Consider the following 57,671-nt stretch of genomic DNA (forward strand, 5'->3'; position numbering starts at 1 on the left):
ACAAGTACCACAGCATTAGAAACTGAAAGTGCGAAGACCCAGATATCTAACGGCAGAGAAGCGGTATCGACTAATTTGGACAATATTCAAAGCTTAGTTGAGCAAATAAACAAAGCCTCTGAAGATGTTATTGCAGCGAGAGAGCAAAGTGATGCAATCGTAGACTTTGTCGCGGATATTAATGAGATTGCTGAACAAACTAACCTGTTGGCACTCAACGCAGCGATAGAAGCCGCCAGAGCTGGAGAACAAGGTCGAGGTTTCTCTGTAGTGGCTGACGAAGTTCGGAAGTTATCGACGAAAACACAAAGTGCGACTTCAGACATTCAGCATTTTGTGGAAAGTCTTAAATCCAAAACCACCAGCGCGGCCAATACCATTGAACAGACAAGTATGATGGCAAACTCAAGCTCAAATCAGGCGACACAATGTCATTCCATCTTGGAATCAGTGAACAATTCAATCGAAGAGTTAAATCTAAAGAACATTGAAGTTGCCACCATCTGTGAACAGCAATCGGCCGCCGCGGAAGAGATAAATCGTAGCATGGTTTCAATTAACCAATCGGGTACCGAGGTTCAATCGGGTTCTGAACTAAATGCCAGAGCCAGTGAAGAACTCTCTCAGCTCGCTGTCGAGCTACGACGTGTAATGGGGCAATTTAAAGTGAGAGAAGTCAGTTAACCATACTGACTATTCGAACGAAGATGAGAGTGGTTAAATACGACAAAGGCACACCATATCGCTATGCGTGTGCCTAAGTATTACTGTTTATCACTGGCATTTTAAGCTTTGAAACCTACCATAAAGTTACCTCTTGGATATTCGCCTTTCGACTCAGCCCAACCACTGTTCATCATTGTCACTCTGTTTTCAGACCTGACCGAAGTGCTCGATTTCGCTGCGAAGTAAGATGTCGCTGCTAATGCTGCGACCAAAATAATATCCATTGAAGAAAGTCCTAGCTGTACCATATTCCACCCCTTGTTTGCATGATTGTTTGCTGACTTGGGTTTATTATTGACCGGACCTTGAAATAAGTAAAAACGATTAGTTCTATAGCTTCAATAGGTGATATCTATTTAAAAAATTTATAAGTTCTGCGGAGCCGGATATCAGGTCATTCCACATGCTTTCTAAGCAGGGAGGCTACGGCATACTTGCTGGTTTTACTTATCTTCTGCATCAGTTCAAAGCTTGGGTTCGCAATTCCTTGTTGTTCTAACTCTTCCACCATCAGTATCCATAATCTTGCTGTCATCTCAGTATCTGCCAACGCCCTGTGGAAAGTGCCATCATTCTCAATGTTTTTGTAACGAACAAGATCCCCAAGCTTGTGGGTAGGCGCATCCTGAATCAAACGCCTGGCAATGAGCATTGAACAGGCAAACTGGCCAGGATAAGTTGCACCGACTCTTTCAAGTTCCGCATCCAAAAATCGCTTATCAAATGATGCATTGTGAGCCACTAAAGCACTGTCACCTATAAACTCGGCAAATTCTGCCATTACTTCTTCGCATGATGGAGCATCACGTAACATGTTATTGGTGATTCCAGTGTAGCCCTCAATAAAGCCACTCACTCTGAACCCAGGGTTCATAAGCTGCTGAAATGTATTCGTCACCTCTCCATCTACTAACTTTACCGCACCGATTTCAATGGCCCGATCACCCATATTTGGAGAGAGACCAGTGGTTTCGAAGTCGAGAACGATGACAGATTTAGCTGATGATTGCATGTAGATATGATCCGAGAGAAAACAAAAGAGTGCGACATTATACTCAAGTTTTCTCAAGATGCAGATAAAGAACGAGGTGGCGGCAGGATCAAAATGATGTCTAATTTAGGAGGGTTCCCCGCATTAGTGGTTGTGATTCTAATGAATCTTTCTTTATTAAAATGGATAAAGATCTCATTCTCCAATCAACGAAAATCAACTTCACAGATAAAACTCGCGGAGAAATAGTTCTACCAATCTCTTGTCCTCAAAGGCCTCTGATTCGTCTGAGGCTTTTATATCGAGTAAAACTCTCTAAAACTGAACAATTAGCTTTCCTTGCGATACCTACAGTTCATCCTTATCTTCAAGAACAAATAAATATAAATACATATCAAATACTTATAAAACAAAAAGTAAGGATAATACGATGAATAAAACCATCATTACAACGTTATTGGCTAGCTTATTAACATGCAATGTACACGCCTCTGACTGGGGGTATGACGAACATACGGGCCCAGAGTATTGGGGGAAAATCTCCAAAACCTGTGAAACAGGGAAGAATCAAAGTCCGATCAATATTTCTGAAACTGTTCAGGGTGAGATGCAGAGCCTAAATCTGGATTACGACGGAAAAGTCATTGGTATGATTAATAACGGTCATACACTTCAAGCAAAAGTTGAGGGAAAAAACACCTTAACTGTGGACAATAAAATGTTTGAGCTGAAACAGTTCCACTTTCATACACCATCGGAGAACCTTATCCACAACAAGCAGTACCCGCTGGAAGCTCATTTTGTACACGTAGATAAAGAGGGGAACTTGGCAGTAGTCTCTGTGATGTTTGAGATAGATAAACCGAATTCTCAGATAACAAAGCTCAGTACCAACCTGCCTGAAGAAGGAGAGGCGACGACACTTATAGAGCCATTTGCGATATCTGAGATGCTTCCAACTTACAACAGTTATTATCGCTTTAATGGGTCTCTAACCACACCACCATGCTCTGAAGGTGTTCGCTGGTTTATTCTGAGTGAGACCAAGACTCTTTCAACCAATCAAGAAGAAACGTTGAATAAAGCAATGGGCAACAACAATCGTCCGATTCAGGACATTTATGCCCGTAAGGTCATGTTTAACAAGTCATAAGTTAAAAGGCCAGCTAATTCATCTTTGAACTAGCTGGCCCGTTTGTATAACGGATGTTCTGCCGTGTATTTGTTCAGAGCATCGGACTTATTGTTTGCCGTTATCCGCCCCTCGTAGGTACAAAAACCTGTGGGAGCATCTGCATCGCAGACATCGGTCTTTCGGACTTCCCTGACTGCGACGGCTCCATCCCTCGCTGACCATATATCGAACTCTCTAATCATAAGCACCTCTCCTGCTACCTGAAGGTTACGTATGTAATCTTTGTTCAACTGACGCTCTTTATGGAAGCACTGTCTCACTAAACTTTTGACAAGCACCATATATAGTCAATATAGAACAAATTTTCACTATATGTAGAAAGTCGTTAAGAAATATTTGATAAAGAGAAAGATATAATTGCAAATCGCATTAAACATTTGTGGAAAATGAGGCTTTTGAGGGAGGCTAAACCTCCCTCTAATACAAGAAACTTAGATTTAATATAGAATCAATCAGTTATACAGTGGGAAACGGCTACACAACTTCTTCACTTGCTGTTTGGTAATCTTTTCAACTGCACTTGTGTCCTCTGGGTTGGCTGCTAATGCATCAAGAACATCACCAATCCACTCTCCAACCTGTCTGAACTCTTCTGCACCAAAACCACGACTGGTTCCAGCTGGTGTCCCCAAACGGATCCCTGATGTCACCATTGGTTTTTCTGGGTCAAAAGGTATGCCGTTTTTGTTACATGTGATACCTGCTCGCTCCAGTGCTTCTTCAACCTGATTACCTTTTAACCCCTTAGGTCTCAAGTCCACCAACATCAGATGCGTATCTGTTCCACCTGTAATGATATCGCAACCACGTTTTTGCAATACTTCTGCTAGCACCTTAGCATTGTTAACAACATTCTTTATGTAGGAAGAAAACTCAGGTTCTAGCGCTTCTCCCAGCGCAACAGCTTTAGCAGCAATAACATGCATCAATGGTCCACCCTGTAATCCAGGGAACACTGCTGAATTAATCTTCTTATGAGTATCAACATCATTGGTAAGAATCATGCCACCACGAGGTCCGCGTAGGGTTTTGTGTGTCGTCGTCGTAACCACGTCTGCGTATGGAATAGGGCTTGGGTGTGCACCAGTCGCAACTAAGCCAGCAATATGAGCCATATCAACCATCAACAGAGCGTCAACTTCGTCCGCTATTTCACGGAACTGGCTGAAGTCAATCTGACGCGGTATTGCTGAACCGCCAGCAATAATCATCTTTGGCTTGTGCTTTTGAGCAAGTTCACGTACCTGTTCGTAATCGATCTCATAGGTATCCTGTTTAACACCGTATTGCACCGCATCAAACCACTTGCCAGACATTGCCGGGCGAGCTCCGTGAGTTAAATGGCCACCAGCATCAAGAGACATGCCCAGGATAGTATCTCCCGGTTGCAGCAAAGCAAACATGACCGCTGCATTAGCTTGTGCACCGGAATGAGGCTGAACATTCACGTATTCGCAGCGGAACAGGTGTTTAGCTCTTTCAATCGCCACTTGTTCAACCGAGTCAACATTTTCACAGCCACCGTAATAGCGCCTTCCCGGATAACCTTCCGCATATTTATTGGTTAAGCAAGTTCCCTGAGCCTGCATTACAGCTTTAGATACAATATTTTCTGAGGCAATAAGTTCAATTTGGTCATTTTGACGACTTAGCTCAGAGTTTATAGCAGAGTAAACCGCACCATCCGTGTTGCTCAGGTTAGTAGTAAAAAATGCCTGTAAATCGTAATTATTGTAGGAATTATCCATACTCATTTTCCTTGATCTTGAATGCAGGGAGATTAGTTTTTGTTCACTATACGTAACACAAATGTTGCATTCAAGAAAAATATTTCCTATTGGAAACCTAATCTAAAATTCAACAACACGTCAAAAAGCACGCATAAATGCACCAAAAATGCATCAAATGTACTAGATATAACATCAAATTAGACGAAAGGTGTTTGTAGACAAGTAGGAGACTTCAAGGAGGAAGGCCACATTTCCTATAGGAAACGTGAACCAGGAAACAAAAATGGAGTAAAGAATGTTATTGAGGCTTGACCTGCATAAGCTTAATAAGGCCATGAGGACGCCCATCCACGTATTCCGAGCCAGAATGAATATTACTAGCTGCGTTTCCAATTACGCGATACTCAGAGATCTGCTCTTCGTTTTCCAGAAGAATAAATAGAAAACCATCATCGATGTGCCATTTTCCCTGAGATTTGGTGGAGCCAAACATATCTCGTTCATACGCTTTGCCATTTGGCTTTAACATCAACTCTGTAGATTCGCCCGTACTGCTTATTTTCGCCCAAGGTTGAGTGTGAACTTCATGTTTCAGGATTTTTCTTCTTCCATCACACCAGGACTTTAGCTCTGACTTCTGTCTTGGTGACAGATTTGGCAGGCAGTCTAGCCCTAGAAATGTCTGCTGGCTTTCGCCCCAGAAAAGCTGTAAATGAAGAAGCGTCATAGAGTACCCCGAAAAAGGTGATGAATGTCTCACTGTTTTGGCGAAGTTTGGTACAAATAATCACCAATGTCAATCTGGAGCGATCACCGTGATCTTGGGTTACGTATTGTTTTTTGTGTTTCGAACAATAGACAGAATAAATAAGTAGCAAAAGAAATTTCAGTGTTTAGAATGCGCAAGTTCAGATTTATAACCGACTAAAGTGATTATTATGCTCCGTGATTACACCTTTGAATGTCTCGTTACCATGCCACGCCATGAACTTGAAGAGTTTAGTGCTCGAATGATCAGTAAAATGGTACCTGAAGACGTAATGAGTGAGATTTTCACCTTTGAGCAAGAAGAAGTAGACAGCGAAGAGCGCATGTTATCTGCGCGTCTTGACGCCATGTTACGTATGACTGCTATTGCATTGAGTGAGATTCAACAGGCTTTTGATGACTCAGAAAATGCACAACAAAACAGTGAAAGGATGACACGACTCGTTCTTTGGCATTTCTACGCAATATCGTTTCGCCTTGAACAGGCCATTACCCTTGAAACACATTGCGAGCAAGTTGAATCTTTACTTAAAAATACGCCTGTAGACGTATTTGGCTGGATGAACACACTTACAAATCTTTTGCACACCTATGCCGATATCAGTGCGAAAAACAATCCGCAAGATTAAACCGTTTCTCCCGAAGTGATTAACGCTTCGGGAGAAACATAGCTAAAGATACTGCCTCTTTTAACTATAACTATGATTTAGAGATTTGATTTTAACGGGCATCTTCGTCAGCAGCTTAAACACTGGTGGAACAAAATAGAAAGATAGCAGCGTTGTTAACGCTGTTCCCCCTGCAATAGCAATCGCAAATGGAGGCCAGAACCCTCCGCCAGCCAGTATCAAGGGTATAAATCCACCGATTGTTGTTATCGTTGTTGATGTGATGTGCCGGGTACAGCTCATAACTGCCGCCAGAATGGCGTCTGGCTCACCTCTGCTCGCTGCCGGACATGCGCTCAACTCACTGATAATCACGATGGCCGCGTTGATTGCTAAGCCGACCACACCAAGCAGTGCGATTATGACTGTAAAGCCAAATGGATAACCAAAGAACCAAACCGACAGAATACCTAAACCAGCCGCTAAACCTGCAACAATAAAAATGACAGAGCTTAGTCGGAATGAGTTAAATGACAGTACAACCACTAATATCATCAGAACCAAAACTACGGAAACATTGCTAACCAACTGGTTCACAGAATCGTCCCTTTCCGCAGCTTCACCACCAAACTCTACTTTATAACCAGCGGGAAACTGATATTGCTCAAGCGCCAGTTTAAACTCATCTAGTACAACTTGTGGTAGTACGCCTGCTTCGATATAGCCTTCAATCGTATTCACTCTCAATCCGTCTCTTCGAGTGATGCCACCACTTCCCGGAACAAGTTCCAGCTGAGATAAATCCATGACCGACATTCCAAGGTTCGAGTTCTTGGACGTTGTCGGGAATCTAAGCTTATTCAAGTCGTTGTAGTTTTCACGGTCTTCATCCAACACCTTGACACGCACAGGGATAGATTCGGTATCTTCGATAATGCTGCCGCTTTCACGTCCAACAAGAGAAGATTGAAGTAGTCCGGCGAAATCAGTCAGATTCAACGCATTCATCTGTATCGCTTCTTCATCCACATTCACCATAAACTGAGGAATGCCAAGAGTCAGGCTCTCTCGCGTATGAGTAACATGAGGGATCTTCGACAGCATCAATCTGATGTCTTTTCCGATACTTTTTAATGTTTCTACATTTCGACCATAAACTCTTAACTCTACAGGCGCACCAAATGGAGGGCCTTGTTCAAGTTTACGCACCAGTATTTGAGCCTCAGGCACCATATCGTTCAGCTTAACCTGGAGCCTTGGTATTAGCTCATTTGCGGATTTAAAGTCTGTTGTTTTTACCATCGCATGCGAGAAAAACGGGGCATTATGTGCAGGTGGCACCATGTTGTAATAAAAGGAAGGGAAAGCCGATCCAATTAACCAGTTCACCTGCTCAACATTTGGTTCTTCTGCAATAAGCTTGTGAATAACTTCTGTGGTGTCTTTGGTTGCATAGATACTTGCCTGTGACGGCAAATAAACATGCACCTCGAACATATCCCTGTCTGCTGGTGGGAAAAACTGCTCTGTCAGTTGTGTACTGCTCCAGTACCCAAACAGCGGCACTGATACGACAAGTGTTATCGCTAAATAAGGATAGCGAATAGCAAGTGCGACCGAACGAGAGAACCATTTACTCAGCACCGGAATAGTGATCCCAGAGTGATACCAGGCTGAAGAGGTTTGACTGTCTGGAAGAAAAACACTCGATAGCGAGGCAATGATACTGTGCGAAATGATGTACGAGCCTACCAGCGAGAAAGATACGGTCAGTGCTATCGACCCTACAAACTCACCAATTGAACCTGGCATCAGGAATATAGGTGCAAACGCTAATACTGTCGTTAATGTTGATCCTAGTAAGGGGACCCATAGGTGCTTGATAGCAAGTATTGCAGACTCTATTCTTCCTTTACCGTTAAGCCGGTTCGTCTGTATGGTATCGACCATGACCACGGCGTTATCGACCATAATACCTAGGGCGACAATAAAACCAGTGACTGACATCTGATCGATGGCTATCCCAAGGTACTTCATTAGAGTCAAAGTAAATAGCATTGTCAGAGGCAGAGCCAGGGCGATAATGCAGGCAGCACGAATACCCAATGTAAACAAAAGCACTATCAACACGAGGCTTAAGCCTACAAGCAAACTATTACCCAAATCGAATAGTCTGGCTTCAGTATAAGGTTGCTGGGTAAAGATTATGTGTGCATCAATATTCGCGGGTAGCTCATGCTTTAGCTCTTCCAGAACTCTCAAGGCCTCAGGAGACCATTGATCGACTCGCAGTTCAGACTGCATTCGTGCCGCAACCATGACACCGGGTTTGCCATCGACCAGAGCAAGCTCTGAATAGGGAGTTTTCGCTGCGCGAGCAACGGTAGCAACATCACTAACTCTTATTGTGCTACCAGATGCATCTACTGCGATAGGAACCTGCTTAATACGCTCTATCGAATCTAACCCAGAAGAGAGCTCCAGACCAAAACGAGTACTGTTGTTTACGAGCTCTCCTGCTGAGCCCTTCACATCAGCACCTTCAATCGCAGATGCAAGTTTACTTGCAGATAAACCAGCTGCCACGGCATCGTTAGTGTTCATACTAACAACGAATTCTTCGTCCAGAAGTCCAAATTCTTCCACTAATGCCGTACCTGGCAGAATTCTGAGGCGCTTAGCAAGTTCATTCGAATATCGTCCTAGCACAAGTAAATCAGGTTCACCTTGCCCCTGCCAGGATAATGAAAAGATGGTTGTAAACGAATCTCCACCATCGCTGTCCAGATCCGGTGAAAGCGCTTCTCTCGGAAGATCGACTTCTACATCGGATAGCTTATCTCTGATTTCAGTCCATACGGGCTCTGTATCAGTGATGTTCTCGTCTACCTCAATAACAACAACCGACACGCCGAGCCTTGAAGTGGAGGTTATTTCTATTATTTCATTAATTTCTCTTAGCTTATTTTCAATAATCTCAGTGACCAAAGCTTCAACACGATTTGCGCTGGCACCTGGGTAGATGGTTTTAATTGTGGCACTGCGGTTAACGATCGATGGGTCTTCTGCTCTCGGCAACGATGAATACGCTGAGAAACCACTGACTATCAAAAATGCAACGGCCAGAACCATCAGTCGAGAGTTAGAGATAATGCTTGCGTAACCCATAATTATCTCTCCTGTATCACTTTGACAGACTGCCCTGGTACCACTTTGTGCAATCCAGTTACGATGACTTCGTCACCGCTCGCTAAGGCACCTTGTACATAGACACGGTGGCTGTCTGAGTAAATCACTTGAACTGAACGGCTCTCGACTACTTTTTGGCCTTCATTTTCAGAGATAACATAGATATTCCATGTACCTCTTATGCCATCGATCAGTGCTGTATTCGGTAGCCAGTAACCCGTTTCAGAGAATGTTTTTTGATAGGACAAACGGGCAAGTTCTCCATCCAGCACTTCAGCTCCACCTTCAAGAGAAAAACGTAACCTTACGTTTCTTGAGTTCAAGTCAATATTGGATGGATGAGAAATAAGTGCTGCTGAGAAAGTGTCGTCATCCACACTGACGGAAAAGTTGCCTTTCTTGATGATGTCTTTTGCATCACCTTTATAAACCCCAATCACCGCTTCTTTGTTCCCAGAAGACAATAGCGCTAATGTAGGCGCACCTACTGATACAACGTCCCCTAAAGAGACGAATCTGTCGTTAATAATTCCTGAGTATGGTGCTTTAATGACAGATTTTTCCTGCTTTAATTGGTTCGCGTTAATAGAAGAGTGTATACGCTCTATATTGGCTTCATGGGATTCTTTTTGGCTGCTTAAAGCATCGATGTCAGCCTCCGAACTGAATCCCTTTTTTCGCAGTGAACGTTGTCTGGCAAGGTTGGCATCAGTGAGTTTAAGTTGAGCCTTTATTTCGTGTAATTGAGCTTCCAACTGCTTCTGCTCAGTTTTCAATAACTGGGTATCAAGAGTGATCAGAGCCTGCCCAGCCTGAACTTCTTCACCTATGTCTACCATGATTTGCGATACTTTCCCGGAAAGCTCAAACCCGAGATTTGCTTTCTGGTTTGCCTGAACTGTACCAACGTACTCTCTTACTACGTTGTAGCTGTCGCTCATAGAAGCTTGTTTCACTTCGACGGCTAGAGGCTCAGGGGGCTGGTACTTATTTGCTGATGAATCAGTACAAGCTGATAAGAGTGCAGCCGTTAATAGAGCAGCAGATGATAATTTGAAAGGTCGCATAGTTCTCTCTGGGTCTGGTCACGAAAGAACTCTAGCTTATTATGGGGATGGTATTTAAAACGATAACATATGTTATCAATTTAGCTCATCGATGAATGTACATGGCTAAGATAACAGACTGGCAAAGCATTAACATATGTTATCGCTTGTACCGATAACATCAAATTACAGTATGCATGTAAATAAAATGTAACCATAAAGGAAGTCTATGAAGACACTTGCTTACTCAGCTATTGTATTGTCCGTTTCATTTTCAGCCGCTGCTCGTATTGAAGAGTCTCCGGGGTTCAGCGGGGAGTTGACCGCACTGCTAGGAGCAACCTACGAAAAATCAAACTTTAATACAAACAATCAAAGGAAAACGGGGCCTGCAAACACGGTAGGTCAGTCTGAAACCGAATTTCTTGCAGTGCCATTAGGTCAACTTCGATTTACCTTCGGTCGTGGCCAATATCATCAAATCTTTGTAGGTACTTCACGAGAAGATATCTCTGTAGGCGACTTCGCTCTTGAGCTTGGCTATAAAGTAGAAGTCGGAAGGCAATCTAGTATGGCATTTTCCTATCTTCCGTCGTTGGCTGGAGAGACGTTTGCCGACCCTTACCTATTAAATCAAGATCGTAAAGTTGTTGATGTATCCAGCGACGCCTATAGGATTAAGTATAACAATGTCTTCAGTACCCCTTTTTCACTAGATGTAGCCTACTATACTGTCGATTTAGACGAAGAGTTGTCAGGAAGTACTTATGGTAGTTCAGCCCCTCAACTACTCGACCGAAAAGGGAATGGGCTCTATTCTAAACTCAGTTTTGCAGGGCATTTATCACCAACATCGATATTCGAACCTTCAATCGTGTATAAAGATTTCTCTGCAGACGGTGATGCAATGTCAAATCGCCAATTAGGTGTGGAATTGGCTTATAAAGTTGGTATCTCTAGACACGCTTTAGCGCTATCTGCAACATACAGTTCATTTGAGTACGATTCAGAAAATCCAATCTTTAATAAAACACAAGAAGATAAACAAATGGGGCTATTTGTAGCCTACGAGTTTCACGGATTAGCGGGCTTGGACAATTTAGCTTTTAACGCAATCCTGGGCTACGACCAAACTACCTCTAACATAGAGTTTTACGAGGTAACAGAAGCGATAGCAGGTGTAGGGTCTACGATTAAGTTTTAGTCACCTCAACATCCCCACAGTATACAGCCCTTATGCGAGGGTTGTATAAACACTAATTCTCAAACATAGCTATACTCATTACAGTTCTCCATAAAAACAGTCTACCATGCTTACATTTAGGCGTACGTTCACTTTCCTGATATTCATGCTTCCTTTGTATCTTGATGCAAAAGAACTCAGGCTTTGTGGTGTTGCGTGGCCGCCTTATACTTTGGCAGAAAACGGCAAAATTGTCGGTGGTTTATCCCATGAGGTGTATACCGAAGCTTTCAAGAGGTTGGACATCAGTTGGACTGCTGACGAAGTCCCATGGGCTCGTTGTCTTATGTATGTAAAAATGGGTAGATATGACGCAGTCATTGATAATGCCCCTCTAGAGCCTTTCATTACGGGAAGAAATCCAACCGCGCATTATGCTTTAGCCATTTATGTCAGGAGTGACTTCCCTCAAAATGAGTTTTCCTGGGAAATGCTTCGCGGTAAGGTTATTGGTGTAGTTAGGGGGTATGACTATACGAAATCAATTCGAGATTTTGATGGCTGGATAAAAGAACCCGCAACCACGGATGAGCTTATGCTATTGAAACTCCATGCTAAGCGATATGACTATGTGCTTCTTGATGTATACAGTGCCAGCTCTATGTCAGAAAAAACAGGTGTACCGATAAAAATGTTGACCCCGTTAGTTGACTCAACAAATCTTTATCTGGCCTTTAATTCAGCGAACAAAAAACATGCCTTAAAATATGACCAAGTGATAAGTGAAATGATAAAAGATGGAACAATGGATTTGATATATCGCTCTCACTTTTCTTTTACCTACAAAAATCTATTCAAGTAAACTTAGCTCATAGCTCAATTGTATCGTCATAGTTTAAAATTCCCGTATACTCGTTATCTCTAGATCTTACCGAGAATGTACGGGTACAAGACCAACAAAGGTATTTCTTAATATGCCTCCTTCGATATCAACTCAATTTGCTCATTTAGAAGTAACTCATCAAAACAAGTAGGTGTTAACTTTTCCTCTTCTGGAATAGAAAACTCAAATGCTAATTGTTCATTGATAACTTGCCACTGCTCACGCAACCACTGGTTGTGTGAAAGTTCTTTGTTCTTTTCTTCGTTCAAAAAGAATTGCCTATAAACTGGCGAATGCGCTGATGCTATCAACTTCCAGGCAAGTTTGCCTAAAGAGTGTTTGGCGCCATAATCAGCTTCATTCACTGCTTCCACTAGTGCGAAGAGTTGTTTCGGAATATGCTCATTTACAACTTGAGCATTTTCAGACAATAAGGTGGTGTGTCTTACACCATCCATAAAAAACGTCAGAGGTTTTGGGTTGTAGAGCATAAAGGCATAGTACTTTGTGCAAAATTGGTAAAGGAGTATGTTTTCCGATTTAGTCTCGTCTAAAGTCGACATCAAACTTCTGGCATATTGAGATGCGAAGTTCATCAGATGTTGACTAACATGCAACCAAAGACTTTCTTTATTCCCAAAATGGTGAAAAATCAACCTGTGTGTCACGCCTGCATGACGAGCAATACCCCTGATAGTCACATTCTCGTAACCATACTCATAAAACAGCATCATCGTTATTTTTACTATATGTCGCTTTGTTCTTAATGTAGCTTCTCTACTTCGTCTGCCTCTTTTTTTTTGAACAATCACAATCATTACCTTAGGCGCAAAAAGTTAAGTACTGATATCCCACCAAGCTTAAGGATTTTCTTTATACTTCCTTGTCTTGTTTGCTTTGCCACTGATGGCAATATTTCATCAATATAGGTCACGATTTCTGTTCTTTTAAAAACTAGCGCCCACTCCCTAGCCGTCATGCCTGCGTGATTTTCACTCGTTACTGAAGCATTGAACTTGACAAGAAGTTTAAATATTTCCAATTGCCCTTTGAACGCGGAAGCCATCAATGGAGTATTCCTTTTTGTATCGGTAGAGTTAACATCAACGCCGCACCTTAACAGTGCTTCACAAAAATCCTTCTCTCCGTAATAAACAGCGAGCATTAGCGCGGAATATCCTCGATGATTTTTTTCATTCAAATCCATTTCAGGACGCTCAGATATAATACGAACAAGGCCTGGTAAATCACCGCTTCGAGCGCAATCAAAGATATCTGAGTTACTTCGATAGGTATTTTTATAGTTTGACCATTTATTACTCATAGTATGAATACGACTCTGTGTAGATAATTTTGAGAGGCCGACCATATACTTTGGCCGGCATGTGACTGAGAAGGATTACTCTTCTACAAAAAGCCCTAGAGCTTTAGCTATACCTTCACCGTATTCCGGGTGAGCCTTATAGCAATTGCAGATATGGCGACGTTGTACCTCTACAGAGGCACTGCCTATACTTCGCGCTGTATTTTCGAACAGTGTATTTTGCTGTTCTTTTGTCATTAAGTTGAACAGGTTTCGAGGTTGAGTGAAGTAGTCACTATCATCCTCACGGTAGTCCCATTGAGTTGCATTTGAATGTAGCTCTAGCGGTGGTTCCTTAGCTTCTGGCTGCTCTTGCCATAATCCATAACTATTAGGTTCATATGCCTTTGTACTGCCATAATTGCCATCCACTCGCATAGCGCCATCGCGATGGTATGAGTTTACCGGGCAACGCGGTTGGTTAACTGGAATAAAGGAGTGATTTACTCCCAGACGGTATCGTTGCGTATCTCCATATGAGAACAGGCGCCCCTGTAACATTTTATCAGGAGAGAAGCCTATACCCGGTACAACGTTTGCCGGATTAAATGCTGCTTGTTCAACTTCAGCAAAGTAGTTTTCAGGGTTTCGATTGAGCTCGATAACACCAACATCAAGAAGTGGGTAATCTTCTTGTGGCCAAACTTTGCTCAAATCGAAAGGATGGAAGCGATAGTTAGCGGCATCACTTTCTGGCATTATCTGCACTTTCAAGTCCCACTTAGGATAGCTTCCATCCTCGATTGATTCGTATAAGTCTTGTTGATGGCTTTCACGATTTTTACCGATAAGTTCTTCTGCTTCCTGATCGGTGAGGTTTTCTATTCCCTGTTGAGTCTTTAGGTGAAACTTAACCCAAAACCGCTCGTTATCAGCGTTTATAAAACTGAATGTATGACTGCCAAACCCATGCATATGGCGGTAGGTGCGAGGAATACCACGTTCACTCATCAGTATCGTAATTTGATGTAAAGCTTCAGGAAGTTTTGTCCAAAAATCCCAGTTAGAGTCCGCACAGCGCATATTTGTTCTTGGATCGCGCTTAACCGCATGATTTAGATCGGGAAACTTAAGAGGGTCGCGTAGAAAGAACACCGGAGTGTTATTCCCCACCAGATCCCAGTTTCCTTCATCAGTATAAAATTTTAGTGCAAACCCACGGATATCACGCTCTGCATCTGCCGCCCCTCGCTCACCAGCAACAGTGGAGAAGCGCACAAAAAGATCGGTTTTCTTGCCAATGCGTGAAAAAATGTCTGCTTTAGTGTATCTCGTTATGTCGTGAGTTACTGTAAAGCTGCCAAATGCACCTGAGCCTTTCGCGTGCATACGACGCTCTGGGATTACCTCTCTGTCAAAATGAGCGAGCTTTTCCAAAAACCATGCATCCTGAAGTAGCATTGGGCCTCGAGGGCCTGCTGTCTGAACATTCTGGTTGTCTGTAATGGGGCTTCCGTTGGACGAAGTTAGCTTGTTATTCATTGTATTTTCCCTTTAGTTTTAAACACATAAGACTAGGTGGCCTTGTGGCAATGCATCGCGTTTAACTATAAAGGGGTTGAATCTGAATGAACGATAACATTTGTTATCAATGTTGGTTTTTAACCTATGCAGCAAATAGATCACGTGAGTAATACTAACTTTCTCTGTGTAGGCAATAATTTTTGTTTTGATAACATATGTTATCGTTGAGAAAGCGCGCCTGTCCTTACAATAAGGTATCTTCTCACTAAAGGTACAAAGCATGCGCGTATTAGTTGTATTCAATCATCCTTACGAACGCAGTTACTGCAACTCTATTCTTGAATCTATTAAAGAGGGACTCGCAGAGGGCCATCACGAATTTGACCTCATTCACTTGGACAATGATAACTTCGATCCAGTGATGCGAAGCAAAGATCTTCAGGCGTTTGCTATTGCTCGTAACGATCCGGAACAGGCATACAAGCTACTTGATCCTCAGGTATTGGAATATAAGCTACGAATTGAACGCGCTGAACACATCGTCTTCATTTTTCCTATTTGGTGGGAGCTGATGCCAGCGTTAATGAAAGGGTTTATAGATAAACTTATCTTCCCTGGTATCGCATACGAGTACAGAGGTAAAGGTACTGGTATGGCAACTACTTTAACCAACTTAAAAGGCATTACGATGGTAACTACCATGAATACTCCTTCGATTGCATATAAGTTGCTGTTTGGAAATGCAATTAAAAAAGCCGTTATGATGGGCACGTTTTGGAAAATAGGCATAAAAAACAGAGAATGGATCAACTTAACTAATGTGAAGGGGGTATCCAACAACAAGAGGCAGCAATGGTTGTCGAGCATACAAACCAAGTTTGCAGAACTCTAAGTAACGCTGTATGTCGGAGGCAACATGCCAAACACCAACATTCCTGCAAAAAGCTGCCCGTTTTGTGGAAGCACTTTGTTATCAAAGGAATCGCGCGTACCAGCTTGGGGAAGCGATTCTCCGGAAGAAACGATTGTGTGTAATGATTGTGCAGCCTCCGCTCCAGTGTACATATGGGACTTGAGAAGTCATGTAGAGATAGAACAAGACCATCGATTAAAATAGAAAATCGTTATTTGTCAAACTGTGACTAAGCATATTCACAGTTTTCTATTTCCGACAGCGTATCCGGCTAAGCGAGACAGAAGTTATACCCAGATACGATGCGATATAGTGCTGAGGAATTTTTCTTATAATTTCAGGATTGTTCTTTACCAAATCTTCATATCTTTCTTGGGGACTATCTTTTATTCGGGATAAGAAGAGTCTCTGATAGTGTCTCATGCGTTCACATAGAATTTTAAATACAGCATCTTTCACCTCAGGATACTCTTCTATCTTTGATTTAAATTGTTCTTTAGGAAAGACATACAACGCGGTTGGCAAAATAGTTTCAACGGTGAATGGGCTCGGTTCATCGAACATAAAGCTATCAAACGATGTAAAAAAACTACCTTCAAGAAAAAACTGAAACGATACATCATTACCATCTTTGTTAAACCAGGATCTTAAACAGCCACTTTCGACATAAAATACAGAATCAGTAACCTCCCCCTCCCAAATAATGGTCTCTTTTTTTTTCAGTTCGACTTTATTGGCGTTTGGAAAATAGCTTTGCCAGAGATTTTTCATGTTTTCCACAGCACTTTCCTTTCAATTAGTACTATCAATTATTGATTATAGGAATCAATACCGTAAAACGTTTGCTTTTCTAATAGAAAATAGAAAAGAGGGCAATGCATCAACATGCCCTTTGTTAAACCGCTATTGTAGATAAGCGTTCATCATCCAGGTATCTTTTTCTTGTTGACTAATATAGCCGCTCAACAGAGCTGCGGTACCTTCATCACTGAGATCAGTAGCATTAGATAAGATATCTCTCTGTTTGATTAACAGTACTCTATATGACTGAAGAATCTGCTCTATCGCTCCTTTACCATCTGTAATATCAATGGCTTCATCTATGTCTGAAAGTTCTAAATATTGAGCGTAACTATGAATAGGTTTACCTTCCAGAGTCAAAATTCGTTCCGCTATCTCATCTACTTTAATCACTAGATCATCATATATTTCTTCAAATTTAGCATGTAGCTCGTAAAAAGCCCTGCCCTTGATGTTCCAGTGAAAACCACGCACATTCATGTACAGAACCTGATAATCTGCCAATAACACATTAAGCTGATCCACTAGTTCAAGAGATTTGTTCTCATCCAAACCAATAATATTTTCTTTCATTTATCCTCCGGGATACCTGGGTTGACTCTCTATCGTTACATTGGAGGAATATAAGGTAAGTCAATGAAGTAACACGATAACATTTGTTATCAGTTACACAGATTCAATAACGACACACCCTTAGTTCAGAGAGCGTTCAAAGAGCAAATACCTCTATTGTTGCAATCTCGGCACCAGTGAATGGAAGTTATATTTATTTTTCCTATATAAGGATCTACTTATAATGCATCCCATCAATCACGAACACTTATCAGGAATACATTATGAAAATCGCTAAATACTCACTACTTTTTTCTGTTATTGGTGGCGCCTTAATTACTAGTTTGAGCAACTATCAGATTTGGTTCTTGTTGAGCTTACTAAAGTAATGCATTGGTTTGGGATTACTTCCAACCTATCTTCCAGATAACCGAGTCTTTTAACTCACGCCAATCAATCTGGTACTTATGTAACTCACTTTATATCAGTTGACCTGACGCTAAAAACATAACTTTAACGTTTATTGCGTTGCGCGAAAGCGCTAATAGTTAGCACCTCAATACAGATATCACACAAATTACTATTTCAAATGACGACCACCATCGAACTGCAAGTTTCTCCCAGTCATAAATCGACTATTTAGAAGTAACTTCACTCCATCTATCACTTCTTCAAATCCAGCTTCTCGTGGAAGCAACGCTTTAGTTAGCGCCTTGGTTTTATACTGCTCTCCATCATTTGGATTAAACTTGAGCAAAGCAGGTGAAATAGAGTTAACTTTGACGTCTGGTGCCAGCAGAGATGCAAAAGACAGCGTTAGATTATTCATTGCAGCCTTACTCGCTGCATAGGCTATGTGTTTCTTGCTGCCCTTTTCCGCCACAAAATCCCCAATATGAATAATGTCAGCATATTGATTGTCCCTAAGTTGATGCTGTAGAGCTAAGTTGATCTGGTAAGGAACCGAAGCATGAATCGTCATCATACGATGTATCACTTCGGCTGCGTCCATCGATACCTTTTCTTTGCCATTCGGATCTGGCATCCAGTCTGATGCGTTATGGATTATTGCCCTTAGACTTGAAAAATTTCGAACAAGCTTCGCGAGCAACTCACCAAGCTGTTCCTGACAATAAAAATCCACTTGATATAAGTGGGCCCCCAGTTCCCTGAGGTGATTTAGTGTTGAGTATTCCGTACGATAAGTTCCGACCACCTCATAACCATCTTGCAATAGCTTTTCTGCCAACGTATAACCCAACCGCTTTCCAACACCCGTGATAAGCACAACCTGACTCATTGAAGAAACTCCGCTCGTGTCTGAGGGTTGGATTTGAATATTCCACCTAACGCTGTCGTTGAAGTGCTGGAATTCACATCCATCACTCCACGTGACTTAACACAATAATGTGTAGCATCTATTGTGACTGCTACGTTTTGCGTCTCAGTTAAGGTTTGTATAGCCACCAGTATCTGTTGGGTAAGTCGCTCCTGTACCTGAGGTCTCTGAGCAAAAAAGCGAACAATCCGGTTTATTTTAGACAAGCCAATAACTTTAGACTCTGGCAGATAAGCAACCTTTGCCATTCCATCTATAGTGACAAAGTGGTGTTCACAGGTAGAGGTAAGGGCAATATTCGAGACTTTGACCATCTCATCAACACCCATTTTGTTTTCTATCACGCTTATCTTTGGGAAGTTGGCGTAATCCAAACCCGAAAAAATCTCGTTCACATACATCTTTGCAATTCGATGAGGCGTCTCAGCGAGGCTATCATCTGTAAGATCTAACCCTAGAACACCAACCACTTCGGTGAGTAATCCCTTTATACGAGCGTACTTTTGTTCGGGGGTCATATCGTTAGGAATGATGGGCGTTTCTAACCCTTGTTGAGTCAGTGCCTGTTTAACAAGTTTTGCTTCTAAGCTAATCATAGTATCCCCCTTACCCGGTCACACTTTCATTCGCTGAATAGCTCAAGGTTAGAGATACAGAGTCAGCAAATCTTAAAGCGTGAGGTTTATCTATGGTCACTTTTGCAAAACTCACCCATGGATGATCAATACATAAACCCAGTACATCACCAGTAAGTTTCTCTAGAAGTAAAAATTGTCCGCTCTCGACATGCTGGATAATGTTTTTACAGATAGTTTTATAGTTGAGTGCATTTTCAACATCATCACTCAAACAGAAGTTATTTGCGGGATAATGGATTTCTGCATTGATAACAATGTCTTGTTGTTTTTGCTTTTCATCTTCGTTAAAACCAATAAAGGTTCTTAGTCTCAGATTAGTGATGTTAATGATCGCGTTATGACTCATGGTGACTTCTCGTTGATTAACATAATCATTAATTACGTTGTCCCGCATGAAAGCGATCACTTCCAACCTATCTTCCAGATAACCGAGTCTTTTAACTCACGCCAATCCATCTGATACTCGTTACCGGTAATCATAGCTTCCATAACGCACTCAGTGACACGTTGCTGTTCATCGAAAGTCACGGAAGTAATCATAAAATGCTTCTCTTTCCCGGACACACTTACCTTAGTCCACTTACTGTTTTTAAGAGCTTTTGGATTAACCTGGTTCATTCGATATCCTGAACGGAAAGAAAACGAATCTGATAAAGATGTAACGCAAAAGGCCCTGCTTTTTTATCGGCAATTAACAAACCAACTTGTTTTACATCCTCAGCACTTAATATCGGTGCATCGCTGAGTAACCGGCCTCTGAACACCGCCTGAAAGTCCTTTAAGGCAAACTCTTTCTTCAGTAACTGTCCTTTGACTGTCGAAAAATCGTGTTTATAGTTGAACCGATAACCATCCTTCAAAGTTGAGAGCCTCAACTGATAAGAACGACCATCCCCCAGAAACGTGAGCTCAACTTGTTCGACATCTAGCCGCAGAGTCTCCACTGTTCTATTCACCGAACTAAAACCGCCATTGTTAGCCAATGAAAGTTCACCGGAAAACTTACTCGACTGATCACCATAAGTGAGCTGACCGAGAGAAATGCCACCCATAACATTGTCATTGGTAGCACGCCACGATTGATGTTCGTTCGGTTGAGTTAAATCGATCATAGTTGCTCCCGAAGCGGCGATTGGTTTAGATAAAAAGATAGAAATGATGAGAAATAGCCAGTATGGACTCAGCCGTTCTCGAATGCCGGGACGATTAATAAACCCATTACGCATATCGGTGCCCCTTCTGTTAAACCGTTTTGTTGGTAGTTAGCGCTACACAATGCTTGATAAAGTCTGAGTAGTTTGAAAGATTACCGTAGTCTATCTTCAGTGAACCATGGAACATCAACGTTACTGTCACGTCTTTGTAACCAATCCAACATGTATAACCATCATAATCGTGCCAGGCATACATCTCACCGAGTTGATACTTATGATCCGTTCTATCCCCGTGGGATCGAACTTGGTCGAACACTCTAAGAAAGTCTTTAACAGAAAGTCGGTTATCCATATATCACTCCTTAGCCGATCGAATGGTAAACAATGCTCATTTTTCCAGCATTTATAGCTATGAGTTACGATCAAACTAAGAACAAAGATCACCATGCTTTGCTGAAACGCTCAGTTCTGAAAACTTAAAATACCCATAACTTGAATAGGGATAATTTGGGTGCCACATTTATAAATGAACTCAACATTAGGTAAGAGAAGAGAAAGGCTGAAGAGCCAGACGAAACCTACCGAGAGGACAAGCAGATGGCACACAACACGATCAAGGGAAACTACGAAAAGTTAACGGAACGGCTAAACAAATTTCCTCAAGGGGTTCCGCCCAACGAAACGCTTTTTAAGATTCTTAATGTCATGTTTAGCGAAGAGGAAGCGCGTCTGGTTTCTCTACTCCCTATCAAACCTTTCACTGTTGAAACCGCTGCCGCTGCATGGGGGCAAGATCTGGACAAAACAGCTGAGCAGTTGAATACGCTTGCCTCCAGAGCATTGCTGTTGGATCTGGAAGATGATCAAGGCTCGCAAACCTACGTGCTTCCTCCTCCGATGGCAGGTTTCTTTGAATTCTCGTTAATGCGCACTGGTGGAGAACTTGATCAGAAAGTACTTAGCGAACTCTTTCATCAATACATCAATGTAGAAGATGAGTTTGTCACCCACCTTTTTGGAGCCGGAGAGACATCACTCGGTCGTGCCTTTGTAAACGAAAGTGTATTAAGCGAAGACAACGCTCTACATGTGCTGGATTACGAACGTGCCAGCGAGGTAATAAAAACCGCCAGTCATATCGGTGTAGGCATGTGTTATTGCAGACATAAGAAAGAACATATTGGTGAGGCGTGCGATGCGCCAATGGACATCTGCATGACCTTTAATAACACGGCGAGATCCCTTATCAAGCACGGTTATGCGCGGCAAATTGACGAAGGAGAGTGTTTAGATCTTTTAGATGAAGCATACAAGCACAACTTAGTTCAGTTTGGAGAGAACATTCAGAACAAGGTTAACTTTATCTGTAACTGTTGCAGTTGTTGCTGTGAAGCCTTGGTTGCGGCGAGAAGAGTCGGGTCTACACAAGCAATCCATACCACTAACTTCCTTCCTGTCATCGACTTCGATAACTGTAACGGTTGTGGAAAATGCATCGAGGTTTGCCCGGTAGACGCCGTGACATTGAGTTCTAAACACGACCATAAGCACAAAAGAGCGAAGGTCGCGTTGTTAGATGAAGACACCTGCCTGGGTTGCGGTGTCTGCGCAAGAGTATGTACCAAAGATGGAATCAGCCTGAAATCAAGAGAAAAGCGGGTTATTACTCCTATAGACTCCACTCACAAGGCGGTGTTGATGGCAATCGAGCGGGGCACATTGCAGCATCTGATCTTTGATAATCAAGCGCACCTAAACCATAGGGTTATGGCCGCAATTTTAGGTGTTATCTTGAAGCTACCACCAATCAAACAAGCATTGGCTAGTCAGCAGTTTAAATCTAAGTATTTGGTTTCATTACTTGAACGGTATAACAAGAAAAGTGAGGTAGCCTCAACTGCCCATTAGGCCGCACGACACAAAAAGCAACAGCTAAAACGTTTGACGCGACAAAACAGAAAGGTCAGCTCAGTATAATTCCGGACCTAATGATAGAATTATCCACTTAGCACTCTTATTATTAGTTTAAGTTGATTCTGCTACAGGGATTGTGGAGTTCGCAGTGATTAAAAGTACAAGCGTTAAGTACAAAAGACCGGAAGATTTGAATGAAGTCGTTGGTCAAGCTCTTGGTTACCCTCGTGACCAAATACTGATTCAGGTTTTTAGTGGTGTTCTGGATCTGGCTATTGTTAATAGTCTTATCTCAGAAATTAAGATTAAGCTACCGGGTGTCGCCTTGCTGGGAACCAGTACCGCTGGAGAAATTGTTAACGGAGAATCCATCGAAGGCGAAATAATCGTCACTGTTACCCTTTTCGAACATACGAAAGTTGCTTCAGCAATCACTAAGCAAAATGACGATTTAGTTGAGTCAGGAACTGAGATTGCACGATCACTAAAGCAAGATGATATAAGAGTTGCCATAGTATTTGGTTGCGGGCTTAAAGATAAAAAAACCATCAAAGGCCAAGCTCTATTAACTGCAATCCAAAGCGAACTTCCCGAGGTACTGATTGCCGGAGGACAAGCCGGAGATAATGGTCACGGTGAATCTACTTTTGTATTTACTGAAGAAGGAATCACCGAGAGCGGTGTTGCCGCAGCCTGTCTGATTGGTAGACAGATATCTGCCTCAAATGCATATAACCTCAGTTGGGTACCAATCGGCAAAAAACTAACCATTACCAAGGTGCAAGGCTCTCGTGTTTATGGTATCGACAATCAAACTCCTTACGATATTTACTGCCATTATCTAGGGCAAGAAGTCGCTGACAATTTACCTTTATCTGCGGCTGATTTTCCTTTTATTTTAGAAAAGGACGGCATTGTGATGGCAGTTCATGCAACGGGGGTAAACGACGATGGTTCTTTTGAATATATCCACGATTTCAATGTAGGAGAACAATTAAAATTTGGCTTTTGTCACGCCGGTTTACTAGCTCTTGGAGCTAAAGAAACCTATGATCAGGTCACTAAACATGGTCCACAAGCTATATTTGTCTATTCGTGCGTTTCGAGAAAGTGGATTCTGGGTGCAGATATCTCCGTTGACCTTTCTTCGATATCTGGCACAGCACCTTCTTCGGGCTTTTTCTGTTACGGTGAGTATTTTAAGCATGATAACGGGAAAGCTTACTTTTTTAGCCAGACCATGACTGTTCTCTCGTTGACGGAGTCCACCAACGAAGTTGATAAAGAAGTCGCTGCAGAACCAGAAACGCTAGTCGATGAGCACTCGCGTCAGTTCCGAACGATGCGCGTTTTGCATCGTTTAGTTGATACATCAGCCAGGGAAATTGAGTCAGTAAACCAACAGCTTGCAAGTCTGGCTCGTCTCGATTCACTCACTGGATTATCCAATCGTCGACGTTTTGACGAAAAACTTCAAAAAGCATGTGACCGTCTCGGTAACAGCAATGCATTTCTCTCAATCCTTTTATTAGATGTCGATTATTTCAAAGCCTACAATGATAACTATGGGCATGTGGCTGGTGATGACTGTCTAAGAGGTATCGGAGAGGTACTACGTAATACCATAACCGAGGATGGTTATACCGCTGCGCGCTATGGTGGAGAAGAGTTCGCCTGTATTTTGCCAGAAGCAACGCATGAATCTGCGATGAGAATAGCGCGCAACATTCAAACCGAGATTGAACTGCTAGGCATTGAGCATAAATCATCAGATGTAGCGAATCACATTACGATGAGCATTGGTGTTCTCACAACCAGATGCAGTAAAAAAGTAGAGATAGAAGACCTTGTGAGTGACTGCGATAAACTGCTCTATGAAGCAAAAAGGAAAGGCAGGAACTTAATTGTTGGTAAAAACGCAGAATAAAAAAACGCCTCTCTACCGGATATAGAGAGGCGTGGACGCCTGAATGAAAAGGTCAGGAGTGTCAAATGAGGTCAACATAGTTACGGGGGTGCTACTTAAATGACCTCACGTTTAGGACTCGGTTAATCTGAAACTAGAACTCTAAGTTCTACTAAACTAAGTCAGCGCCGGAAAAAGAGCCGGAAGATCAGCTGCCATGCACGCCTTATTAAGACGGTTCTGAGCAATAACAATGTTCTCTTCCCACTTCTCATCCTGTGCCCACATTTCTATCACCATAGGCACAACAAGTTCTGTTTTTTGAATGGTTTTGAAGATCGCATCGAAATCTACTTCGCCTTCACCAATCACCAAATCACGAAACTGCCCTTTATACCCTTCTTTCACTTTATAAGTGTCTTTCAGGTGAATCTGAGTAATATGGGGAGCACTCAGAGCCAGCTCAGTACAAGTATCGTAATTCCAGCCATTGATGTTACCCACATCCGGGTAAGCGGTGAAAAACGGTGAGTTTACAGCACGATTCAGTACTTCAAACTTGCTTAGCGAGTTCAGGTAGTCGGTATCCATTATCTCGACAGAAAGCATAATGCCTGCACGCTCTGCCAGCTTGGCACAGAAACGCATACCATCGATAAAGCGCTCATGTGTTTCTTGATTTGCTGGCTCGTAGTAAACATCGTAGCCCGCAAGCTGGATGTTTCGTACGCCCAGCTTATAAGCAAGTGTGATCGCTTTTTCCATATGGATAACCGCTTGCTCACGGATAGCCGGCTCAGCAGAACCAAACGGAAACTTGCGATGCGCACTTAAGCACATTGATTGCAGTGGCAATTCATACTGTTCACAAAGACGACGCAGGCCATAAATATCTTCATCACTCCAGTCCAGACGAGCACGACGCTCGTCTGATTCGTCTACGGAGATCTCAAGAAAATCAAAACCCAACGCTTTTGCCTTTGCGATCTTCTCTTCCCAGGAAAGCTCGTTAGGCAGGGCTTTTTCGTAAAGCCCCATACGATGACGTTCTAAGTTCTTAAACATAAGGTCACCCAATTACCAGTAACGGTTGATCTGCTCACGTAGTGCTTCCGCAGTCTCTTTACCCTTCTCGCCAGCAAGCGCACGGCCAGCAATAAAGGTTTTCGCTTTAATACCTTCAAACAGGTACAGATCTTCAGGAACGATGCCACCTGTGATTGAAAGCTCAAGACCCAGCTCAGAAAGCGCACGCATCTTCTCAATGTCAGCATCTGTCCAGCCAATACCAGCCAATTCAGCATCGCGAGAACGATGGTAAATAGCTTGCTTAATGCCTAGATCAACCCAAGCTTTCGCATCTTCCATTGTCCAGTTACCGTAGATCTCGATCTGGATTTCACCGTTAAACTCATCAGCCACTTTCTTACATACTTCGATAGTCGCAATGTGTGCAGCAGCAGAAACGGTAATCCAGTCAGAGCCAGCTTCAAACGCCTGACGAGCAAGGATTGCACCGCCATCAGTCGTTTTCATATCACATACAAGAACGTGATCAGGGTGGTTTTTGCGAAGTACACGTACCGCTTCCATACCTTCAGCAAACGCCAAAATGGTGCCCACTTCAATTACATCTACAAAGCTTTCGACGTTGTTAGCAACCTCAACCGCTGTTTTTAGATCAGTCTGGTCAAGTGCAATTTGAATCATTGGTTTAGTCATTGTATTTACCTTTTAATAATTTGCTCACGGATAAGGCGTGCTAGCCCGCCTTCGTTGTTGTCTGTTTCACATACCATGTCAGCAGCCTGCTTCACTTTTTCATCGGCGTTTTTCATAGCAACACCAAGGCCTGCTAACTTGATCATTGAGATATCGTTGTGGTTATCACCCACTGCCATGACTTCTTCAGGCTGATAACCGTTTTGTTCAAGGTACTGTGCCAGCCGAATCCCTTTCGCATTTCCGCTGTTCGCAAAGTCGACCCGATTTGACCATGAACGCTCACCAGAGAAGTTCTGTTTTACAAAATCCAGCTCTTCGATTTGAGCGATACTCTCTGGCTCACCTTCGATAACAAACTTCCAGATGTACTCGGCATTTTCGATCTCCTGCTCAAAGGAGTCGATTTTGCGTATATCTGGTTTGCGGCTCTCTTCAAAACCTTCAGCCCACTCTTCCAACACATGCATGTAGTCAATTGGCTGGCTTCGCGAATAGACCATGGAGTGAGTGACATAAAGCACCACTTTCATCTTGTATTCGTTGGCAAGCGCTAAGAACTGCTGAGCGTTCTGTTTACTGATGGCGTTTTCCGACAGTACCTGGTGATTGTGATAATCGTAAACATATGTACCGTTACAGCAGATAGCAGGGGTATCCAGTTCAAGCTCTTCGTAATAGGGTTTGGCCGCTGTGTGATGACGCCCTGTAACCAAAACCACATGGCACTTCTCTTTTGCCTCGCGAATCGCCGCTTTCACATCCGGGTGAATGCCGTGTTCGCTATTTAGAACTGTTCCATCCAAATCAAGAGCGAGAACTTTGTACATATGTCTCTTCCTCTTAGCGCTGTCCGTAGTAAGCATTGGCACCGTGTTTACGGTTGTAATGCTTATCGGATAGCTCCTGCATGATTTTGATACCGCTATTTAGCATTCTGGTGCCAAGCGCCATTACAGCCACTTCTTCCAGAACAACCGCGTTGTGTACCGCATCGTTAGCATTTTTGCCCCATGAAAATGGCGCATGTCCTGCCACGACGACACCCGGTACCGCTTTAGGGTCTAAATCACGCTTATTGAATTCTTCGATGATGACAAAGCCAGTGTTTTTCTCATACTCGCCTTCGATTTCATCTTTGGTCAGGTTACGGGTACATGGGATGTCACCGTAAAAATAGTCTGCATGGGTGGTACCCAGAGCTGGAATATCTAATCCTGCTTGTGCCCATGTTGTTGCATTACGTGAGTGAGTATGTACTACGCCACCAATACCTGGATAAGCTTTGTACAGTTCGATATGTGTTGCAGTATCGCTCGATGGATTCATCTCACCTTCAATGCGGTTACCTTCCAGATCAACAACCACAATGTCATCAACTGTCATGTCGTCGTATTCAACACCAGATGGTTTAATTGCAATAACACCACGCTCACGATCGATTTCAGAAACATTACCCCAGGTAAATGTCACCAAACCGTACTTTGGTAATTGCAGATTGGCATCTAATACGCGTTGTTTAAGTTCCTGATACATAGTTCTTTCCTTAATCTCTTAAGCCATCTCAGCTAATGCTTCGTCGATAACAGCAAAAACTTCTTCATTAGTTTTACAAGCCAGTAGCTTTTCAACATCAACGCCTGTTTCACTGTCTTCGTCGTCAAGAACCTGAGTCACTTCCATCAGACCTTCCATATGCTCATCAGAAGAACTGCCTGCCAGCGTTACCATTACTTTTACTTGCTCGCCTTCGATATCAATTGGGTTTGCAAGCGTTACTAAAGCAAAAGCCGTACGATTAACACCATCTTCAGGGCGCGCATGTGGCATTGCGAAATCAGGAGCAATACAGATGTACGGACCTAGCTTTTCGATGCTGTTGATGATTGCTTCGTGGTAGCTTGGCTCAACCGCGCCAGATGCAATCAGCATGTCCGTACCAACTTTGATAGCGTCACGCCATTCGGTTGCTTCAACGTTTAGCTTGATTGAGTTGTTGTCGATTAGTGATTGTTTAAAACCCATTGTGATATCTCCAGTGAGGGTGGTTGCCAGAGAGGGTCTGGCAACCGGGTAGTACTTTTATTGTGAGGTAAGAGTCTTATGCTCTTTGTGCTGCGAAGTTCTTGTCGATTAGGTCGATAAGTTCATCGCCGAATGAGTTAGGGTTCAGCATGTTCTGTACACCTAGTACATATTTGCCTTCACCTACTTCCATCTCCGCAGATAGGTGCTTAGAGGAAACGATGATGTCGGTGTTTGCCAGCTTTGACTTGTAGTCAGACACTGCACATGAATCCATTACGTGTGGGATACCTTTCTTCTCAAGGTATTTACCGATCTTCATCTTCATCATCATTGATGAACCCTGGCCGTTACCACATACCGCTAGAATGCTTACAGGACGAACACCATCTGTTGCTTCAACTGCTTGTGCTACAGCCGCTACTACTTCTGGCTCTTCAGCTTCAAGGTCACCACCTTGTGCTTCTGCGTCTTCTTCAGCTCGTAGTTGCTTAGATGCGTAGAACATGTATACGCCAGCAAGTGCTACAAGTACCCAGAAGAATGCTTTAGATGCAGACAGACCAGCGAAGATTGGTGGGAATACCAATGCCCAGTCAGCCATACCCATCCAGCCGCTGAACTCAACACCGTGGTTGCTGATAAGCTGGATAGCCCATGCAGAACCAACAACTTCGATAATACCCATCACGAAACAGATCTTCATAACCGCTTTCCAGCCGCCGAAGTGGTTCGCGAATACACCGATGGTTGCGTTCGAGAAGAACATTGGGATAAACCCAGGGATAATCATGATTGGTGAGTCAGCAAGAAGTAGTAGGCCTACTGCAAGGAACTGACCGATAGCACCCCACATGAAACCGAATACCATTGCGTTTGGAGAGAATGCGTAGATAGCCGCACAGTCAATCGCCAGTACTGCGTTAGGGATAACGCGCTCAGAGATACCTTTAAATGCCTCTGAAAGTTCAGCAACGAACATACGTACACCAGCAACGATTACCTGGATAGCTACCGCAAACTTAAGACCAGTCTCAAGGATGTAGATTGTCCAGTGTGTTTTGCCAGCCATGTCTTGAAGGTTATCAAGGCCGAAAGATAGAAGGATAATGCCGAAGAACACAGTCATTACGATTGCAGTTGCTGCGATGCTATCGTGGAAGATGTGTAGCCACTTAGGCAGTTCAATGTGGTCAACGCTGTCTTCTTTGTCACCTAGTTTTGGTGCAACTTTTGTTGCGATCCAAGATGCAAACTGCTGCTGGTGACCGATAGAGAAACCCGCACCACCAGTTACTTCTTCAGTTGGCTTGAACATGATGTTTGAAGAAATACCCCAGTACAGAGCCATCAGAACAGCTGAGTAAAGGATAGTTTCCCACATTGATGCGCCAAGGATGAAGTAGAACACCGCTACAAGACCAGCTTGCTGGAACATGATGTGACCAGTAAGCATGATTGTACGGATACCAGTAAAGCGGCGGAATAGTACTAGCAGGATATTGATGCCAAGTGCGATAAGTACTGCGTAACCAACCCATGAGTACATGTCACCCATGTTTTCCATGGTTGCCATCATTGTTGTATACGGGTCAATTACCGAACCTGTCAGGCCATGGAATTCGGAAAGTTTTTCGATAACAGGTTTGAATCCCTTAACCAGAGTACCTGCACCAACTTGTACAAGCATGAAACCAACGATGGTTTTGATTGTACCTTTGATGATTGTGGTTGGATCACGTCGCAGTAGCCAGTAACCAATACATGTTACTAAACCAAGTAGCAACGGTGCTTTTGTCATTACCTGACTGTAAAAAATATAGAATACGTCGTATAGGAACTCCATATTTTTACCCCTTCTATTTATGTTTTATCTGTAGGACAGAGCTAAGTAATCAGATGTGTTTGCTTAACTCACGAAATTTGCTCACGGATAGACATTAAGCAATCACAAATAATCATTCAACGCTCACTCATGACTATATTGATTTAGATCAATAGTGCTCATATTTGATTATTTGAAATGCTATCAGGATCAAAAAAATATCTACAAAACAATCACCAAAACACTTAAATACATAAAAATCAGCTACTTATATTTATAATAAGATCAAGTTCAAAGTTTTATCTCAATGTTCTTTGACATGATTAGTTGTGAGTAATAGAATCATTACAAATCACAGAGCATCATAATGACTCATAAAGTGATTAGTAATGATAAGAAGTTGGTAGTGATATGAATGAAGTACAACGACATAACAGCATTCTTTCTTTGCTTGATGAGAAAAACAGCATCAAGGTGAGCACCATTACAGAAACCTTTAAAGTTTCTCCGGCTACAGCAAGAAGAGATCTGACCAAGCTGGATGAAATGGGGAAGCTAAAGAAAGTTAGGAATGGCGCAGAGAAAATAGAGAGCAGTCGCAATGTTTGGTCTCCTTTGAATGCAGAAAATACTGAAAACTATCGCGAGAAATCCGCTATTGCCGAAAGAGCCGCCGATCTATGCGACAAAGGTGACAGTGTTGTTATCAACTGTGGTTCCACCGCATTCATGCTTGGACAAGAGCTATGTGGTGAAGACATCAAGATCATTACTAATTATTTTCCGCTCGCCAGCTATCTGATCGAACAAGATCATGAGTTCGTGATTATTACCGGCGGGCAATACAACAAATCTAAAAATATCTTCTTAAACCCAACTCCTGAGTTCTCGCGAACGTACGCTGGACACTGGATGTTTACCAGTGGCAAAGGCCTGACCGAACAAGGGCTTTACAAAACAGATATGCTCACAGCGGTCGTGGAGCAACAGATGTTGGAGCAGGTTGGTAAGTTGGTTGTTGCAGTAGACAGCTCTAAAGTGGGGCAACGTTCGGGAATGATGTTCTGCCCGGCAACCAAGATAGATATTGTGATTACAGGCGAAGATGCGGATGCGAACGTAGTCAGGGGACTACGGGAACAAGGCATCGACGTTATTCTGGTTTAATAAATTGATAGGTATAGACATGAGCAAAGTAAACGAAATCACACGTGAATCCTGGATTCTGAGCACTTTCCCTGAGTGGGGCACGTGGCTAAATGAAGAAATTGAAAAAACTGAGGTTCAGCCAAATACTTTCTCAATGTGGTGGCTGGGTTGTACTGGTGTTTGGCTAAAAACAGAAGGCGGCACTAACATCTCTATGGACTTCTGGTGTGGTACTGGTAAGAAAACTCAGGCTAACCCTTACATGAAAAACCAGCATCAAATGATGCGTATGGGTGGTGTTCGTGAACTACAGCCAAACCTTCGTACAGCAATTTTCCCACTAGACCCATTTGGCATCAAAGAAATTGATGCGGTTCTGGCTTCTCACGACCACGCTGACCACATCGATGTAAACGTAGCTGCTGCTGTTCTTCAGAACTGTGGTGACCACGTTAAGTTCATCGGTCCACAAGCTTGTGTTGACCTATGGACTGGCTGGGGTGTGCCAGAAGATCGTTGTATCGTTGCTAAAGTAGGTGACGAAATTCAGGTTGGTGACGCACTAATCAAAGTACTGGATTCTTTCGACCGTACTGCTCTTGTGACTCTACCTGAAGGCACTTCTTCTTACGATAAAGAGATCCTTGATGGTATGGACCTTCGTGCGGTTAACTACCTAATCGAAACAACAGGTGGTTCTCTGTATCACTCAGGTGACTCTCACTACTCAAACTACTACGCGAAGCACGGTAACGACCACAAGATCGATGTAGCACTACTATCTTACGGTGAAAACCCACGTGGTGTAACAGATAAGATGACTTCTTCTGACATCCTTCGCGCTGCTGAGTCTCTAGACTGTGAAGTAGTTATGCCTTTCCACCACGATATTTGGGCTAACTTCCAGAACGACCCACGTGAGATTGAAATGCTATGGAACATGAAGAAAGACCGTCTTCAGTACAACTTCGCACCGTTCTTCTGGCAAGTAGGTGGTAAGTACACTTACCCAACAGATAAAGGCCGCATGCACTACCAGCACTTCCGTGGCTTCCAGGACATCTACACAGATGAGCCAGAGCTACCATACAAAGCATTCTTGTAATAACTGAGTTCTCCCCCTTTGAACTTTAAGTTAAGCCCTTGCACTGCAAGGGCTTTTTTACTTTTAAGGGTAAATCATGTCATACGAGGTAAAGCACTTACACTGTAAAACGCTGTCATCTAACTTGCACCGCCAACATGATGTCGTTATCTACCGTTTATACTCAAAACTCCGTGATCTAAAAGTATAGATTCGTAGCTTCCATCCTCTATCATGCGTTCTAATGACTGGTTAAAATCCGCAACTACAGATTGATGATTTGGATATTTTTTTGAAATAAGCATATATAAATCATAAGTTCGATAATCAGGCGCGACTGGTATTATTTTGTTTCTATGCTCGCTCATTTCATTGTTTAGAAGGTAATTCACATTATCATAAGCACCAAAAATACATCTATTCTACCGTGAGCTAGTTTCAATATGTTCTGCCGAATATTGCTCACCTCATCTACGATGATTTCTCCATGATTTTTAAGATCTTGAGTGAAGTTTGAGCCGAGCAGCACTCCTACTCTCATACTACTGAAGGCATCTAAGTCACTGTAATAATATGAACTTTCGCTTCGTTGCCAGAATATAAAACGTGAACTACCAATTTTATGCGAGTATTCAAAGTACTCTTCTCTATCCTTCTTATACGATGCGACCAGTATTCCGTCGTAGCCACCAGCTTTGCTAACTTCTAGTACTCTATTCCATGGGGCCCATTCAATATCAAGGGTATAACCACTTTGAGAGAGGGCTGTACGTACTATTTCCGAAAGGTATCCATCACTTTTAAACTCTGGGCTGTTCATTGGCTTCCACTCAACAGCAGCTAGAGTTAGTTTCTTAGAAGGTTCAGATGCAAAGCTTAAATTTGAATTGTACAAGCCCATGGAAAGCGAAAAAATCAGTAATAACAAGCGCTTCAAGTTCTCGGCCTAATCTATAAGAAATCGGTTAGGTAAAGTATAGTAAAGGCTGATAGAATCACCCGCCCAGTGAACACTTAGGAACTCGTTATGATGACTGATGAAGAAAGAATTGAACTGCAAAAAAACAACCCATTACACGGTCTTAAGTTGGAAACCATGATCCAGGAGTTAGTGGATTTTTACGGCTGGGACATTCTTGATACTGCTATGCGATTTAATTGCTTTCACACCAAACCATCGGTTGCCAGCAGCGTGAAGTACTTAAAAAAGACTGACTGGGCGAGAGAGAAGCTGGAAAACTTCTACCTGTATCGATTTAAGCGTATGCCTCGCGCATCAGCTGAAGAGTATGAGTTGTCACCACGTGCTCGTACGTTCCCTCATGGTTTGAAACCCAAAGAGCCAATGGTGCTTACCGTGGATTCTATCTTGAAGTCGCAGGCGAAAGCGGCATCTTCTCATAAAGCGCGCTCTTCACGTGGTCGTAACCCTCGTAAATAAAACCCTTATGCAGATATAAAGAAACCCCGGTACACAGTATCGGGGTTAATGCTTTACTTCATACGAGCTTAAGAAACAAACTTCCTTACCGCAGCAATAAATCGTTCGACATCTTCACTACTAATGTCTTTGTGAGTCACAAATCTCAACGGGTTATGGGCTGTAATCGTGATGTCTTCTTTAGCTAGGTCTGCCGCCAACTTCTCTACATCTAAGCCTTCTTCAGGCTTTACGAATACGATGTTAGTTTGAACATGATCAGGATTTACATTGAAGCCCTCAATTTTGCTCAGTTCTTCTGCCAGTCTTTTAGCATTCTTATGATCCTGAACTAGCTGAGTAACTTGTTCAGTTAGAGCCAGCTTACCAGCAGCAGCTAGTATTCCCGCCTGCCTCATTCCACCGCCAAGCATCTTACGGATTCTGCGTGCTTTCGCAATGTAAGCTTTGCTCCCTAACAGAAGCGAGCCTACTGGTGCACCGAGTCCTTTCGATAAACAGATCGTCATGGAATCAAAGTGTTGAGCGATCTCTTTGATATCTACATTCAGTGCAACCGCTGCGTTGTACGCTCGAGCACCATCCAGATGAAGCTGTAGACTGTGGTGATTAGTAAAATCACGCGCTTGTTTTAGATACTCCATAGGGAGCACTTTACCGTTGATGGTATTTTCCAAACTTAGCAGTTTAGTACGGGCAAAGTGTGAATCGTCGGGCTTTATCGCTGCTCTCAACTTATCGAAACTTAGTGTTCCATCCGGGTTATTTTCAATCGGTTGAGGCTGTATCGAACCTAACACCGCAGCACCACCAGCTTCATACATATAGTTGTGGGCTTGTTGACCACACAGATACTCGTCCCCGCGCTCACAATGCGACATCAAACCAAGTAGATTTGCCTGAGTACCCGATGTTGTAAAAAGTGCCGCTTCAAAACCATGTCTTTCCGCTGCCCACTGCTCCAACTCATTAACCGTCGGGTCATCACCATACACATCATCACCTACAACAGCATTTGCCATTGCATCTCTCATAGCTTGAGTTGGTTGGGTTACCGTATCTGAGCGAAAGTCCATCGTTTGTCATCCTTTTGCAGAAATATGAAGAAGATATAAAGCGTACTATACCTCACATTTAACCTGCGGGTACTACTACGATTTACATTAGATGTACTAAAATAATTCCTTGACCTGTCTATAACTCTACAGTTTATGCTTCCTCATAGACTATAACGAGGACAGAACATTGAACTATCAACTATACAAAGAAACTCAGACTGAAGAGATTATTCATTTATTCACTCAAACCTTTACAGATTCAGAGGGGAAAGAGGAAGGGGCGCTTATCGGAAAACTAACATCCGATCTTTTAGCAACAACGCCAAAGAAGGATATTTACGTTTTCATTGCTGAAGAAAACGAACAAATTGCCGGAAGCATTCTGTTTACCCGACTTACATTTGCGTCAGACAAAACTGCGTTTTTGATGGCACCTGTAGCCGTGAGCACTCATTGTCAAGGCAATGGCATTGGACAGAAGCTGATCCGTTTTGGCTTAGATTCAATGAAGCAACAAGGTGTCGACCTGGCGTTCACTTACGGTGATCCTAATTACTATACCAAAACAGGGTTTGAGCAGATTACCGAAAAAGAGTTTAAAGCCCCAATGCCACTCTCCCTGCCTCATGGGTGGATGGCACAATCATTAACTGAAGAAGAGCTAGAATCCATATCAGGCGAGTCGTCTTGCGTTCAGGCATTTGATAATCCGGCCCTCTGGTAATGCAAAGCCAAATAGGTGAAACATGTATCGTATCTCTCAACTGGCCGAACAATTAGGCCTTTCTCGAACCACCCTGCTCTATTACGAGAAGCAGGGGCTTATCTCCGGAAAGCGTCTGGATAACGGCTATCGCAGTTACAGCGAAAAAGATATTCAACGCCTGAAGTTATTACAAAAGCTTCAGGCAGGAGGTTTAACTCTGAAGGAGTGTCAAGCCTGTCTAGATTCCAAAATAGACAGAGAGGTACTGAGTGAAAGGCTGCGGCAGTTAGACACAGAGATAGAGAAGAAGAAGAAGTCACGCGCGTTGTTAGCAGCTCTTCTGGGAGAGAGCAGTTTGACAGAGTGGCATGAATCTTTGGAACAGGCCGCACCGGATGCTCATCTCGACTGGTTAATCAAACAAGGTTTTGATGAAAAGCAGGCAATGCGACTTAAGTGGCTATCGAAAGACATTAACGATCATGAGCAATATATGAACGATTTTAATCTTATATTTAGTGAGTTGGAGTGCTGGGGACCGGGCTCAGAAGCCGATACCCTTAAAGCACTTCAAATGGTGCCGAATAACCCACAATCCATTTTAGAAATAGGATGCGGGCAGGGCTCTGCGACACAGGTACTGACAGCCCATATCTCAACGAAGATAACAGCGGTAGACAATGAAGAATCTGCTCTTCGCTTTCTGGAAAACAAACTTGATGGATTGGGACTATCCGGCAACCTAGATACGGTTTGTGCCGATATGCACAAGTTGCCTTTTGAACCCGATAGCTTCGACCTTATCTGGTGTGAAGGTAGTGCTTATATTATGGGTGTGTCAAAAGCGTTAAAAACGTGGCGACCATTACTGAAAGAAGATGGTGTACTGGTATTTAGCGATGCAGTATGGAGCACCGATACACCATCAGAAGAAGCACTTAACTTCTGGCAAAAAGAGTACCCCGATATAACCAGCGTAGATGCTCGGCTAAAACAAGCTGAAGAAGCCGGGTTCGAGTTGGTAGACATGTTCACGCTTGATAGAAGCAGTTGGCTTAACTACTACTCACCACTGGAAAATAGGGTAAAAGAACTGGAGTCTGAGCTAGTAGGTTCAAGGGCTTTAAGTGAGATAAAACGAGAACTGGAGATATTCCAAAAATACGCTGATGAGTTTGATTATCAGATGTTTGTTTTAAAACTTAGCAATTAGTTACAAGCTGTTTGCTTCACTCACTTCCAACCGGTTACGGCCGTTCTCTTTGGCTCTGTAGAGGGCTTTATCTGCAAGAGAAATCAGCATGTCCGTGCTAAGTTCAGCATCAGGCAGGAGAGTTACCCCACCCATGCTGATGGTCAACTGATTAGAGACTCCCGATTCGCTGTGTTCGATATTGAGCGCCCGTACGCTTTCATGCAGGAGCTCGGCGATATGCCGGAGCCCTTCCTGATCCGTGTTCGGCAGCAGCAAGACAAACTCTTCTCCCCCGTACCTAGCCGCCAGATCAGCTGGTCTTTTTAATCCGGTTTTCATCGCTTGAGCGACCTGCTTAAGACAATCATCCCCCATTTGATGGCCATAAGCATCGTTGTACTGCTTAAAGCAGTCGATATCACAGAATATCAGGGAAATAGGACTCTTATCCCTTTGCATTCGACTCCACTCGGAAGCCAGGTACTCATCAAAATATCGGCGGTTGGCAATTTGGGTCAGCCCGTCAAGCGCAGCAAGCTGAGTCAGGTCCCAGTTTAGCTTAATCAGCTCCTGTTCCGCCCGCTTTCTTTCCCCGACCTCAATCTGCAGCTCAGCGGTCCGTTCCTCGACCTTCTGCTCCAGGGTGTTATAAAGGGTGGCATTTTCGATTGAAATTGCCGCTTGGGCCGATAGCAGATTGATGATCTCCAGTCTGTCCGGTGTAAATGCTCCGGTAGTCAGGTTGTTTTCCAGGTATACCAGACCGTACATCTTGCCCTGGTTCAGCAGCGGGGTGCAGAGAACAGATTTGGGGCAGTGGCGAATCACGTAAGCGTCTGCAGCAAATTTTTCATCCTTGCCAGCATCGTCTAACACCACACTCTCATTGGTTCGGATGGCGTAATTCAGCACCGATTGTGCCAGTAACTCATCCTGCTTCAGATCGGATAACCGGGTAGCAAGCAGCACCTCTGAGCCGTGACTGCTCATGCTGCCCTGAGCGCGCAGGCTGAAACTTATGCCATCTTCAAGAAGCAGCAACCCCTTTTCAGCCCCGGCATTCTCCATCAGGGTATCCATCAGTTTTTTCAGCAGCCTCTCCAGTACTATCTCACCGGAGATCGCCTGCGAAGCTTTCATCACTGAGTTGAAGTCCAGAGCCTGAGTGTGGCTGGTGGTAGAGATAGTTTCTCTGCTCCAGAGCTCATCCGCAGTCAATGCCAGTTCGGGAAGCTCCTGGTCAAAATAACGAACCTTGCGCTTCGCTCCCCAGTGGAGATAGCAGTGCCGCGCTTCAACAAGATAGCCTTTGGCTGCTCGTTTATAACCCTTGTTCAGGTAGTAGTGCCCGGCCAGTTCATTGGCCAGCGCCTCATGGTGTAAGTACTCGCTTTCACGGCAAGCTTCAATTGCCAGTTCATAATGCTCCATCGCAACTTCATGCTCGCCAGAGACCCGTGCCATCTCTGCCCGCATCAGCAGATACCTGTGCCGGAAGTTATCTGGACAGTGCTCCATCCAGGTTTTCATCTGCTTCAGGTTGCGTTGCATCATGGCAAGGTATGCTTGCTGTTCGTCCTGAGAAAAACTGTCCCAGTTCGCTGTCAATACCAGTGTATTTACAAAATAGTGGTCTGGGTACATCATCAGCCCGGAGATAAAATGCTTATTCTCTTCAGCCTTAAGGCTCGCCTCAAGAGCAGCTTTACTATCCCGGTAGATCAAATACATCAGAGACTTAAACAGATAGTGCCAGAACAGCCCCAGACCAAACGGCATGGCTTCCATGGTGGATATACACGACTCTTCACTGAAGTCCGCGGTATCCAGGCTGGTCTGGGTTCCGGTCTGATCCATCAGATGGGTTATCTTTGCCACCTGTGCATCCATCACCTGTACCAGAGGCTCAAACTCAGCCGCACGGATATAGTCGGCATAGGTGTCGGCGGTATTCAGTACCCTGGGTAGAGGGTCTCCTTTAACAAACTGCGCAGTACGGATAAAAGAAGCAGCCCAGGCCCCCCACCAGATCTCCCCGGACTGTACGCAGTAACGGTAAGACTCTTCATAAACCGGAATATTGGTTCTGATATGGTTCTTGTAGTGGTTTACAAAATTACAGAAGGTGTTGTGCACCTTAGGAGCCAGCAGCGGGTTAAAGTATTTCTCTTTTAGCCCCATTGCCAGCCGGCCAAAATCATATGCCCGGTCATAATCCTGACCGGAGGAGAGGACGATAGCATAAAAAATATGCCCTACCGCCGTGACGGCTGACTGACCGTACTCAACAGACAGCTTAATCATCAACAACGCAGGAAGCAGAACCCGCTCATTCGCTGACATAAACAGGCAGACCCAAGTCTCATGAAGGATGCCACACAGGGTGATCATATCTTCATCTTGCATCTCGGGGTTGTGCTCTAGTCCCAGTACCGCATCCCGAGTCGGCAGTTGCAGGTTGATCTCCTCAAGCAGCTCGGCGGTCATCTTGCCGTACGCTTCCGGCTCATGCGGCACGAGGATATCAAACAGCTGCATCCCCTTCATTCCCAGCTCGATTCCGCGGGCATAGTCATAGCTGATATGAGAGATGCGTACCATCAGCTCATAAAGCTCACCAGTCTCTCTTCTGCTCCGGGTTTGGCCGATCGCCGAGGAAAATACCTTTTCAGCCTCTTCCAGCCTGCCACAAAGAAACTCAGACTCAATCCGCTCTTTTGACAAACGGAACATGGCGTCGTAATGTTCACCCCAACCGGTCTCTTTCAGCAAGTCCATGCCCTGAGTGAAGTACTCCAGTGCAGCGTCATAGGCCGCAGACTTTTTCGCTCGCAGACCGGCTTCAAGGTTTAAGACCGCCAGACGGGCACACTCAGCGGGATCGGATATCAGTTCAACCGCAGTGTTCAAATGGTTTACCAGTTCGAAAATCCGCTCCTTCTGCTCCGCTTCACTGCTCGTATTCAGCAACAGTCGGCCTGCTTTCAGGTGAACCTGTACCCGGCGCTGTTCATCCAGCCTCGAATAAGCTGCCTCCTGAACCCGATCGTGATAGAAACGGTAGGATACAGAAGAGAGATCCATTTGCTCCTGAGTACTGCTCACCCACCTTGCGATGTTACAAGCTTCATCTTCAGGAATGATCAGCTCTTCGATAACCGCCTCCCATAACCAATCGGCGATCTCAGCAGCCGGTCGCTGGCTGATAGCGGTTAACATTCCAAGCTCAAAGCGGTTACCCAGACAGGAAGCAATCACCAGAAGCTCCAGGGTCTTTTCGGGAAGAGTATGGATCTTCTGAACCAGCAGCTCTGCGACATTCTCACTTATGCTCAGCGCTTCAAGGCACTCATTGTCCCAACACCACATCTCCTTTTCTGGCGAATAATACAGAAGCTTCTTGTCAAACAGCGTGCTCAGGAGCCTGGTCAGGAAAAACGGATTTCCATCGGTTTTATGCTGAAGCAGCTGGGCCAGTTCATCGATGTTGTCTCCGGTGGCGCTCAACGTCTCTTTAATTAATGCCTTGCTGTCATTTGCATCCAGCGGAGTCAGAGTCAGGGTAGAGAGCGGGGAACCTGAAGTCTGACGCACCTCATCTAACGTCAGCATAAGAGGGTGGGAAGGTGTTACCTCATTATCACGGTAAGCCCCGATCAACAGCAGGTAGCTGCTCTGATTGTTTGCCATCAAGTTTTTGAGAAGCCCGAGAGATGCCGGGTCAGCCCACTGAAGATCATCGAGGAAAAGCACAAGTGGATGCTCCACCGTACAGAACACACCTAAAAACCGCTTAAATACTGCGTTAAACCGGTTCTGAGCTTCCACTCCGGACAGTTCTAGAACCGCAGGCTGAGAACCAATGATATGGGCCAGTTCAGGAATAACATCCAGCAATACCTGCCCTTCATCATTCAGGGCTGCTTGCAGAGCTTCCCGCCAGATAAGCAACTTGTCGTCGCTCTCTGCCAGCAGAAACTGCACCAGTTTCTGAAACGCCTGAATAATCGGCTGATAAGGGATTTCATGCTGAAACTGCTCAAACTTTCCGGAGATAAAGTAGCCTCGCTTCTCCAGTACCGGCCTGTGTATCTCTCTTACCAGAGAAGTTTTGCCTACACCGGAATAGCCGGCGACCATCAGAGATTCCGCCGCCCCGTCACTAACGCGGGAAAAGGCCGACATCAGGGTCTGAACTTCTTGCTCTCTGCCGTACAGCTTTTGTGAGATTCGGAACTGGCCCTTTGGATCCTGGCAGCCAATCTCAAACGGTTCAATCTTTTTCCCTTCGACCAGTGCATCCAGGCAACGCTGAAGATCAGCAGCAAGCCCGGAAGCGGCCTGGTAACGATCTTCTGCCATTTTTGACAGAAGTTTCATCACAATATCCGACACCACTTGAGGTATTTGCGCTCTCTTCGTTATGGGAGAGTCCGGTATTTTGGCTATATGACAGTGAACCAGCTCCATAGGGTCTCGGGTATCAAAGGGCAGGCATCCAGTCAGCATTTCATAGAGGGTCACCCCTAGAGAATAGAGGTCTGTGCGGTAGTCAATCACCCGATTCATTCGCCCGGTCTGTTCCGGAGACATATAAGCCAGGGTTCCCTCCTGAACATCCGGATCCTGTACAGGCTGAGTTTCCCGACTCAGCTCACTGGATATACCAAAATCGATCAGCTCAACTCTGTCATTGTGCGGATTCCAGATAATATTGGTTGGGTTGATATCCTTGTGAATAATGCGTTTGCTGTGTACATATTCAAGGATGTTACAAATTCGAATGGCTAAGCGCAGTGACTGCTCAAGCGACAGTTTATTGCCATTTCTGTAAAGCTGCTTTGATAGAGACTCACCGCCAATATCTTTGAAAACAATCAGAGCTCGGTTTCCCTGGGCTTCAATGCAGATCGGAGCAGAAACGCCGCCTGTGGCCAGACGTTGGGTGATATTGTGCTCGAGCCGGAACCGAGCCAGTTGCTCTGGGGTAGGATACTCAGAGTTAAGCATTTTTACGATGACCGGAGTGCCATCCGCTTTCCCGATCCCTCTGTATATAGTGGTATGCAACCCCTCGTGCAGTTTATCCGAGATATTGTAGTTTGTGTGTCCGATTTTTTGGCTCAGGTTCATTCTGAAAAAATTCCTACTTGCCTAAACAGATAGCCTGACAGCCGCTTAGATAAAGCAGTCTTTTATTTGTTCTATCAATATAACCCAATTTTTACATATTGGAGAACAATATCCCGTAATCATCTACGACAGCTCACACTAATCTCACCCAGCAGCTTCTTCTTTACTTCATGTTAAACTGGCGAGTCACCCGCCTGTTATTCAGCATGAGATACTAAAAGTACATGTATCTTATAAATCCTGCTGAACGCTATTCGCTACACACATGCTAGTATCTGGTGTAACAGAACTAATAGTGAAAGGATCACCATGAGCGCGACCGACTACCTCAACCAGCTAAATCAGGACTACCTATCCATCCACCGCACAAAAGAAGATTTCTTCTGGCAAACCTATATGGGCACCAGCGATGACCATGAGGGATCTGCCAAAGCACTATCAGCCTGGACCCGCTTTGTCAGTGATGCTACTCGTATCCCAGCTCTGCGAGAACAGATAGCTCAGGCGGAAACAATCAGTGATAATCAGGAAAAGCGAGCCACTGTTACCGGACTGAAAGGTTGGCTGGCGATGTTTGAGGCCAATACCCTGGAATCTGAGCAGGCCCAACAGCTGAAGCAAGCGATCATTGAAGCGGAGACAGCGCTGTTTGAGAAAAAGCAGCAGTATGTACAGACCTTTACCGATGAAAACGGCGAGCAAAAGGAAGGTTCGCTGCCAGTGCTTGCCGCCGCTATCCGTACCAACAACACAGAGTCTGTGCGCAAATCTGCTCATCAGGCTCTTCTTGATCTTGAGAGCTGGCTACTGGAGAACGGTTTTCTAGAGTTGGTAAAGCTGCGTAACAAGTTTGCCCGCACACTTGGCTATGACAACTTCTTCGATTACTCGGTGCAAAAAACTGAGCAGATGAGCAGTGATGACCTGTTTATCATCCTGGATGACTTTGAAAAGCGTACCCGTGGCTGTCACCAGTCCAGCTTGGAACAACTAACAAATAAAAAAGGCCAGGATGCGCTGTTAGGACACAATTTTGTCTATGCCTTCTCCGGTGATGTTATGCGTGAGTTGAATCAGTATGTCCCCTTTTCCCGCTCATTGCGCCGTTGGGTGGAATCCTTTGGTCGCCTGAATATCAACTACTCAGGTGCTGAGCTGACTCTGGATCTTCTAGATCGTAAGGGGAAATATCCCAATGGCTTCTGCCACGGCCCGATCCCAGCATTTTATGATCAGGACAACTGGGTAGCCGCAGAGGTCAACTTCACCAGTAATGCCAAACCAGATCAGGTAGGAAGTGGTTATGATGGCATCAATACACTATTCCACGAAGGCGGTCATGCGGCACATTTTGCTAACGTAAAAATGAATGCGCCTTGCTTCTCTCAGGAGTTTGCACCAACCTCCATGGCCTATGCTGAAACTCAGTCCATGTTCTGTGACAGCCTCCTAAGCGATGGAGACTGGCTCAAGCGTTATGCACTCAACAACGCCGGAGAACCAGTACCTGATGAGTTAATTAAGGCTATGGTCGACAATCAGCAGCCATTTAAAGCATATCAGGAGCGCAGTATCCTGGTGGTACCTTACTTTGAGCGAGCTTTGTATCAGCTAGAAGATTCAGAGCTAACTTCAGAGCGAGTACTTGCTTTGGCTCGAAAGACGGAGCAAAGTATCCTTGGACTGGCCTGCAGCCCTCGCCCGCTAATGGCGATCCCGCATCTGCTGTCGGACGATGCGGCATGCTCCTATCAGGGCTATCTTCTCGCGCATATGGCGGTCTATCAGACTCGCAACTACTTTATCAAGAGGTTTGGTTACCTGACTGATAACCCGGAGATAGGTCCACTGCTGGCCGAGCATTATTGGCAACCGGGCAACAGCCTGTCTCACGATGCAACAATACGTTCACTGACTGGAGAAGGATTTAATGCAAGATACCTGGCAGACTCGTGCAACCTGACCGCAGAACAAGCCTGGCAAGGCGAACAGGCTAAGATTCAGGCGGCTAAAGAACGTCCGCAAACAGAGCCAGCCTTTCTCAATGCAAGCATCAAGGTTGTTGACGGTTCAGAGACACTTGCCAGCAATCAGGACGGTGATGCGACCATGTGTGAGCAGTTTGAGCGCTACATTGCTGATCATTACGGTTGCTAAGCCCAACAGGCTTTAGTTTGATTATCAGGCGATTGTTTTAAAGTGCAAATAGGTGGCTGAACGGCCACCTATTTAGGCTTTGGAGCTATTTGGGAACTAGGCAGGTACTTCAGCAGGCTCAACAGCACACTTTGCTTTTACCTGTCCGATATATGGATAGAGAAACGCGAGTCGACCAACATAGAGCAGTGTGAAGACAATCAGCCAGCTACTTACATCACTACAGAGTTCACTCCCCACCAAACCCTTAAGAATGATAACTATTACTACGTAGGGTAAGGTATACCAACTGTTACTCATGTTCAGGGATCAGCACGAACTTACCGACATGCTTCTTTAGAACAAACTCTTTTTGAGCTTCAACGATCGATTGAAGTGGGAAAGTCTTTGCAAGAGCTGGCTGAATTTCACCCTTCTGGATATAACTTATTAAGTTTTGAAATACAGGCTCATCCCACGCTGTAGTTCCAATAAGGCGAATATCTTTCAGGTACATGTCTCGCATATCGAGATCAACAACAGGCCCTGCAATTGCCCCGGATGATACCAATCGACCACCTCGTTTAAGCACTTTCAGCATAGCTGGGAAGGCTTCACCACCAACGTTATCAACCACAAGATCAACAGACTTTTCTCCGAGTAGCTTAACCAGATCGTCATTACGATCCAGAAGCACATCGGCACCTAGCTTTTCTACCTCGGCCTGTTTATCTTTGCTTGCGATAGCAATTATTTTTGCGCCTCTGCGCTTAGCCAGCTGAACCGTTGCAGAACCTACACCACCAGAAGCTCCGGCAATTAGCACCGTTTCACCTTGTTTAAGATCAGCTCTGTGTAGCATGTTCTCCGAAGTACCGTAAGCACACGGGATAGTACCCAGTTCAGCATCACTCCAGTCACAATCTACCGGAAATGCTTCGCTGGCTTTAATTTTAACGTATTGTGCAAACGCGCCATCGTAATCCGAACCCATCCAGATATTTTCATACGATTGATAATTGTCTGCACTATTACATGGACGCAGAAGCACCCGCTTCCCTATAAGTTCTGTGCCACTAGCATCATTCGCCGCAACCACTTCTCCACAACAATCAGTGCCCTGAATAAAGGGGAATGGTGTGCTTTCGTTCCAGCCACCATCTGCTTTTTCAGTTGGTTCTTTCTCATTGGAATCAGATGTTTGGTTCGTTGACTCTGTTACGGAAGACGAGTACCAGCCTAAACGGGTGTTAATTTCCGTATTATTCATCCCAGCGGCCAGTACCTTAACCAGCACCTCACCAGCATTTAGATCAGGAACCGGGACGTCTTTATAAACGAGCTTGTCATAACCACCGTTTCCAGTTGTTACAATGGCTTTCATAAACTTAGGGGACATGATTCAGTATCCAGATTTGTGACTATTTTAAGAAGAGGTCAGCCCCCATGAACAATGAAGGCTGACCTTTGGTGGTGTTAACTTGCGGCTTCTTTTTCTTTGCTATCTTCTGCTTTACTCTCTTCTACCTGGTTCTCTTCTTCAGAATCTGAGCTCTCTGACTTGTCTGAGAATATCTCTGCAACAGATTCTCTTTCCAGGGTACCTTTTAGTTCACCCTCTTCGTCAATAACAGGTAACGAGTAATCAGAAGCGATACTGTCGGTCAGTACTTCCTCAATTGCTACGTCAGGAGAAACCGTTGGAACATCCTCATAAATATCTTCATGGATAGGCTCAGAAACATCGCCACCAGAAGCTTCTTCAAGGCTCTCCTCGGTAATAATTCCTTGATAGCCTTCATCAGTAACATGATAACCATAATCATGGTCTGTCTTCTTCATCTGCTTCAGCGCTTCAGCAATGGTGGTAGCTGTGATTCGCATTGCAGGTTTCTGCATTACTGTTTCTACTGTCAACGCACGTGCACGATTCACATCTTTAACAAAGGCTTCTACATAATCAGTGGCCGGGTTAAGCAGGATATCATCTGGTGTACCCTGCTGAACTAGCTCACCATCTTTCAATATCGCGATTCTGTCACCAAGACGCAAAGCTTCATCCAAATCGTGTGTGATGAAGATAATCGTCTTATGAAGTGTCTCCTGAAGCTCTATCAACTGATCTTGCATTTCACTACGGATAAGCGGATCCAGCGCAGAAAACGCCTCATCCATAAGTAGAATTTCCGCATCAGTACATAGCGCTCTAGCAAGACCAACACGCTGCTGCTGACCACCTGAAAGCTGCGAAGGGTATTGGTCCTCGTAACCTTTAAGGCCTACAGTCTCCAACCATTCGTTCGCTTTCTTAACACGCGCTTCTTTTGCAATGCCCTGGACTTCAAGGCCATAAGCGACGTTTTCGATTACTTTGCGATGCGGGAATAAGCCAAAGCGCTGGAACACCATCGACATTTTGTGTCGGCGAAATTGCTCCAACTCTTGCATGGAATACTGCATCACATCTGTTCCTTCAACATCTATCTGACCAGCAGTCGGGTCGATAAGTCGGTTGAAGTGACGAATCATGGTCGACTTACCAGAGCCAGAAAGTCCCATGATGACGAATATTTCACCTCTTTGGATCTCTAGGTTGATGTCTTTTAGACCAACGGTATGACCTGTTTTGGCAAGTACTTCATCTTTACTCAGACCTTGTTTAACCAGGGGTAAAACATCCAGTGGCTTGGGACCAAATACTTTGTAAAGACCTGAGATTTTTATTAGTGGTTTAGTCATGTTTCTGATCTCCCAAGTGTGCCTGAGTACGCTTCGCATATGCTTGTGTAGCTCGGTCTATCAAGATAGCCAAAGCGACAATTGCAAAACCATTGAGAAGACCAAGTGTAAAGTACTGGTTGGTGATAGATTTAAGAACTGGCTGACCCAGCCCTTTCACACCGATCATTGATGCGATAACCACCATAGAAAGCGCCATCATGATTGTCTGGTTAATACCTGCCATAATGGTTGGCATTGCCAGCGGTAGCTGAACGCCAAATAATCTTTGGCGCTTACTTGCACCAAATGCTGTGGCGGCTTCCATAACTTCTTTGTCCACCAGCCTTATGCCTAGATTGGTCAAACGTATCACCGGAGGGATCGCATAAATAATAACGGCGATCAACCCTGGTACCTTACCGATACCAAGAAGCATTACCACTGGGATCAGGTAAACAAACGCTGGCATGGTCTGCATGATATCCAACATTGGTGTTACCACGGCCTGAACACGGTTTGAACGTGCCATGGCGATACCAATAGGGATGCCAAGAATAATGGCAAGGAGCGTACATACCGTGATGATACTCAAGGTACGCATGGTATCTTCCCACATGCCAAAGTAGCCAATCAAAAGCATGGAAACGACACATGCTACAGCAAGCTTCACCGATTTACTGGCAACATAAACAAGTCCGGAAAGAGCAATTAATACCAACCACCATGGGGTGCTAAGTAATAGTTTTTCAAACCAGATTAGAAAAGAAAGAAGTGGGTCAAAAAGGGATTCGATTAAGTCGCCATATTCCCGGGAGAAATCTTTATAGGCTCCATCGAGAGTTTTACGAATAGCACGCAAACTTGAACGATCCATCTCTGGGAACTCGGTCAACCAACTACTATCGGCCATTGTTTATTCCTTTAAAAGTAAAGAGTAACTTAGTTCAAGTTACTCTTTTTAGTATGCACCGCATAAATACACGGCTAATTATAGTTCTGAAGCAACTTTTTCAGCTGCTGCTGCAGGAATCCACGCTTTCCACACTTCTGGATAGTTTTCCATAAAGTAAAACATAGCTTCTTCCGCATTTGCTTGCTCATCTTCCATCCACGCTAGCAGCTTGTTCATATCAGCATTTTTAAAGCCTCGCTTGGATAGATACTCCATAACCTCAGGGTTTGAGGTCGAGAATTCAGCAGCAACAACAGTACTAACCGGTGATGGTGGGTACATTGTTGGTTTAGGGTTTTCACAGCCTTCAACAGTTGTACAGCTCAAGAACTCGTCTTTATCAACACCGCTGCCGAAGTCTACTTTCACCATCTCGTATTTACCTAGAATAGCGGTCGGAGCCCAGTAGTAACCAAACCATCCTTCCATACGCTCATATGCTTTCGCGATAGAACCTGATAGGCCAGCACCTGAACCTGGATCAACCAGTTCAAAACCAGCATCATCTAGATCCAGAGCGTTAAACAGGTTACCACCTGAGATTTGACAACCCCAACCAGCTGGACAGCCGTAGAACGCTGATGCATCAGGATCTTCAGGGTGTTTAAAGAGTTTCGCGTGTTTTTTAACGCCTTCGATGGTGCTCAGCTCCGGATACTTCTTAACAAGGTAGGCAGGTACCCAGAAACCCTCTTCACCACCATCTACTAGTGAATAACCAGCATTTACAAGTCGGCCCTCTGCGATACCGTTCTCAATGGCATCTTTAACCGAGTTGGTCCAGATCTCCGGAGCGATGTCTGGCTGACCTTTTTCAATCATTGATGTACTTGTTGGCATGGTATCACCCGGAACAAGTTCGGCATCACATCCATAGCCATGTTCCAGAATGAATTGGTCGATGTTCGCAATTAAACTAGCAGAGTTCCAGTTCATATCTGCGATGGTCACTTCCCCACACTCACTTGCCTGTGCTTGCATTGCCACGCTGGAAAGTAGTGTAACTGTGGCCAATTTCCATTTCATATTAAGTCCTTTATTTACTTATATGTGTCCTTGATTCTTTTTCAGAATACACAACATATAGTTAGAACTCAAATTATTAGAGTTATATCTAAATTCAGATCTACATTTAACATTTCGTTAATAACTCACTGATAGCACTGCTGTTCTTTGCTCTTTACGCTCACAAAATTACCTTTTCCAACCAATTTTTTTACATATCCATATTTCTTATTTGCTTATTCTGTCGGCTACCTTTCAAACAATATCGTTACTACTCTAACCATTTATTGAGATAAAAATTCTGACAAGATGAAAAAGCCCGCAATCCGTTAGGATGCGGGCTTTACCATTGTGATTTGATATGGATACGTAAGTTGTACTTACTTTGGTGTCTCTGCGGGATCTGTAATGCTTCCTAGCTCTAGTACAGGCGCTGCATCATAAGATTCTGCGTTCATCATGTTGGCAATACGCTGTACAGAGGAAAGCATAAGGCTCTGCTCCCAATCTTCCAGACTCTGAAATTTGTTGATGAAATTCTCTTGCAGTGGAAGTGGCGCGGAGTTGAGTACTTCGATTCCCTTTTCTGTCAGGTTGGCATGTACTTTTCGTTTATCTGTGGTGCTTCTTATCCGCTCAACTAAGCCGCTGCGCTCTAATCGATCCAGAATCGTTGTCGCGGTTGCGGGGCTCATATTTGTATGACTGGATAACTGTCTGATCGTAACTTGCCCCAGCTCTCTGATTGAACGCATCAGGATAAGCTGTGGCCCCGTTAAACCAGCTTCTTTACTGAGTTTTTTAGAGTGCAGATCAATCGCACGAATAATTTGTCTGAGAGAAATCAGCACTTCTTCATGTTTTTCCAATTCATTAAACTCCGAAAGAAAATACACACAGATTATAGATTTCAGGAAACTAACTGACTTCTCTCTAATTGAAAAGGGTTTCTGATAAAAAATGAGAGGATTAGTAATCTGACTCCGCAAGAGCCTTATCAATTACCGCATAAACTTCTTCGTTGGTTTTGCATTCGAGCAACTTATCAACATTAACTCCAGTCTCACTCTCTTCGTCATCCAACACCTGAGTAACTTGCATCAATCCTTCCATATGTTCGTCTGACGAACTACCCGCAAGTGTAATCATCACTTTCACCTGTTCACCTTCAATATCGAGTGGCTTGGCAAGTGTCACTAACGCAAATGCTGTTTTGTTTACCCCATCTTCCGGGCGAGCATGAGGCATTGCAAAGTCAGGGGCAATGCAGATGTACGGCCCCAGTTTATCGATGCTGGATACGATAGCTTCATAGTATGAAGGCTCAACTGCTCCTGACGCCTCAAGCATATCCGTACTGGCTTTTATGGCATCACGCCAGTTATCTGTTTCTAGTCCTAGCAGTATTGACTGATTATCAATAAGGGATTGTTTAAACTCCATAAGGGAAAATCTCCGACAAGCGCTAAATCGCTTTTTACTTTAATAGTTGTTTTAAGTGTGTTTATTTAATGCATGGTGCTTAAATTTTTCTGAAGGCTGCACTTTCTTCTATCAAACTCAGCAGCTCTTCACCAAATGAATTTGGATTTAGCATATTCTGAACACCCAGAATATATTTGTTCTCCCCGACTTCCATTTCTCCGGCTAAGTGCTTTGAAGAAACAATAATGTCGGTGAACTCTATTTTTGATTTGTAGTCCGTAATCGCACAAGAGTCGATTTGGTGGGGGATACCTTTTTTCTTAAGGTAATTGCTGATCTTCATTTTCATCATCATTGAAGAACCTTGTCCGTTCCCACATACCGCGAGTATCGATATTGGTCTCAGGTTCTCAACTTCTGGAGCTGATTGTGGTGTTTCTATCCTTTCGCCATCCGCCCTTATATCCAGTTTGTGATGAATACTCTCATCAATACCTACCTGAGCAGTTTTAAGTACAGCGGCGTCTTCCTCGGCACGTAACTGCTTAGATGCAAAATACATATAAGCTCCTGAAGCTGCGACTAACACCCAGAAGAAGGCCTTAGATGCAGTGATACCAGCAAATATTGGAGGGAAAACTAGCGCCCAGTCCGCCATTCCCATCCAGCCAGTAAACTCTACACCCTGATTATTGATAAGGTGTATCGCCCAGGCAGACCCGACGACTTCGATAATACCCATTACAAAGCAGATCTTCATGACGGCTTTCCAGCCACCATAATGGTTCGCAAATACACCGATTGTTGCATTAGAGAAAAACATCGGAATAAAGCCAGAAATAATCATAATCGGAGCTTCAAAGGCCAACATGGTAAGAACTGCAGTAAATTGACCAATTGCGCCCCACATAAAACCAAACACCATAGCATTCGGGGAAAAAGCATAGATTGCCGCACAATCGATAGCAGGTACGGCATTTGGAATCACTTTCTCTGAAATCCCCTTAAATGCTTCTGACAACTCCGCTACAAACATGCGAACACCGGCAACAATAACCTGGATAGCAACAGCGAACTTAAGACCGGTTTCGAGTATATATATGCTCCAATGTGTTGTACCGGCCATCGCCTGCAAGTTATCCAGTCCAAACGACAACAAGATAATGCCGAAAAACACCGTCATAACAATAGCTGTCGCGGCAATACTGTCGTGAAAAATGTGGAGCCATTTGGGTAACTCTATCTGATCAACATTGTCTTTTTTGTCGCCTAGCTTAGGGGCGACCTTTGTGGCTATCCAGGACGCGAACTGCTGCTGATGCCCGATAGAAAAACCAGCACCACCCGTTACCTCTTCGGTGGCTTTAAACATGATGTTTGAAGAGATACCCCAGTAGAGCGCCATAATCACTGCTGAATAGATAATGGTTTCCAGCATAGATGCACCAAGGATCAGATAAAACACCGCTATTAAGCCAGCTTGCTGGAACATGATGTGACCAGTAAGCATGATGGTACGGATGCCTGTGTATCGACGAAATAGCACCAGAACAACATTAATCGCGAGTGCTAAAAGAACGGCATACCCTACCCATGAGTACTTATCCCCCATAGTTTCCATGGTGGATATCATAGCGGTGTAAGGGTCGATAACCGTGCCTGTCAGGCCATGATACTCGGAGAGTTTTTCGATGATTGGCTTAAAGCTGCTAACCAGCGTTCCTGCACCAACCTGAACCAACATAAAGCCGACAATGGTTTTAATCGTGCCAGTAACAATGGTTGTCGCATCACGACGCAACAAGGTGTACCCGATCAACGTGACCAACCCAAGCAGCAAAGGAGCCTTGGTCATCACCTGGGTATAAAAAACGTAAAATGCGTCGTATATAAACTCCAACTTTTACCTCTTAAAGCGCGCCGGAATTGTGGTGGCCGTAACCATAACAATCACCACATGCCAATCAATGAACATTTATGACACCTTTGATGTCTATCAAGTTTGTTCTTGATTAGAGATTAAAATCAAAGGATAGATCACAATTCACTTAAAAAGATTTCATAAATCAGATTAATACAAACAAAAACAGCAAGTTATATTGAAATAAAACTCAATTCATATTTTTCTTCTTTTCAATTAACCAGTTGTAGCATGAAACCTAGTATCGTTATAGAATCAAAAGGAATCACGATATAATCACAAGATGAAAGTGTAGCCCTCTAAAGCAGAGGTTTAATCCATTATAAAATGTTGTCCCTACGACGGTTGAATTAGAATATGAACGAATCCCAAAGACATAACGGAATACTCTCCCTACTTGATGAGAGACATTCCATTAGCGTCAATACTATTGTCGAAACCTTTAATGTCTCACCAGCTACTGCCAGACGCGATCTCACTAAGCTGGATGAACAAGGTAAGTTGATAAAGGTAAGAAATGGTGCAGAGCGGATTGAGCAGAAAAAAGCACCTGTCTGGTCTCCGCTGAACATGGACAACACAACTTTTTTCCAGGAGAAGTCGAGCATTGCCATTCGTGCAGCTGCACTTTGTAATAAGGGAGATAGCGTCGTCATTAACTGTGGTTCCACCGCATTTATGTTAGGTCAGGAACTGTGTGGTCAAGATGTCAAAATCATTACCAACTACTTCCCTTTGGCGAGTTACCTGATTGAGCAAGACCACGAAAGTGTGATTATCACTGGTGGTCAGTACAACAAATCAAAAAATATCTTCTTAAACCCTACTCCAGAGCTTTCTGGCGCTTACGCTGGTCACTGGATGTTTACCAGTGGTAAAGGATTAACAGAACAGGGGTTGTACAAAACAGATATGCTTACTGCTGTTGCAGAACAGACAATGCTTGAGCAAGTAGACAAACTCGTGGTGGTTGTGGATAGCTCCAAAGTCGGTCAGAGAACCGGAATGCTGTTCTGTACACCAACGAATATTGATACCGTCATCACAGGCAAAGACGCTGACAAAAAGGTGGTTCAGGCGTTGAAAGATAAAGGTGTGAAAGTACTGCTTGTATAAATACTTATAATGTCAGGCGGATAATAATATCCAGCATCTGATCAAAACAGGGGCCCAGTGCGTACTCATTGACGGCATGACAATACAGCCCCTGTAATTGATCGGATTTAAAATCACCGGCAACCTGTCCATTGTTTAACATGCTAGGGTCATTAGCCATCCTCAGCAGCATTTCTTCCCCAATCTCATAATCTGGTCCGGTCGTTGTTTGTAACGAAGAACCTAAGCCCAATGTAAAAACATAGATATCTTCTTTCCTTGCGGCTTCGGCCATATCCTCAACCAAATTTCGGGCGACTCGGTTAATTCGCTTGTAAAGATCGTTTGCAGAGTGTGTATTTGCACCATACTGATATACGGGCCTGCGAGGATGATCCGGGTTGAGCACCTTAAACTCATTGGCACTAGCATCGTGAGCATTGTAATACTCCGGTAACTCTTCGATGTAGTCATCAATATTACTGCTTTTATAAGCGCTGCTACCCTTCGTTTCCGCAATTTTTTTATGCTTCCATAAACCTCTCGGTGTGCCGCTGGTGCTTCCTCCTGCCCTTAAAGAACCAGTATAAGATTTAGAGGTGTACATAAACTCAAAGTCAGACGCGAAAGTATTTGGAGAACCATCCGTGAAAAACACAATCACTTTCAGACTTGCCGGGTTTGGAACATTCCTGACTTCATCGAGAGCCCGATACATCCCTTCAGAAGCATTGGTATAGTATGTCGTTCCATAGCCGCCAAAGCTAAAAGCGTCGATTTCATTTTTCACCGTTGATTTGTTAAAACCTCTGGCGTCATTAAAAGGCACAGGAACCTCAGCACCATAGGCGAACTTAACCAGAGCCAACCGATCGAAGCTTTCATGGAAGTTGCTTACAAACGATTTTGACCTATCCACAACGTCTTGAGTAACATCGCCCATCACACCCGATTTGAGAGACGTGGTGTTGTCCACCACAAGAACAATGTCAACGGGCCTTCTGATCGTTTGTGCTAATGCCGAGACTGTCCAGTTTTTATATCCGAACATACTAAGGAAGGTATTCGGCATCGTTGCTGACCCAGTCACATCTATCGTGATGTTTCCAAACTCATCGCTTGAAAAGACAGGCGTCGCGAGTGCTGCGGTACTTTTCATAAAATCAGTTGGGAAATTGACATTAAAGTACTTCGAAGCAGCAGCCTTCGCTGCGTCTTCTCCGTTAGCTACAGCTCTGGCAGCAGCTATACCGGCAGCGTCCACAGCCGCAAACAACTTTGCCTTTACCAGATATATTCTGCCAGTATCAATCGCTAAACCGGTAATCATTAGAAGCACGGGTAAAGCCATAATAGTCAGAATAAGAACCAAACCTTTATTTTTTCCAGGTATTGAATTCGATTTATGTAATCTTGATTTCGCCATCAGTGAGCCCTAAAGATAAGTTTCTTGTCTGATAGTCAGAGCTTTATCAAACAAGCCTTTGAACTTTAAGATGGGATGATGACGGTATACCACTTCAACGACATAGACAGATTCTCCGGCAGCTAAACTAAGAGGAAAACCAGCCAACTTAGGTAAATCCCCCGATATCTGACATTGCCCTTCATAATCCCAACTGGGACAACCGCTCCACACTTCACTTTCTGCATCGTAGCCGTAGTTTTGCCAGCGATATTGACGACTTAAATAAGGTAAATCATTATCCTGGCCAACAACGAGGCTCATATAGATAATGCCATCACTATTTAGATTCAACGGGTTTGATGTTGAGGCAACAAGATCCATCACCTCTTCCGGTGTTTCGGTGCTGCTTCTTGAAATGAGGTTAGCGCCTTCACGGCTGATGCTGGTCGCGATAATACTCGCTTGTATCATGCGGGTTAGCTCAAATATGCCTGCTGAGAGCATCAACAATATTGAGATCACCATTGTAAGCTCAACGGAGGCCAGGCCCTTTTGTTTGAAGTGATTACGGGAAATAAGCTTCATACCATATCCCCCTAAAATGCCTCGTTTTTCATTGCGGCACTAACAGTAAACTTGTATTTACCTTCATCCAGTAATGGAAATATGAAAGGACTTGTTGTTGGCCATTCGCAATCCAGATGTATTGCTATCATGTCGCCTGCTGCACCAAAGCCAGAGATTGGCTTACCGGTAGCGTCTTCTACCCGAACATCATTCACATCAATCACTTTTGAAAAAAGTCCATCAGACGTGGCCGAAATCTTTGCGAGTACAGCGGCTTCTCTGTTGCCGCTGCTTTCAGGATCCAAATCACTTCCCCCAGTGATCGCGTATCTGGCTCCTTCACGCACAGCATGCTGCATAGTTAACTTAACGTAGCCAAAAATACCAAAGTCAATAATCGTGAAGATCAACAACATCAACACGACATTCACCATAGCAAACTCAACAACAGAGCTTCCTCTATTGTTGAGATGCCAACTGTTGAGACGCCAACTTTTTGTATTCTTGGTTCGCTGCATGATCAGCACCATTCTGGTTATTCTTTGTACATTAAATAACCAACTCGCGTGCTACAGCAAAGTATTTGCTCTAATATATGAACCAGCATCATATTATAAATCACTGTAATAATACAAAGCTCAATATGGCACTAGATATGCAAATAATCATGAATTTACTAGCCCGAAATGAGCCAGTGAATAAAGAATAGAAGTGAATCTTAGTTATTTATTAACCAAAAGGTATGCTGCCTGATAACCCATCTCGTAGCCAGCATTGAGTTTTTCCTGATCGGTTGTGAGTCGACCGACCGCGAAACTCTGCTCAGGAGCGATGATGTTAATTTTGCAATCCGCTGGTGGATTCTCTATAAAATCTATCGCCTTATTGTAGCTGACTGCCCGGCGAATCATCGCCTCAGCTAATCGTGGAGTTCGCTTCAATAAGCGTCTAATCACCCATGGGGCCTTGGGTGCACGTTTTCGATAACCATGTGTTTGAGACAAAATCACAGTGATTTCGTTAGCGCCCATCTCGTAAGCTTTGATCACAGGAATAGAATCCGCTACGCCACCATCTGTCATAGGTTCGCCATCAACAGCAGGATAGTCACGATAAGCCATAGGAACAGAACACGATGCTTTTAACACCAGTTCCAAGTTGTCAGCAGTCCCTTTTATGTACTCTGCTTCACCAGTCTTGACTAACGTCGTTGCGATATACAAAGGAATAGATTGCTGCTCAAAGGCTTCCAAATCCAATGGGTACTCTACAGACAAAATGTCCCACAACCAGTCCAGTTCCAGCCAGTGCCCGCCTTTGGCGAACCTGAGAAAGTCGATAAACTCCGGTCGACAAGAATAGTCAATAATGACCTCTTTTGTCCGGCCTCTTTGATTTGCCAGCCATGCAGCCAGATTCGTCGAGCCAGCTGAAACTCCGATACTAAAATCAAATGGTCGATGTCCACTATCTATAAACTGATCCAAAGCTCCTGCCGCGAAAATACCTCGCATCGCACCACCTTCAACCACTAGCGCGTGCTTACCTTCGTACAGACGTTGATCTTCCTTACGCATACTTTCCTAACGCATCATTATTAGAGTAATTAGCTAAGTAGTATAGCATATTGAAAAAGCGTCACTTTCGGATGCCATTATCTTGAAAAAATATAAAATGATTCAATTAATTTGGAGTAGCTGCTTTATTACACATATGCCATTATCTTAAACAATACGTCATCCACGTCAGGGAACCTTAATGAACAAAAAAATCCTGTTACTTTTTGCACACCCTTCCCAACATCGTTCAGAAGCCAACAGTCCGTTATTTGATGCAGCCAAAGAGATTGAGGGCGTTACCGCTGTCGACCTGTACGCTGAATACCCAACTTTTAATATCAATATTTCTAAAGAACAGCAGAGGCTACTGGATCATGACGTCATTGTTTTCCAGTTTCCGCTTTACTGGTACTCCACACCCGCGATTTTAAAAGAGTGGCAGGATCTCGTTCTGGAGTATGGCTTTGCATACGGTCACGATGGAAAGGCCCTTCATGGAAAAACCTTTATGTGTGCACTGACCGCAGGGGGTAAAGAAGACGCTTATCAAACGGATGGCTACAACCACTACACTATTCAGGAGCTGCTTCAGCCGATTGAACAGATGGCAACTATGGCTGGTATGAGTTACCTCTCTCCATACGCATTGTTTGGTTCGAGAACAGCACTAGAAGAAGGAAGAATCGAAACCCATACCGAAAACTGGAAGAGGCTGCTTACTGCTCTCACTGAAGACAAGGTAAACCTCGAACTAGCGAAAGATATCGATAAATTGAGCCAGAATCTAGACAAGGTTATTGTAGGAGAAACATCATGACAGGCATTTTTCTACAGGCATTTATCTACCTCGTTGCCGCAGTTATCACAGTGCCTATCGCCAAGAGATTAGGTCTGGGCTCTGTGCTTGGTTACCTGATTGCGGGTGTTGTCATCGGTCCGGTTATTGGATTGGTGGGAGAAGAGACAACCACTATCCAGCACTTTGCTGAGTTTGGCGTCGTTATGATGCTATTTTTGGTGGGGCTGGAGTTAGAACCTAAAATGCTGTGGTCGATGAGGAACAAGCTTATCGGACTCGGTGGATTACAGGTTGCCGGAACAGCCGCTGCTGCGATGGCGATCGCAATGTTCTTCGGTCAATCCTGGACAATTGCGCTAACAATTGGCCTGATTTTCTCGCT

The 57,671-nt window shown here is 44.0% G+C and carries 56 protein-coding genes (2 of these 56 running past the window's edge); 17 read left to right on the forward strand and 39 right to left on the reverse strand.

The window, feature by feature from the left end:
* Positions 1–684, forward strand: partial view of a methyl-accepting chemotaxis protein gene (locus tag SNR28_RS08720; protein ID WP_375748819.1) — the 3' end only. 1,011 nt of this gene lie to the left of the window's left edge; only the last 684 of its 1,695 coding nucleotides appear in the window; its start codon lies off the left edge, out of view; it ends in the stop codon at positions 682–684.
* Between the two features lie 101 nt (positions 685–785).
* Here SNR28_RS08720 and SNR28_RS08725 read toward each other — a convergent pair whose 3' ends face one another.
* Entirely contained in the window at positions 786–974 is a 189-nt protein-coding gene (locus SNR28_RS08725; RefSeq protein WP_375748820.1) for a hypothetical protein, read from the reverse strand.
* A 146-nt stretch (positions 975–1,120) separates the two neighbouring features.
* Positions 1,121–1,738, reverse strand: coding sequence for a PolC-type DNA polymerase III (locus SNR28_RS08730; protein ID WP_375748821.1), 618 nt, complete (start codon positions 1,736–1,738; stop codon positions 1,121–1,123).
* A gap of 409 nt (positions 1,739–2,147) precedes the next feature.
* On the opposite strand from SNR28_RS08730, the gene SNR28_RS08735 reads away from it, so the two are divergent.
* Positions 2,148–2,870, forward strand: a complete 723-nt coding sequence (locus tag SNR28_RS08735) for a carbonic anhydrase (protein WP_375748822.1) — start codon at positions 2,148–2,150, stop codon at positions 2,868–2,870.
* A gap of 29 nt (positions 2,871–2,899) precedes the next feature.
* Here the strand turns inward: SNR28_RS08735 and SNR28_RS08740 are convergent, their stop codons facing one another.
* The 3 genes from SNR28_RS08740 to SNR28_RS08750 form a co-directional block, all read right to left on the reverse strand.
* Positions 2,900–3,193, reverse strand: coding sequence for a hypothetical protein (locus tag SNR28_RS08740; protein WP_375748823.1), 294 nt, complete (start codon positions 3,191–3,193; stop codon positions 2,900–2,902).
* 171 nt (positions 3,194–3,364) lie between these two features.
* The gene (locus SNR28_RS08745) at positions 3,365–4,660 is read right to left on the reverse strand and encodes a serine hydroxymethyltransferase (protein WP_375748824.1); all 1,296 of its coding nucleotides are present in this window, start codon (positions 4,658–4,660) and stop codon (positions 3,365–3,367) included.
* 280 nt (positions 4,661–4,940) lie between these two features.
* Positions 4,941–5,369, reverse strand: a complete 429-nt coding sequence (locus SNR28_RS08750; protein WP_375748825.1) for a hypothetical protein — start codon at positions 5,367–5,369, stop codon at positions 4,941–4,943.
* A 211-nt stretch (positions 5,370–5,580) separates the two neighbouring features.
* Between SNR28_RS08750 and SNR28_RS08755 the strand changes: the two genes are divergently transcribed.
* Complete coding sequence (locus tag SNR28_RS08755; protein WP_375748826.1) at positions 5,581–6,039, forward strand: exoribonuclease R; 459 nt, start codon at positions 5,581–5,583, stop codon at positions 6,037–6,039.
* 60 nt (positions 6,040–6,099) lie between these two features.
* Here the strand turns inward: SNR28_RS08755 and SNR28_RS08760 are convergent, their stop codons facing one another.
* Positions 6,100–9,186: an efflux RND transporter permease subunit gene (locus SNR28_RS08760; protein ID WP_375748827.1), complete on the reverse strand. Its 3,087-nt coding sequence runs from the start codon at positions 9,184–9,186 to the stop codon at positions 6,100–6,102.
* A gap of 2 nt (positions 9,187–9,188) precedes the next feature.
* Positions 9,189–10,274 (reverse strand): efflux RND transporter periplasmic adaptor subunit, encoded by a 1,086-nt coding sequence (locus SNR28_RS08765; RefSeq protein WP_375748828.1) that lies wholly within the window; start codon positions 10,272–10,274, stop codon positions 9,189–9,191.
* Positions 10,275–10,482: 208 nt separating this feature from the next.
* Here SNR28_RS08765 and SNR28_RS08770 point away from each other — a divergent pair, with 208 nt between their 5' ends.
* Positions 10,483–11,457: a DUF2860 family protein gene (locus SNR28_RS08770; protein WP_375748829.1), complete on the forward strand. Its 975-nt coding sequence runs from the start codon at positions 10,483–10,485 to the stop codon at positions 11,455–11,457.
* 106 nt (positions 11,458–11,563) lie between these two features.
* Complete coding sequence (locus SNR28_RS08775; RefSeq protein WP_375748830.1) at positions 11,564–12,298, forward strand: substrate-binding periplasmic protein; 735 nt, start codon at positions 11,564–11,566, stop codon at positions 12,296–12,298.
* Between the two features lie 107 nt (positions 12,299–12,405).
* Here SNR28_RS08775 and SNR28_RS08780 read toward each other — a convergent pair whose 3' ends face one another.
* From SNR28_RS08780 to SNR28_RS08790, 3 genes are all read right to left on the reverse strand, one after another.
* A complete protein-coding gene (locus SNR28_RS08780) occupies positions 12,406–13,131 on the reverse strand; it encodes a TetR/AcrR family transcriptional regulator (RefSeq protein ID WP_375748831.1) in 726 nt (241 codons plus the stop codon).
* Positions 13,132–13,136: 5 nt separating this feature from the next.
* Positions 13,137–13,643 (reverse strand): ankyrin repeat domain-containing protein, encoded by a 507-nt coding sequence (locus SNR28_RS08785; protein WP_375748832.1) that lies wholly within the window; start codon positions 13,641–13,643, stop codon positions 13,137–13,139.
* A 75-nt stretch (positions 13,644–13,718) separates the two neighbouring features.
* Positions 13,719–15,164, reverse strand: coding sequence for a catalase (locus SNR28_RS08790; RefSeq protein ID WP_375748833.1), 1,446 nt, complete (start codon positions 15,162–15,164; stop codon positions 13,719–13,721).
* Between the two features lie 262 nt (positions 15,165–15,426).
* Here SNR28_RS08790 and SNR28_RS08795 point away from each other — a divergent pair, with 262 nt between their 5' ends.
* Complete coding sequence (locus SNR28_RS08795; RefSeq protein WP_375748834.1) at positions 15,427–16,038, forward strand: NAD(P)H-dependent oxidoreductase; 612 nt, start codon at positions 15,427–15,429, stop codon at positions 16,036–16,038.
* A gap of 270 nt (positions 16,039–16,308) precedes the next feature.
* On the opposite strand, the gene SNR28_RS08800 is transcribed toward SNR28_RS08795, so the two are convergent.
* The 8 genes from SNR28_RS08800 to SNR28_RS08835 all read right to left on the reverse strand — a co-directional run bounded on the left by SNR28_RS08800 (position 16,309) and on the right by SNR28_RS08835 (position 20,895).
* A complete protein-coding gene (locus SNR28_RS08800) occupies positions 16,309–16,830 on the reverse strand; it encodes a Crp/Fnr family transcriptional regulator (RefSeq protein WP_375749923.1) in 522 nt (173 codons plus the stop codon).
* Positions 16,831–16,962: 132 nt separating this feature from the next.
* Positions 16,963–17,433 carry a Dps family protein gene (locus tag SNR28_RS08805; protein WP_375748835.1) on the reverse strand — a complete coding sequence of 157 codons (471 nt, stop codon included), beginning with the start codon at positions 17,431–17,433 and terminating at the stop codon, positions 16,963–16,965.
* Between the two features lie 559 nt (positions 17,434–17,992).
* Complete coding sequence (gene folM, locus SNR28_RS08810; protein WP_375748836.1) at positions 17,993–18,712, reverse strand: dihydromonapterin reductase; 720 nt, start codon at positions 18,710–18,712, stop codon at positions 17,993–17,995.
* Positions 18,709–19,347, reverse strand: a complete 639-nt coding sequence (gene folE, locus SNR28_RS08815) for a GTP cyclohydrolase I FolE (protein WP_375748837.1) — start codon at positions 19,345–19,347, stop codon at positions 18,709–18,711. The genes folM and folE overlap by 4 nt, the downstream gene beginning before the upstream one ends.
* Before the next feature lie 10 nt (positions 19,348–19,357).
* A complete protein-coding gene (gene folX, locus SNR28_RS08820) occupies positions 19,358–19,735 on the reverse strand; it encodes a dihydroneopterin triphosphate 2'-epimerase (protein WP_375748838.1) in 378 nt (125 codons plus the stop codon).
* 56 nt (positions 19,736–19,791) lie between these two features.
* Complete coding sequence (locus SNR28_RS08825; protein WP_375748839.1) at positions 19,792–20,007, reverse strand: TIGR02450 family Trp-rich protein; 216 nt, start codon at positions 20,005–20,007, stop codon at positions 19,792–19,794.
* Entirely contained in the window at positions 20,004–20,615 is a 612-nt protein-coding gene (locus SNR28_RS08830) for a CIA30 family protein (RefSeq protein ID WP_375748840.1), read from the reverse strand. The genes SNR28_RS08825 and SNR28_RS08830 overlap by 4 nt, the downstream gene beginning before the upstream one ends.
* Before the next feature lie 16 nt (positions 20,616–20,631).
* Complete coding sequence (locus SNR28_RS08835; protein WP_375748841.1) at positions 20,632–20,895, reverse strand: DUF3081 domain-containing protein; 264 nt, start codon at positions 20,893–20,895, stop codon at positions 20,632–20,634.
* Between the two features lie 245 nt (positions 20,896–21,140).
* Between SNR28_RS08835 and SNR28_RS08840 the strand changes: the two genes are divergently transcribed.
* Positions 21,141–22,451, forward strand: coding sequence for a 4Fe-4S dicluster domain-containing protein (locus tag SNR28_RS08840; RefSeq protein WP_375748842.1), 1,311 nt, complete (start codon positions 21,141–21,143; stop codon positions 22,449–22,451).
* A gap of 154 nt (positions 22,452–22,605) precedes the next feature.
* Positions 22,606–24,384, forward strand: coding sequence for a diguanylate cyclase domain-containing protein (locus SNR28_RS08845; RefSeq protein ID WP_375748843.1), 1,779 nt, complete (start codon positions 22,606–22,608; stop codon positions 24,382–24,384).
* Between the two features lie 156 nt (positions 24,385–24,540).
* Here the strand turns inward: SNR28_RS08845 and SNR28_RS08850 are convergent, their stop codons facing one another.
* From SNR28_RS08850 to SNR28_RS08875, 6 genes are all read right to left on the reverse strand, one after another.
* Positions 24,541–25,428, reverse strand: coding sequence for an L-ribulose-5-phosphate 3-epimerase (locus SNR28_RS08850; protein ID WP_375748844.1), 888 nt, complete (start codon positions 25,426–25,428; stop codon positions 24,541–24,543).
* A 12-nt stretch (positions 25,429–25,440) separates the two neighbouring features.
* Positions 25,441–26,085: a 3-keto-L-gulonate-6-phosphate decarboxylase UlaD gene (locus tag SNR28_RS08855; RefSeq protein WP_375748845.1), complete on the reverse strand. Its 645-nt coding sequence runs from the start codon at positions 26,083–26,085 to the stop codon at positions 25,441–25,443.
* A gap of 5 nt (positions 26,086–26,090) precedes the next feature.
* A complete protein-coding gene (locus SNR28_RS08860; RefSeq protein WP_375748846.1) occupies positions 26,091–26,915 on the reverse strand; it encodes a Cof-type HAD-IIB family hydrolase in 825 nt (274 codons plus the stop codon).
* A 13-nt stretch (positions 26,916–26,928) separates the two neighbouring features.
* Positions 26,929–27,621, reverse strand: coding sequence for an L-ribulose-5-phosphate 4-epimerase (locus tag SNR28_RS08865; protein WP_277823868.1), 693 nt, complete (start codon positions 27,619–27,621; stop codon positions 26,929–26,931).
* An 18-nt stretch (positions 27,622–27,639) separates the two neighbouring features.
* A complete protein-coding gene (locus SNR28_RS08870; protein WP_375748847.1) occupies positions 27,640–28,110 on the reverse strand; it encodes a PTS sugar transporter subunit IIA in 471 nt (156 codons plus the stop codon).
* A 76-nt stretch (positions 28,111–28,186) separates the two neighbouring features.
* Positions 28,187–29,956: a PTS ascorbate-specific subunit IIBC gene (locus SNR28_RS08875; RefSeq protein WP_375748848.1), complete on the reverse strand. Its 1,770-nt coding sequence runs from the start codon at positions 29,954–29,956 to the stop codon at positions 28,187–28,189.
* Between the two features lie 390 nt (positions 29,957–30,346).
* On the opposite strand from SNR28_RS08875, the gene ulaR (SNR28_RS08880) reads away from it, so the two are divergent.
* Positions 30,347–31,102, forward strand: coding sequence for an HTH-type transcriptional regulator UlaR (gene ulaR, locus SNR28_RS08880; protein ID WP_375748849.1), 756 nt, complete (start codon positions 30,347–30,349; stop codon positions 31,100–31,102).
* Between the two features lie 19 nt (positions 31,103–31,121).
* Positions 31,122–32,189, forward strand: a complete 1,068-nt coding sequence (ulaG, locus tag SNR28_RS08885) for an L-ascorbate 6-phosphate lactonase (RefSeq protein WP_375748850.1) — start codon at positions 31,122–31,124, stop codon at positions 32,187–32,189.
* Between the two features lie 367 nt (positions 32,190–32,556).
* Here the strand turns inward: ulaG and SNR28_RS08890 are convergent, their stop codons facing one another.
* Positions 32,557–33,105, reverse strand: a complete 549-nt coding sequence (locus SNR28_RS08890; protein ID WP_375748851.1) for a substrate-binding periplasmic protein — start codon at positions 33,103–33,105, stop codon at positions 32,557–32,559.
* Positions 33,106–33,195: 90 nt separating this feature from the next.
* Between SNR28_RS08890 and SNR28_RS08895 the strand changes: the two genes are divergently transcribed.
* Positions 33,196–33,609, forward strand: coding sequence for a VF530 family DNA-binding protein (locus SNR28_RS08895; protein WP_375748852.1), 414 nt, complete (start codon positions 33,196–33,198; stop codon positions 33,607–33,609).
* Positions 33,610–33,677: 68 nt separating this feature from the next.
* On the opposite strand, the gene ltaE is transcribed toward SNR28_RS08895, so the two are convergent.
* Positions 33,678–34,685, reverse strand: a complete 1,008-nt coding sequence (ltaE, locus tag SNR28_RS08900; protein WP_375748853.1) for a low-specificity L-threonine aldolase — start codon at positions 34,683–34,685, stop codon at positions 33,678–33,680.
* A 169-nt stretch (positions 34,686–34,854) separates the two neighbouring features.
* On the opposite strand from ltaE, the gene SNR28_RS08905 reads away from it, so the two are divergent.
* Complete coding sequence (locus SNR28_RS08905) at positions 34,855–35,391, forward strand: GNAT family N-acetyltransferase (RefSeq protein ID WP_375748854.1); 537 nt, start codon at positions 34,855–34,857, stop codon at positions 35,389–35,391.
* A gap of 22 nt (positions 35,392–35,413) precedes the next feature.
* Positions 35,414–36,586, forward strand: coding sequence for a MerR family transcriptional regulator (locus SNR28_RS08910; RefSeq protein ID WP_375748855.1), 1,173 nt, complete (start codon positions 35,414–35,416; stop codon positions 36,584–36,586).
* Here SNR28_RS08910 and SNR28_RS08915 read toward each other — a convergent pair whose 3' ends face one another.
* The gene (locus SNR28_RS08915; protein WP_375748856.1) at positions 36,587–41,701 is read right to left on the reverse strand and encodes a diguanylate cyclase domain-containing protein; all 5,115 of its coding nucleotides are present in this window, start codon (positions 41,699–41,701) and stop codon (positions 36,587–36,589) included. It lies immediately after the preceding gene.
* 309 nt (positions 41,702–42,010) lie between these two features.
* Here SNR28_RS08915 and SNR28_RS08920 point away from each other — a divergent pair, with 309 nt between their 5' ends.
* Positions 42,011–43,858 (forward strand): M3 family metallopeptidase, encoded by a 1,848-nt coding sequence (locus SNR28_RS08920; RefSeq protein WP_375748857.1) that lies wholly within the window; start codon positions 42,011–42,013, stop codon positions 43,856–43,858.
* Between the two features lie 96 nt (positions 43,859–43,954).
* Here SNR28_RS08920 and SNR28_RS08925 read toward each other — a convergent pair whose 3' ends face one another.
* From SNR28_RS08925 to SNR28_RS08960, 8 genes are all read right to left on the reverse strand, one after another.
* On the reverse strand, positions 43,955–44,158 hold the full coding sequence (locus SNR28_RS08925; protein ID WP_375748858.1) for a hypothetical protein: 204 nt from the start codon (positions 44,156–44,158) through the stop codon (positions 43,955–43,957).
* Positions 44,151–45,236 (reverse strand): alcohol dehydrogenase family protein, encoded by a 1,086-nt coding sequence (locus tag SNR28_RS08930; protein WP_375748859.1) that lies wholly within the window; start codon positions 45,234–45,236, stop codon positions 44,151–44,153. The genes SNR28_RS08925 and SNR28_RS08930 overlap by 8 nt, the downstream gene beginning before the upstream one ends.
* A 77-nt stretch (positions 45,237–45,313) precedes the next feature.
* Positions 45,314–46,576 carry a glycine betaine/L-proline ABC transporter ATP-binding protein gene (locus tag SNR28_RS08935; protein ID WP_375748860.1) on the reverse strand — a complete coding sequence of 421 codons (1,263 nt, stop codon included), beginning with the start codon at positions 46,574–46,576 and terminating at the stop codon, positions 45,314–45,316.
* Positions 46,569–47,468 (reverse strand): ABC transporter permease, encoded by a 900-nt coding sequence (locus tag SNR28_RS08940; RefSeq protein WP_375748861.1) that lies wholly within the window; start codon positions 47,466–47,468, stop codon positions 46,569–46,571. The genes SNR28_RS08935 and SNR28_RS08940 overlap by 8 nt, the downstream gene beginning before the upstream one ends.
* 78 nt (positions 47,469–47,546) lie before the next feature.
* Positions 47,547–48,536, reverse strand: a complete 990-nt coding sequence (locus SNR28_RS08945) for an ABC transporter substrate-binding protein (protein ID WP_375748862.1) — start codon at positions 48,534–48,536, stop codon at positions 47,547–47,549.
* Positions 48,537–48,895: 359 nt separating this feature from the next.
* Positions 48,896–49,384: a MarR family winged helix-turn-helix transcriptional regulator gene (locus SNR28_RS08950; protein ID WP_375748863.1), complete on the reverse strand. Its 489-nt coding sequence runs from the start codon at positions 49,382–49,384 to the stop codon at positions 48,896–48,898.
* Between the two features lie 100 nt (positions 49,385–49,484).
* Complete coding sequence (locus SNR28_RS08955; protein WP_375748864.1) at positions 49,485–49,958, reverse strand: PTS sugar transporter subunit IIA; 474 nt, start codon at positions 49,956–49,958, stop codon at positions 49,485–49,487.
* A 79-nt stretch (positions 49,959–50,037) separates the two neighbouring features.
* The gene (locus SNR28_RS08960; protein WP_375749924.1) at positions 50,038–51,795 is read right to left on the reverse strand and encodes a PTS ascorbate-specific subunit IIBC; all 1,758 of its coding nucleotides are present in this window, start codon (positions 51,793–51,795) and stop codon (positions 50,038–50,040) included.
* A 423-nt stretch (positions 51,796–52,218) separates the two neighbouring features.
* Between SNR28_RS08960 and ulaR (SNR28_RS08965) the strand changes: the two genes are divergently transcribed.
* Positions 52,219–52,977, forward strand: a complete 759-nt coding sequence (ulaR, locus tag SNR28_RS08965) for an HTH-type transcriptional regulator UlaR (RefSeq protein WP_375748865.1) — start codon at positions 52,219–52,221, stop codon at positions 52,975–52,977.
* Positions 52,978–52,981: 4 nt separating this feature from the next.
* Here ulaR (SNR28_RS08965) and SNR28_RS08970 read toward each other — a convergent pair whose 3' ends face one another.
* The 4 genes from SNR28_RS08970 to SNR28_RS08985 all read right to left on the reverse strand — a co-directional run bounded on the left by SNR28_RS08970 (position 52,982) and on the right by SNR28_RS08985 (position 56,508).
* Entirely contained in the window at positions 52,982–54,382 is a 1,401-nt protein-coding gene (locus tag SNR28_RS08970; protein ID WP_375748866.1) for a VWA domain-containing protein, read from the reverse strand.
* A 9-nt stretch (positions 54,383–54,391) separates the two neighbouring features.
* On the reverse strand, positions 54,392–54,949 hold the full coding sequence (locus SNR28_RS08975; RefSeq protein WP_375748867.1) for a TadE/TadG family type IV pilus assembly protein: 558 nt from the start codon (positions 54,947–54,949) through the stop codon (positions 54,392–54,394).
* 11 nt (positions 54,950–54,960) lie between these two features.
* Entirely contained in the window at positions 54,961–55,449 is a 489-nt protein-coding gene (locus SNR28_RS08980) for a TadE/TadG family type IV pilus assembly protein (protein ID WP_375748868.1), read from the reverse strand.
* 204 nt (positions 55,450–55,653) lie between these two features.
* Positions 55,654–56,508 (reverse strand): patatin family protein, encoded by an 855-nt coding sequence (locus SNR28_RS08985; protein ID WP_375748869.1) that lies wholly within the window; start codon positions 56,506–56,508, stop codon positions 55,654–55,656.
* Between the two features lie 181 nt (positions 56,509–56,689).
* Between SNR28_RS08985 and SNR28_RS08990 the strand changes: the two genes are divergently transcribed.
* Both SNR28_RS08990 and SNR28_RS08995 read left to right on the forward strand, forming a co-directional pair.
* Positions 56,690–57,307: an NAD(P)H-dependent oxidoreductase gene (locus tag SNR28_RS08990; protein WP_375748870.1), complete on the forward strand. Its 618-nt coding sequence runs from the start codon at positions 56,690–56,692 to the stop codon at positions 57,305–57,307.
* Positions 57,304–57,671, forward strand: partial view of a monovalent cation:proton antiporter-2 (CPA2) family protein gene (locus tag SNR28_RS08995; protein WP_375748871.1) — the start only. Its footprint extends 1,546 nt past the window's final position; 368 of the gene's 1,914 nt are visible here — the first part of the coding sequence; it begins with the start codon at positions 57,304–57,306; its stop codon lies off the right edge, out of view. The genes SNR28_RS08990 and SNR28_RS08995 overlap by 4 nt, the downstream gene beginning before the upstream one ends.

The sequence above is a fragment of the Vibrio iocasae genome, assembly GCF_042245395.1.
Lineage (GTDB): Bacteria > Pseudomonadota > Gammaproteobacteria > Enterobacterales > Vibrionaceae > Vibrio > Vibrio iocasae.

Excerpts from the sequence above, each read along its gene's own strand:
- SNR28_RS08725 (WP_375748820.1), bottom strand. The coding sequence starts at position 974 with ATGGTACAGCTAGGACTTTCTTCAATGGATATTATTTTGGTCGCAGCA.
- SNR28_RS08730 (WP_375748821.1), bottom strand. The coding sequence starts at position 1,738 with ATGCAATCATCAGCTAAATCTGTCATCGTTCTCGACTTCGAAACCACT.
- SNR28_RS08735 (WP_375748822.1), top strand. The coding sequence starts at position 2,148 with ATGAATAAAACCATCATTACAACGTTATTGGCTAGCTTATTAACATGC.
- SNR28_RS08740 (WP_375748823.1), bottom strand. The coding sequence starts at position 3,193 with ATGGTGCTTGTCAAAAGTTTAGTGAGACAGTGCTTCCATAAAGAGCGT.
- SNR28_RS08745 (WP_375748824.1), bottom strand. The coding sequence starts at position 4,660 with ATGGATAATTCCTACAATAATTACGATTTACAGGCATTTTTTACTACT.
- SNR28_RS08750 (WP_375748825.1), bottom strand. The coding sequence starts at position 5,369 with ATGACGCTTCTTCATTTACAGCTTTTCTGGGGCGAAAGCCAGCAGACA.
- SNR28_RS08755 (WP_375748826.1), top strand. The coding sequence starts at position 5,581 with ATGCTCCGTGATTACACCTTTGAATGTCTCGTTACCATGCCACGCCAT.
- SNR28_RS08760 (WP_375748827.1), bottom strand. The coding sequence starts at position 9,186 with ATGGGTTACGCAAGCATTATCTCTAACTCTCGACTGATGGTTCTGGCC.
- SNR28_RS08765 (WP_375748828.1), bottom strand. The coding sequence starts at position 10,274 with ATGCGACCTTTCAAATTATCATCTGCTGCTCTATTAACGGCTGCACTC.
- SNR28_RS08770 (WP_375748829.1), top strand. The coding sequence starts at position 10,483 with ATGAAGACACTTGCTTACTCAGCTATTGTATTGTCCGTTTCATTTTCA.
- SNR28_RS08775 (WP_375748830.1), top strand. The coding sequence starts at position 11,564 with ATGCTTACATTTAGGCGTACGTTCACTTTCCTGATATTCATGCTTCCT.
- SNR28_RS08785 (WP_375748832.1), bottom strand. The coding sequence starts at position 13,643 with ATGAGTAATAAATGGTCAAACTATAAAAATACCTATCGAAGTAACTCA.
- SNR28_RS08790 (WP_375748833.1), bottom strand. The coding sequence starts at position 15,164 with ATGAATAACAAGCTAACTTCGTCCAACGGAAGCCCCATTACAGACAAC.
- SNR28_RS08795 (WP_375748834.1), top strand. The coding sequence starts at position 15,427 with ATGCGCGTATTAGTTGTATTCAATCATCCTTACGAACGCAGTTACTGC.
- SNR28_RS08800 (WP_375749923.1), bottom strand. The coding sequence starts at position 16,830 with ATGAAAAATCTCTGGCAAAGCTATTTTCCAAACGCCAATAAAGTCGAA.
- SNR28_RS08805 (WP_375748835.1), bottom strand. The coding sequence starts at position 17,433 with ATGAAAGAAAATATTATTGGTTTGGATGAGAACAAATCTCTTGAACTA.
- folM (WP_375748836.1), bottom strand. The coding sequence starts at position 18,712 with ATGAGTCAGGTTGTGCTTATCACGGGTGTTGGAAAGCGGTTGGGTTAT.
- folE (WP_375748837.1), bottom strand. The coding sequence starts at position 19,347 with ATGATTAGCTTAGAAGCAAAACTTGTTAAACAGGCACTGACTCAACAA.
- folX (WP_375748838.1), bottom strand. The coding sequence starts at position 19,735 with ATGAGTCATAACGCGATCATTAACATCACTAATCTGAGACTAAGAACC.
- SNR28_RS08825 (WP_375748839.1), bottom strand. The coding sequence starts at position 20,007 with ATGAACCAGGTTAATCCAAAAGCTCTTAAAAACAGTAAGTGGACTAAG.
- SNR28_RS08830 (WP_375748840.1), bottom strand. The coding sequence starts at position 20,615 with ATGCGTAATGGGTTTATTAATCGTCCCGGCATTCGAGAACGGCTGAGT.
- SNR28_RS08835 (WP_375748841.1), bottom strand. The coding sequence starts at position 20,895 with ATGGATAACCGACTTTCTGTTAAAGACTTTCTTAGAGTGTTCGACCAA.
- SNR28_RS08840 (WP_375748842.1), top strand. The coding sequence starts at position 21,141 with ATGGCACACAACACGATCAAGGGAAACTACGAAAAGTTAACGGAACGG.
- SNR28_RS08850 (WP_375748844.1), bottom strand. The coding sequence starts at position 25,428 with ATGTTTAAGAACTTAGAACGTCATCGTATGGGGCTTTACGAAAAAGCC.
- SNR28_RS08855 (WP_375748845.1), bottom strand. The coding sequence starts at position 26,085 with ATGACTAAACCAATGATTCAAATTGCACTTGACCAGACTGATCTAAAA.
- SNR28_RS08860 (WP_375748846.1), bottom strand. The coding sequence starts at position 26,915 with ATGTACAAAGTTCTCGCTCTTGATTTGGATGGAACAGTTCTAAATAGC.
- SNR28_RS08865 (WP_277823868.1), bottom strand. The coding sequence starts at position 27,621 with ATGTATCAGGAACTTAAACAACGCGTATTAGATGCCAATCTGCAATTA.
- SNR28_RS08870 (WP_375748847.1), bottom strand. The coding sequence starts at position 28,110 with ATGGGTTTTAAACAATCACTAATCGACAACAACTCAATCAAGCTAAAC.
- SNR28_RS08875 (WP_375748848.1), bottom strand. The coding sequence starts at position 29,956 with ATGGAGTTCCTATACGACGTATTCTATATTTTTTACAGTCAGGTAATG.
- ulaR (WP_375748849.1), top strand. The coding sequence starts at position 30,347 with ATGAATGAAGTACAACGACATAACAGCATTCTTTCTTTGCTTGATGAG.
- ulaG (WP_375748850.1), top strand. The coding sequence starts at position 31,122 with ATGAGCAAAGTAAACGAAATCACACGTGAATCCTGGATTCTGAGCACT.
- SNR28_RS08895 (WP_375748852.1), top strand. The coding sequence starts at position 33,196 with ATGATGACTGATGAAGAAAGAATTGAACTGCAAAAAAACAACCCATTA.
- ltaE (WP_375748853.1), bottom strand. The coding sequence starts at position 34,685 with ATGGACTTTCGCTCAGATACGGTAACCCAACCAACTCAAGCTATGAGA.
- SNR28_RS08910 (WP_375748855.1), top strand. The coding sequence starts at position 35,414 with ATGTATCGTATCTCTCAACTGGCCGAACAATTAGGCCTTTCTCGAACC.
- SNR28_RS08915 (WP_375748856.1), bottom strand. The coding sequence starts at position 41,701 with ATGAACCTGAGCCAAAAAATCGGACACACAAACTACAATATCTCGGAT.
- SNR28_RS08920 (WP_375748857.1), top strand. The coding sequence starts at position 42,011 with ATGAGCGCGACCGACTACCTCAACCAGCTAAATCAGGACTACCTATCC.
- SNR28_RS08925 (WP_375748858.1), bottom strand. The coding sequence starts at position 44,158 with ATGAGTAACAGTTGGTATACCTTACCCTACGTAGTAATAGTTATCATT.
- SNR28_RS08930 (WP_375748859.1), bottom strand. The coding sequence starts at position 45,236 with ATGTCCCCTAAGTTTATGAAAGCCATTGTAACAACTGGAAACGGTGGT.
- SNR28_RS08935 (WP_375748860.1), bottom strand. The coding sequence starts at position 46,576 with ATGACTAAACCACTAATAAAAATCTCAGGTCTTTACAAAGTATTTGGT.
- SNR28_RS08940 (WP_375748861.1), bottom strand. The coding sequence starts at position 47,468 with ATGGCCGATAGTAGTTGGTTGACCGAGTTCCCAGAGATGGATCGTTCA.
- SNR28_RS08945 (WP_375748862.1), bottom strand. The coding sequence starts at position 48,536 with ATGAAATGGAAATTGGCCACAGTTACACTACTTTCCAGCGTGGCAATG.
- SNR28_RS08955 (WP_375748864.1), bottom strand. The coding sequence starts at position 49,958 with ATGGAGTTTAAACAATCCCTTATTGATAATCAGTCAATACTGCTAGGA.
- SNR28_RS08960 (WP_375749924.1), bottom strand. The coding sequence starts at position 51,795 with ATGACCAAGGCTCCTTTGCTGCTTGGGTTGGTCACGTTGATCGGGTAC.
- ulaR (WP_375748865.1), top strand. The coding sequence starts at position 52,219 with ATGAACGAATCCCAAAGACATAACGGAATACTCTCCCTACTTGATGAG.
- SNR28_RS08970 (WP_375748866.1), bottom strand. The coding sequence starts at position 54,382 with ATGGCGAAATCAAGATTACATAAATCGAATTCAATACCTGGAAAAAAT.
- SNR28_RS08975 (WP_375748867.1), bottom strand. The coding sequence starts at position 54,949 with ATGAAGCTTATTTCCCGTAATCACTTCAAACAAAAGGGCCTGGCCTCC.
- SNR28_RS08980 (WP_375748868.1), bottom strand. The coding sequence starts at position 55,449 with ATGCAGCGAACCAAGAATACAAAAAGTTGGCGTCTCAACAGTTGGCAT.
- SNR28_RS08985 (WP_375748869.1), bottom strand. The coding sequence starts at position 56,508 with ATGCGTAAGGAAGATCAACGTCTGTACGAAGGTAAGCACGCGCTAGTG.
- SNR28_RS08990 (WP_375748870.1), top strand. The coding sequence starts at position 56,690 with ATGAACAAAAAAATCCTGTTACTTTTTGCACACCCTTCCCAACATCGT.